Annotated in this window: 49 protein-coding genes and 1 riboswitch (2 of these 50 cut by a window edge); of the genes, 20 read left to right on the forward strand and 29 right to left on the reverse strand. The window is 36.4% G+C overall.

Annotated features, from left to right (window positions below):
- The 6 genes from BUE24_RS12015 to BUE24_RS12040 form a co-directional block, all read right to left on the reverse strand.
- Positions 1–699 carry the 5' portion of a DUF3857 domain-containing protein gene (locus tag BUE24_RS12015; protein ID WP_073316274.1) on the reverse strand. It extends 1,266 nt beyond the left edge of the window, so the window shows 699 of its 1,965 coding nt (coding positions 1–699); the start codon lies at positions 697–699; its stop codon lies off the left edge, out of view.
- Positions 692–2,065 carry an exonuclease domain-containing protein gene (locus BUE24_RS12020; protein ID WP_073316275.1) on the reverse strand — a complete coding sequence of 458 codons (1,374 nt, stop codon included), beginning with the start codon at positions 2,063–2,065 and terminating at the stop codon, positions 692–694. The genes BUE24_RS12015 and BUE24_RS12020 overlap by 8 nt, the downstream gene beginning before the upstream one ends.
- 157 nt (positions 2,066–2,222) lie before the next feature.
- Positions 2,223–2,885: a YggS family pyridoxal phosphate-dependent enzyme gene (locus tag BUE24_RS12025; protein ID WP_073316276.1), complete on the reverse strand. Its 663-nt coding sequence runs from the start codon at positions 2,883–2,885 to the stop codon at positions 2,223–2,225.
- A gap of 69 nt (positions 2,886–2,954) precedes the next feature.
- Entirely contained in the window at positions 2,955–4,193 is a 1,239-nt protein-coding gene (locus BUE24_RS12030) for a DUF1015 domain-containing protein (RefSeq protein ID WP_073316277.1), read from the reverse strand.
- A 147-nt stretch (positions 4,194–4,340) separates the two neighbouring features.
- A complete protein-coding gene (locus BUE24_RS12035) occupies positions 4,341–5,228 on the reverse strand; it encodes a 3-hydroxybutyryl-CoA dehydrogenase (RefSeq protein WP_073316278.1) in 888 nt (295 codons plus the stop codon).
- A 118-nt stretch (positions 5,229–5,346) separates the two neighbouring features.
- On the reverse strand, positions 5,347–6,312 hold the full coding sequence (locus BUE24_RS12040) for a Gfo/Idh/MocA family protein (RefSeq protein WP_073316279.1): 966 nt from the start codon (positions 6,310–6,312) through the stop codon (positions 5,347–5,349).
- A 229-nt stretch (positions 6,313–6,541) separates the two neighbouring features.
- On the opposite strand from BUE24_RS12040, the gene BUE24_RS12045 reads away from it, so the two are divergent.
- Positions 6,542–7,183: a protein-L-isoaspartate(D-aspartate) O-methyltransferase gene (locus tag BUE24_RS12045; protein WP_073316280.1), complete on the forward strand. Its 642-nt coding sequence runs from the start codon at positions 6,542–6,544 to the stop codon at positions 7,181–7,183.
- Here BUE24_RS12045 and smpB read toward each other — a convergent pair whose 3' ends face one another.
- Positions 7,184–7,642 carry an SsrA-binding protein SmpB gene (gene smpB, locus BUE24_RS12050; RefSeq protein ID WP_073316281.1) on the reverse strand — a complete coding sequence of 153 codons (459 nt, stop codon included), beginning with the start codon at positions 7,640–7,642 and terminating at the stop codon, positions 7,184–7,186.
- An 82-nt stretch (positions 7,643–7,724) separates the two neighbouring features.
- Positions 7,725–8,081: a DUF3887 domain-containing protein gene (locus BUE24_RS12055; RefSeq protein WP_170864596.1), complete on the reverse strand. Its 357-nt coding sequence runs from the start codon at positions 8,079–8,081 to the stop codon at positions 7,725–7,727.
- A gap of 165 nt (positions 8,082–8,246) precedes the next feature.
- Between BUE24_RS12055 and BUE24_RS12060 the strand changes: the two genes are divergently transcribed.
- Positions 8,247–8,999 (forward strand): DUF6503 family protein, encoded by a 753-nt coding sequence (locus BUE24_RS12060; protein ID WP_073316608.1) that lies wholly within the window; start codon positions 8,247–8,249, stop codon positions 8,997–8,999.
- On the opposite strand, the gene BUE24_RS12065 is transcribed toward BUE24_RS12060, so the two are convergent.
- From BUE24_RS12065 to clpB, 6 genes are all read right to left on the reverse strand, one after another.
- Positions 8,992–9,498 carry a phosphoglycerate mutase family protein gene (locus tag BUE24_RS12065; RefSeq protein WP_073316283.1) on the reverse strand — a complete coding sequence of 169 codons (507 nt, stop codon included), beginning with the start codon at positions 9,496–9,498 and terminating at the stop codon, positions 8,992–8,994. The genes BUE24_RS12060 and BUE24_RS12065 overlap by 8 nt on opposite strands.
- Before the next feature lie 32 nt (positions 9,499–9,530).
- Positions 9,531–9,656, reverse strand: a complete 126-nt coding sequence (locus BUE24_RS24380; RefSeq protein WP_280174027.1) for a hypothetical protein — start codon at positions 9,654–9,656, stop codon at positions 9,531–9,533.
- Between the two features lie 56 nt (positions 9,657–9,712).
- Complete coding sequence (locus BUE24_RS12070; protein ID WP_073316284.1) at positions 9,713–10,195, reverse strand: acyl-CoA thioesterase; 483 nt, start codon at positions 10,193–10,195, stop codon at positions 9,713–9,715.
- Between the two features lie 49 nt (positions 10,196–10,244).
- Positions 10,245–10,841, reverse strand: a complete 597-nt coding sequence (locus BUE24_RS12075) for a TetR/AcrR family transcriptional regulator (RefSeq protein WP_073316285.1) — start codon at positions 10,839–10,841, stop codon at positions 10,245–10,247.
- 92 nt (positions 10,842–10,933) lie between these two features.
- Positions 10,934–11,575, reverse strand: a complete 642-nt coding sequence (locus BUE24_RS12080) for a hypothetical protein (protein WP_073316286.1) — start codon at positions 11,573–11,575, stop codon at positions 10,934–10,936.
- 210 nt (positions 11,576–11,785) lie between these two features.
- The gene (gene clpB / locus BUE24_RS12085) at positions 11,786–14,386 is read right to left on the reverse strand and encodes an ATP-dependent chaperone ClpB (protein ID WP_073316287.1); all 2,601 of its coding nucleotides are present in this window, start codon (positions 14,384–14,386) and stop codon (positions 11,786–11,788) included.
- A 199-nt stretch (positions 14,387–14,585) separates the two neighbouring features.
- Between clpB and ytxJ the strand changes: the two genes are divergently transcribed.
- Complete coding sequence (ytxJ, locus tag BUE24_RS12090; protein ID WP_073316288.1) at positions 14,586–14,981, forward strand: bacillithiol system redox-active protein YtxJ; 396 nt, start codon at positions 14,586–14,588, stop codon at positions 14,979–14,981.
- A 44-nt stretch (positions 14,982–15,025) separates the two neighbouring features.
- Here the strand turns inward: ytxJ and BUE24_RS12095 are convergent, their stop codons facing one another.
- Positions 15,026–16,213, reverse strand: coding sequence for a hypothetical protein (locus BUE24_RS12095; protein ID WP_073316289.1), 1,188 nt, complete (start codon positions 16,211–16,213; stop codon positions 15,026–15,028).
- Positions 16,214–16,320: 107 nt separating this feature from the next.
- Positions 16,321–17,601, reverse strand: a complete 1,281-nt coding sequence (fahA, locus tag BUE24_RS12100) for a fumarylacetoacetase (protein ID WP_073316290.1) — start codon at positions 17,599–17,601, stop codon at positions 16,321–16,323.
- Positions 17,602–17,910: 309 nt separating this feature from the next.
- On the opposite strand from fahA, the gene glyA reads away from it, so the two are divergent.
- Entirely contained in the window at positions 17,911–19,185 is a 1,275-nt protein-coding gene (glyA, locus tag BUE24_RS12105; RefSeq protein ID WP_073316291.1) for a serine hydroxymethyltransferase, read from the forward strand.
- An 83-nt stretch (positions 19,186–19,268) separates the two neighbouring features.
- Here the strand turns inward: glyA and BUE24_RS12110 are convergent, their stop codons facing one another.
- Genes BUE24_RS12110 through BUE24_RS12125 form a run of 4 tightly spaced genes read right to left on the reverse strand, consistent with a single transcriptional unit; the run spans position 19,269 to position 21,516 of the window.
- Positions 19,269–19,874, reverse strand: a complete 606-nt coding sequence (locus tag BUE24_RS12110) for a carboxymuconolactone decarboxylase family protein (protein WP_073316292.1) — start codon at positions 19,872–19,874, stop codon at positions 19,269–19,271.
- A 5-nt stretch (positions 19,875–19,879) separates the two neighbouring features.
- Positions 19,880–20,392: a signal peptidase II gene (lspA, locus tag BUE24_RS12115; protein ID WP_073316293.1), complete on the reverse strand. Its 513-nt coding sequence runs from the start codon at positions 20,390–20,392 to the stop codon at positions 19,880–19,882.
- A gap of 45 nt (positions 20,393–20,437) precedes the next feature.
- Positions 20,438–20,974 (reverse strand): DUF4440 domain-containing protein, encoded by a 537-nt coding sequence (locus tag BUE24_RS12120; RefSeq protein ID WP_073316294.1) that lies wholly within the window; start codon positions 20,972–20,974, stop codon positions 20,438–20,440.
- A gap of 5 nt (positions 20,975–20,979) precedes the next feature.
- Positions 20,980–21,516 carry a GNAT family N-acetyltransferase gene (locus tag BUE24_RS12125; protein ID WP_073316295.1) on the reverse strand — a complete coding sequence of 179 codons (537 nt, stop codon included), beginning with the start codon at positions 21,514–21,516 and terminating at the stop codon, positions 20,980–20,982.
- Positions 21,517–21,603: 87 nt separating this feature from the next.
- Here BUE24_RS12125 and BUE24_RS12130 point away from each other — a divergent pair, with 87 nt between their 5' ends.
- Together BUE24_RS12130 and BUE24_RS12135 are read left to right on the forward strand one after the other, a co-directional pair.
- Positions 21,604–22,182: a Crp/Fnr family transcriptional regulator gene (locus BUE24_RS12130; RefSeq protein WP_073316296.1), complete on the forward strand. Its 579-nt coding sequence runs from the start codon at positions 21,604–21,606 to the stop codon at positions 22,180–22,182.
- Positions 22,183–22,307: 125 nt separating this feature from the next.
- On the forward strand, positions 22,308–23,174 hold the full coding sequence (locus BUE24_RS12135; RefSeq protein WP_073316297.1) for an SMP-30/gluconolactonase/LRE family protein: 867 nt from the start codon (positions 22,308–22,310) through the stop codon (positions 23,172–23,174).
- 74 nt (positions 23,175–23,248) lie between these two features.
- On the opposite strand, the gene BUE24_RS12140 is transcribed toward BUE24_RS12135, so the two are convergent.
- Positions 23,249–24,805 (reverse strand): right-handed parallel beta-helix repeat-containing protein, encoded by a 1,557-nt coding sequence (locus tag BUE24_RS12140; protein WP_073316298.1) that lies wholly within the window; start codon positions 24,803–24,805, stop codon positions 23,249–23,251.
- Between the two features lie 214 nt (positions 24,806–25,019).
- On the opposite strand from BUE24_RS12140, the gene lpdA reads away from it, so the two are divergent.
- A complete protein-coding gene (lpdA, locus tag BUE24_RS12145; protein ID WP_073316299.1) occupies positions 25,020–26,426 on the forward strand; it encodes a dihydrolipoyl dehydrogenase in 1,407 nt (468 codons plus the stop codon).
- Between the two features lie 62 nt (positions 26,427–26,488).
- On the opposite strand, the gene BUE24_RS12150 is transcribed toward lpdA, so the two are convergent.
- Together BUE24_RS12150 and BUE24_RS12155 are read right to left on the reverse strand one after the other, a co-directional pair.
- Positions 26,489–27,199: a LytR/AlgR family response regulator transcription factor gene (locus BUE24_RS12150; RefSeq protein WP_073316300.1), complete on the reverse strand. Its 711-nt coding sequence runs from the start codon at positions 27,197–27,199 to the stop codon at positions 26,489–26,491.
- Positions 27,189–28,265 (reverse strand): sensor histidine kinase, encoded by a 1,077-nt coding sequence (locus tag BUE24_RS12155; RefSeq protein ID WP_073316301.1) that lies wholly within the window; start codon positions 28,263–28,265, stop codon positions 27,189–27,191. The genes BUE24_RS12150 and BUE24_RS12155 overlap by 11 nt, the downstream gene beginning before the upstream one ends.
- A 216-nt stretch (positions 28,266–28,481) precedes the next feature.
- Here BUE24_RS12155 and BUE24_RS12165 point away from each other — a divergent pair, with 216 nt between their 5' ends.
- The 3 genes from BUE24_RS12165 to BUE24_RS12175 are packed head-to-tail and all read left to right on the forward strand — an operon-like array spanning position 28,482 to position 31,721.
- Positions 28,482–29,927 (forward strand): alpha/beta hydrolase family protein, encoded by a 1,446-nt coding sequence (locus tag BUE24_RS12165; RefSeq protein WP_073316303.1) that lies wholly within the window; start codon positions 28,482–28,484, stop codon positions 29,925–29,927.
- 51 nt (positions 29,928–29,978) lie between these two features.
- Complete coding sequence (locus BUE24_RS12170) at positions 29,979–30,392, forward strand: MotA/TolQ/ExbB proton channel family protein (RefSeq protein ID WP_084549504.1); 414 nt, start codon at positions 29,979–29,981, stop codon at positions 30,390–30,392.
- Between the two features lie 12 nt (positions 30,393–30,404).
- On the forward strand, positions 30,405–31,721 hold the full coding sequence (locus BUE24_RS12175; protein WP_084549505.1) for a serine hydrolase domain-containing protein: 1,317 nt from the start codon (positions 30,405–30,407) through the stop codon (positions 31,719–31,721).
- 51 nt (positions 31,722–31,772) lie between these two features.
- Here the strand turns inward: BUE24_RS12175 and BUE24_RS12180 are convergent, their stop codons facing one another.
- Positions 31,773–32,012 (reverse strand): CDGSH iron-sulfur domain-containing protein, encoded by a 240-nt coding sequence (locus BUE24_RS12180; protein WP_073316305.1) that lies wholly within the window; start codon positions 32,010–32,012, stop codon positions 31,773–31,775.
- Between the two features lie 158 nt (positions 32,013–32,170).
- A riboswitch (cobalamin riboswitch) is annotated at positions 32,171–32,366 on the forward strand.
- 166 nt (positions 32,367–32,532) lie between these two features.
- On the opposite strand from BUE24_RS12180, the gene metE reads away from it, so the two are divergent.
- Positions 32,533–34,851: a 5-methyltetrahydropteroyltriglutamate--homocysteine S-methyltransferase gene (metE, locus tag BUE24_RS12185; protein ID WP_073316306.1), complete on the forward strand. Its 2,319-nt coding sequence runs from the start codon at positions 32,533–32,535 to the stop codon at positions 34,849–34,851.
- 52 nt (positions 34,852–34,903) lie between these two features.
- Here metE and BUE24_RS12190 read toward each other — a convergent pair whose 3' ends face one another.
- From BUE24_RS12190 to BUE24_RS12205, 4 genes are all read right to left on the reverse strand, one after another.
- On the reverse strand, positions 34,904–36,271 hold the full coding sequence (locus BUE24_RS12190; RefSeq protein WP_073316307.1) for a DUF3179 domain-containing protein: 1,368 nt from the start codon (positions 36,269–36,271) through the stop codon (positions 34,904–34,906).
- Between the two features lie 68 nt (positions 36,272–36,339).
- Positions 36,340–38,106 (reverse strand): ABC transporter ATP-binding protein, encoded by a 1,767-nt coding sequence (locus tag BUE24_RS12195; RefSeq protein ID WP_073316308.1) that lies wholly within the window; start codon positions 38,104–38,106, stop codon positions 36,340–36,342.
- Positions 38,107–38,354: 248 nt separating this feature from the next.
- Positions 38,355–38,921 (reverse strand): metal-dependent hydrolase, encoded by a 567-nt coding sequence (locus BUE24_RS12200; RefSeq protein ID WP_073316309.1) that lies wholly within the window; start codon positions 38,919–38,921, stop codon positions 38,355–38,357.
- A gap of 36 nt (positions 38,922–38,957) precedes the next feature.
- Positions 38,958–40,319 carry a DEAD/DEAH box helicase gene (locus tag BUE24_RS12205; protein WP_073316310.1) on the reverse strand — a complete coding sequence of 454 codons (1,362 nt, stop codon included), beginning with the start codon at positions 40,317–40,319 and terminating at the stop codon, positions 38,958–38,960.
- 85 nt (positions 40,320–40,404) lie between these two features.
- Between BUE24_RS12205 and BUE24_RS12210 the strand changes: the two genes are divergently transcribed.
- Positions 40,405–40,941, forward strand: coding sequence for an NADPH-dependent FMN reductase (locus BUE24_RS12210; protein ID WP_073316311.1), 537 nt, complete (start codon positions 40,405–40,407; stop codon positions 40,939–40,941).
- A 4-nt stretch (positions 40,942–40,945) separates the two neighbouring features.
- Positions 40,946–42,256 (forward strand): aminodeoxychorismate synthase component I, encoded by a 1,311-nt coding sequence (gene pabB, locus BUE24_RS12215; protein WP_073316610.1) that lies wholly within the window; start codon positions 40,946–40,948, stop codon positions 42,254–42,256.
- A 24-nt stretch (positions 42,257–42,280) separates the two neighbouring features.
- Here the strand turns inward: pabB and BUE24_RS12220 are convergent, their stop codons facing one another.
- Positions 42,281–42,979: a hypothetical protein gene (locus BUE24_RS12220; RefSeq protein WP_073316312.1), complete on the reverse strand. Its 699-nt coding sequence runs from the start codon at positions 42,977–42,979 to the stop codon at positions 42,281–42,283.
- A 159-nt stretch (positions 42,980–43,138) separates the two neighbouring features.
- On the opposite strand from BUE24_RS12220, the gene tilS reads away from it, so the two are divergent.
- The 7 genes from tilS to BUE24_RS12255 all read left to right on the forward strand — a co-directional run.
- Entirely contained in the window at positions 43,139–44,455 is a 1,317-nt protein-coding gene (gene tilS / locus BUE24_RS12225; RefSeq protein WP_073316313.1) for a tRNA lysidine(34) synthetase TilS, read from the forward strand.
- A complete protein-coding gene (locus BUE24_RS12230) occupies positions 44,455–46,431 on the forward strand; it encodes a protein-disulfide reductase DsbD family protein (protein WP_073316314.1) in 1,977 nt (658 codons plus the stop codon). The genes tilS and BUE24_RS12230 overlap by 1 nt, the downstream gene beginning before the upstream one ends.
- 98 nt (positions 46,432–46,529) lie before the next feature.
- Positions 46,530–47,174: a Crp/Fnr family transcriptional regulator gene (locus tag BUE24_RS12235; RefSeq protein WP_073316315.1), complete on the forward strand. Its 645-nt coding sequence runs from the start codon at positions 46,530–46,532 to the stop codon at positions 47,172–47,174.
- A gap of 199 nt (positions 47,175–47,373) precedes the next feature.
- Positions 47,374–49,677, forward strand: coding sequence for a spondin domain-containing protein (locus BUE24_RS12240; RefSeq protein ID WP_073316316.1), 2,304 nt, complete (start codon positions 47,374–47,376; stop codon positions 49,675–49,677).
- Positions 49,678–49,892: 215 nt separating this feature from the next.
- Positions 49,893–51,734, forward strand: a complete 1,842-nt coding sequence (locus BUE24_RS12245; protein WP_073316611.1) for a CocE/NonD family hydrolase — start codon at positions 49,893–49,895, stop codon at positions 51,732–51,734.
- A 26-nt stretch (positions 51,735–51,760) separates the two neighbouring features.
- Positions 51,761–53,608: a DUF885 domain-containing protein gene (locus BUE24_RS12250; RefSeq protein ID WP_139241987.1), complete on the forward strand. Its 1,848-nt coding sequence runs from the start codon at positions 51,761–51,763 to the stop codon at positions 53,606–53,608.
- A 354-nt stretch (positions 53,609–53,962) separates the two neighbouring features.
- Positions 53,963–57,671, forward strand: the 5' portion of a protein-coding gene (locus BUE24_RS12255; protein WP_084549506.1) for an amino acid adenylation domain-containing protein. The gene runs 2 nt beyond the window's last position; 3,709 of the gene's 3,711 nt are visible here — the first part of the coding sequence; it begins with the start codon at positions 53,963–53,965; only part of the stop codon is in view: it crosses the right edge, with 1 base visible at position 57,671.

Genomic DNA, 57,671 nt, shown 5'->3' on the forward strand with positions numbered 1-57,671 from the left:
ATCTTTCATAACATATACATTACGCGAGCAGTCAGAGTGTCCGCCATAAGCAACTTCGAGACATTGTTTGATCAGGCTTTCATCCTTTGAATGAAGCTTTAGGGGGCCTACTAATTTGATATTATATAAATAATTTCCAGGTAAATCAGTGATGTATTCACTGTAAATTTTTGGAATGTCATCTTGAAAATCCCATCCATTGAATTTAAATATAAATGGAGATTCTTGTTGGTACTTATAAGTCAATACAGAGCCGGGTTTAACATCAGGAAAAGTAAATTTGATGATAGAGTAATGCTCGTCGTATTTTTCTTCATAAACATTCTCTTTTTCCAGTTTTGTTTTTACTACTTTCCCATTTTCTAAGTTGTAGGTATATGCAACCAAATCTCGGTATGTTTCCCGTCTTCCTTTGTTGTTGTAGAGAAAAATTTTGATAGTAGCCTTGTCAAATCCTTGTGAGTTCAATATCTTAATTTTGGCTTCATAGTCAGTCAATAGATTATAGTTGTTTCCATTTTCTATTCTACTATATCCTTTTTCATAGAGATACAAAGCATTGGCGGTACTGTCTTTAGGATAACTGTTGTTTTCTAAATCAGCTTCGCTTACAACAAGATTAGTACTGTTATAGGTGTTTTGCGCGCTAAGAAATAGAGTAAATAAGTTGAGGGTTATTAGAAGAAAACGTTTAATCATTCCTGTTTAATTTGACAATCTTTAATTTTTTATGCTGGCGAATGTAACTCTGAATAATATGTTGCGCATCTCGATTATGCTGCATGGGGGTAATGATCGTACGTAGTATTTCGATATTGTTGATTTGATGATTCAAATTGAAGTATCCAAATCCTTTAAATTTACCATCTTCCACCAAAATAACTCCTTGTTCGTCAACATCTCGACCCCGATCAATGATGATCATATTTTGAGCTTCAAACGAGTTTTTATGAATTAATTTCTTTACTCGTTCATTATATTCATCCTTGCTCTCACTACCAATACAAGCTCCTTCGCATTGTTTTATCGTATAATTAAAACAATTGCCTTTCCCATTAACCAGTCCCATTAATCGTTGGCAAAGGTTAAATTCTTCTGTCCAACGGTGCATATAGCTTTTTGCCTGTTGTCGATTAGTAAAAGTGGTAATGCTCTTTTCGCGGCCATTGGCTTTGCTTACTTTTAGATTGATGTATCCATCATCGTCGACGAATTGATATAATGCCTGGTCAAATTTTGTTTTTCGTAAAGCTCGGTTGTATTTTGGCTTGTTTACTTTTATCTCTTCACTTTCTTTTAGCAAGGCAAGTAATTCGCTACCTGTAATTTCATACGATACCGATACTACTTCTTCTTGTATGCGTCTGGACTTTCTATTGTCATTAGTGAAATGTTGGTTGAGACGCTTTTTGATGTTCTTGCTTTTGCCAATGTAAATGATATCTCCATTTTCATTATGCATATAATACACCCCCGTAGCAATGGGAGCTTGTTCAATTAATCGGAGTAATTTATCATCGATCTGACGCTTAGGGTCAGCTCTTACCGTATCTGTAATTATGCTTTTTTCAGAATCTTTGGTGAGGAGTAACTTAAAAAGCTTTACCGTTGCAAGGGCGTCACCATTTGCACGATGCCTATCTGATAAGGGAATACCTAGTCCACGTACTAATTTTCCTAAGCTGTATGATTTTTGATCGGGAATCAGTTTTTTAGAAAGCTCTACTGTGCATAAAGAATGTCTTTCAAAGTCAAACCCTAGTCTTGAGAATTCAGTTCGTAGTATTCGGTAGTCAAAGCTTGCGTTATGAGCAACTACCACACAATCCTCTGTAATTTCTACAATTCTTTTGGCTACCTCATAAAACTTAGGCGCATTACGAAGCATATCATTGTTAATACCAGTAAGGTTAGCTACAAAGGGTTGTATAGGACGTTCTGGATTAACTAGACTTATAAACTGATCAACAACCTGTAAACCATCAAATTTGTAAATAGCAATTTCAGTAATACCTTCTTCATTATATTTTCCTCCTGTTGTTTCTATATCTAAAATTGCATACATAGTTTACTGTATAGGCATTTGTTTTACTGTTAAGATGTTTTTGTGCTTTGAGTTTTCCTTTGTATTACTACCTAAATGTAGTTTTGAAAATACTAAATTAACCCTTTTATTGATAGATCAAAATTAAAAGGGGGTATTGCTATTATACCTTTTGATATTAATGGTAATTTCTGGCGCCAAAAATTGAACTTCCAATTCTTACCATGGTACTACCAGAAGCAATAGCGATTGCGTGATCTGCACTCATCCCAATAGATAGTGTTGTCAAGTTTGGATATTCGGGTTGTAATTGGTCAAAAAGACGTTTGATACCTCCGAATTCTGATTTTATTTGCTGTTCGTTATTGGTAAAAGTTGCCATTCCCATCAATCCTTTAATTTGTATATGAGTTAAGGATTTTACTTCTTCAGAGGCTAACAAAGCAATGGCATCTTCGTCACTAAGACCAAATTTACTGTCTTCTTCCGCAATTTTGATTTGGATAAGGCATGAGATTATTCTATCATGTTTTTTTGCCTGTTTGTCAATTTCCTTGAGTAATTTCAAACTATCTACGGCATGAATCAAATCCACAAACTCTGCCATATATTTTACCTTATTCGTTTGTACATGACCGATCATATGCCATTGAATATCTTTTGGCATTTGTTCCCATTTTTCGGTCATTTCCTGAATTTTATTTTCTCCAAAAACACGTTGCCCTGCATTATAGGCCTGCATTAATTCTTCGACGGGTTTGGTTTTTGAAACAGCAACAAGGGTGACTTCTTCCGGGATTTCTGTTCGAATTCGTTCGAGATTATGTTGGATATCGCTCATAGGCTGCAAATATATCTAAAATCGACGAGGTAAAAGGTGCCATCCTTGCACTTAGAAGTGTGTTGGATATCAAAATTCGTAGATGGTAATACCGCTTCTCAATTTGGGTTCGATATAGGTGCTTTTTGGAGGCATTTTTAGCCCTTCGTCCGCTATTTTTTTCATCTGCGAAACCGAGGCAGGGAATAAAACAAAACCTACTTGAAATTCTTGATTATCAATTCTACTTTTTACAGGAATAATATCGTTTTTACCGTGAGAATATTCAATTCTAGTATCAGTACGTAAATCTTCGATCCCAAGAATCGGTTTCAAAACGGTTTTATACAAAATTTGTGCATCTAATTCTTCTAGTGCATTGTCGAATTGATAAGTTGTTTTCCTGAGGTAAAGCGAATAGAATTCTCCATCCAGATACATGCTAAAATGATGCGGTTTGGAAGGTTTGTAGGCTTCAATCCCTCTATTTTCTATACGAAACCATTCGTCTAACTTGATCAAAAACTCTTCTTTGGTCAATCCATTAAGATCTTTGATCAACCGATTGAACTCGTATATCCTAAGGTCGGACTCCGGAATCAAGTAACTCATAAAAAAGTTATAAGGCTCTTCTCCAGAATGATCAGAATTGTTGACTTTGAGGTCCTGAGCAAGCAGGTGAGAAGATGCAGAACGATGATGACCATCTGCAATATAAATAGTACCAATAGAAGCAAAAGCATCTTTTAGGACTTCTATGGATTTAGGATCTTCGACCTTCCAGAGGTAGTGTGTGTCTCTGTAGGTGGTTGTAAATTCAAATTCTGCTCTTTCCTGAATTTTTTTTGAAATTACATCGGATATGGTATCATTGTCAGGATAGGTAAGGAGTACAGGTTCTGCATTAAATCCTACTGTTTTAAGATACTCCTTAAAGGTGTTTTCTCTGTGTTGAAGCGTATCTTCATGTATTTTGATGACATTATTTTCGTAATCGGCAGTACTGGCAGCTGCCACAATGCCAGAAAAAGATTCTTGTTCTCGATTTACAATTTTATAAACATAGTAGCATGGTGTCTCATCTTGAACAAAGATTTCATCTTCTTTGAATTCGAGATAGCGATTGCGAACCAGTTTGTAGCGTTCTTCTCCCGAGATTTCTTTTTGATACTTATATCCTGGATTCACAATATGCAGAAAAGAGTAGGGGTTGTAATCCATTCTTGAATCACGCTCAAACGCCGTATAACTTTCATAAGATCTTGAGGCTACCAGGCTTACTTTGTCTCTGGTTGGGCGAATTGCTTTAAACGGGTGGATTTTTGCCATTTCTTGATTTCGTATAACTTAAATATTCTTCGGGTTATTGAAGTATGCTTGATAATAAACATATTTTCAATATTAAATAAAAAAGTTGGACCTAGTGCATAGATCCAACTTGTAAATATATAATTTATGTGTTTTGAAAGCTAGTCGTTATGCAAATTGCTTGGCAACTTTTTCTGCTTTTTTACTTTCTGAATAATCGTAAAATCCTTCTCCGCTTTTTACACCTAATTTACCAGCCATTACCATATTAACTAATAACGGGCAAGGTGCATACTTTGGGTTTTTGAAGCCTTCGTACATTACATTAAGGATAGAAAGGCATACATCAAGACCAATAAAATCAGCTAATTGTAATGGGCCCATTGGGTGTGCCATTCCTAATTTCATCACCGTATCTATTTCAGTTACTCCGGCAACTCCATTGTATAACGTTTCGATAGATTCGTTGATCATTGGCATCAGGATTCTATTGGCTACAAATCCAGGGTAGTCATTTACTTCTACAGGGATTTTACCTAACTGCTTAGATACTTCCATGATAGTTTGTGTCACCTCGTCAGAAGTGTTGTATCCTCGGATGATCTCTACCAATTTCATGATAGGCACAGGGTTCATAAAGTGCATCCCAATCACCATTTCTGGGCGGTTAGTAACTGCTGCGATTTGAGTAATCGAGATAGAAGAAGTATTTGTCGCCAAAATAGTATCATCAGGACAAGCATCACTTAAGTCCTTGAAAATCTTAAGTTTCAAATCTACGTTTTCAGTAGCCGCTTCAACTACCAATCCAGCGTATTCTACACCTTCTTTTATACTGGTGTAAGTAGAGATGTTTGCCAGAGTGGCTTCTTTATCAGCTTCAGTAATTTTTTCTTTGGCGATCATACGATCCAAATTTTTGGTGATCGTTGCCAAACCTCTATCCAAAGCTTGTTGTGAGATGTCAATAAGTTGTACTTTAAAACCTTTTTGAGCAAAAGTATGTGCAATACCGTTGCCCATAGTTCCTGCACCAATTACTGCTATATTTTTCATGTGTTTATACTATTTTTATGGTCACATAGAACTTGCCAAATTATCATTTTCGATGCACAAAAACTTTGTTATGGCTTGTTTCATATGAATTATTTGAGTGTATTGAAAGTTTAATTGTTTAGTGTTTGAAGCAATCGATAATTTTTAAAGCGACTTCCAAAGCTTTTTTACCTTGCTCTAGGGATACGATAGGAGTAGTGTCGTTTTTGATAGCATCTGCAAAAGTATCTAGCTCATCAAGGATGGCATTGTTTGACGGTATCGATGGGTTGTCAAAATAAATTTGCTTTCGCACTCCTTCGGCATTCTGCAAAATCATAGCAAAATCATCAGGTTGCTCGGGTGCGTCTTTCATTTTTACGACCTCGCATTTCTTTTCAAAGAAATCAACAGAGATGTAAGCATCCTTTTGAAAGAACCTTGATTTACGCATGTTTTTTAATGAAATACGACTGGCAGTCAGATTAGCAACACAACCATTTTCAAACTCGATTCTGGCGTTGGCAATATCTGGAGTCTCACTGATCACAGATACTCCGCTTGCGCTGATCTGTTTAACTTCAGAATGTACCACGCTCAAAATAGCATCGATATCATGAATCATCAAGTCCAGCACAACAGGTACATCAGTTCCTCTTGGGTTGAACTCAGCTAATCGATGCGCTTCAATAAACATGGGGTTATCGATCTTTTGAGCTACAGCAGTATAAGCAGGATTAAATCGTTCTACATGTCCTACTTGTCCTTTGACATTGTTTTGATTGGCCAGTCGTATCAATTCTTCTGCTTCTGCAACGGTATTGGTAATAGGCTTTTCAATAAAAACATGTTTACCAGCTTCAATAGCTTGTTTAGCAACGTCAAAATGAGCAAAAGTAGGAGTGACTATATCCACCACATCAACGGCTTCAATTAATTCCTCGATAGAATTAAAAAGATGATATCCGAATTCTTTAGCAATTGCATTGGCTTGTGAAGAACTGGTATCGTAAAAACCAGCAAGTTCATAATTCTCGGATTGTTCAAGAAGACGTAAATGGATTTTACCAAGGTGTCCCGCACCGAGTACTCCGGCTTTGAGCATATTTCAATATTTTACACAAAAATAGTATTATTTATAAATTTTAAACCTTAAATATATCTAAAAAGCAAAATTTAGGAATAGATTAGAAAACTGCGTAAGAACTGCTTCGTTTTTGATAAAAAGGTAATTGCTAGAATACTGTGATTTTTTTTAATAGTTTTTTGAAATAAAATATATTCCAACGAAATGTTTGTGTAATTTTATCGGGCTAAATAACCCCTAGATAATAGTGAAAGATACCCTTAGACATGCAGGAAAAAGAAAACAACTTGTTGATGTTTTGATTCGCAAAGGCATCAAGAACAAGGCTGTTTTGGCTGCTATTAATAAAATACCTCGACATCTCTTTATGGATTCCGGCTTCGAAGATCATGCTTATCAGGATAAAGCCTTCCCGATTGCGGCAGATCAAACTATTTCGCAGCCTTACACCGTAGCTTTTCAATCCGAATTATTGGAGGTTGGGAATGGAGATAGAGTACTAGAGATAGGAACAGGGTCGGGTTATCAAACCGCTGTACTTTGCGAATTGGGAGCAAAAGTATATAGTATCGAACGCCAAAAAGAATTATTTAAAAAGACCAAGCTCTTTTTGTCTAAATTAGGATATCGCCCAAAGCACTTGTCTTTTGGAGATGGATATAAAGGACTAGAAGAGTATGCTCCGTACAAAGGAATTATCGTAACGGCAGGAGCTCCTTATGTACCTAAACCCTTGTTAAGTCAATTGGCTATCAATGGTCGATTGGTAATACCTGTTGGAGAGGATGTACAGATTATGACTCTTTTTATTCGAAAAACGGAAACTCAATTCGAAAAACACGAATTTGGGGAGTTTAGATTTGTGCCTTTATTAGAGGATAAGAATTAACTATTTGTAATTCTTTTTAATTCGATCCAGAGCTCTTTTATTATCTCGATCCTTGATCGTTTCTCTTTTGTCGTACATTTTCTTACCTCTGGCTAAAACAATGTCGAGTTTAGCCAATCCTCTATCGTTAATGAACAAACGGGTAGGGATAATCGTTAATCCAGTATTTCTTACTTCTTTTTCAAGCTTTCGCAGTTCCTTTTTGTTGAGTAATAGTTTACGTTCGCTCTTAGGGTTATGATTGAAGTAAGTAGCGTGAGAGTATTCATCAATATGCATATTGATGACAAAGAGTTCTCCGTTGTTGAATTCGCAAAAACTCTCTGCAATACCTGCTTTTCCTTCTCGAATTGCTTTTATTTCGGTACCTGCAAGTTTGATACCCGCAGTATACTTATCGAGAAATTCATACTCGAATTTTGCTTTTCGATTTAATATGTTGATTTTATTCTGATTCATTGTTTTAAATACAGGCCTACAAAAGTACAAAGCTTTCTGAAAAGAAAGCTTTGTTCATCAAAAAATGAATATTTAAAATTTTTTAAGGTTCTTGAAATTGGATGGTAGCTATTTTGTTATCCGTACTTAACTGAAGCTCCATGACTAAACTCATTTTCTCAAATTCTGCTTTATAGCTATTAATACCTTCTGCGGTTTCTATAAATGTTAGATTTTTTAGAGAACCGAACTGCTCATAACAACCATTAACAAAACGAGAGACTCCTTCTTTGGTCATCGCTTCTTGCATTTCGGGGGTATATAAATTAAAAATGTTATCTACGTTTTGAGTATTAAAATTTTCTTGAAAGCTTTTGGTGACTTCTTGATAGTTAGTGCTATCCTGAGCCAAAAGAGCAGATGAACAAAGGAATACTAAAAGTAGTAAAGTGTATTTCATAGCGATGATATTTGGGTTTAATGCATATGCAAAATAATTATCTTTTTTAAAAGAAGGAAACATACGTTCAAAAAAACTTGGGTTTTGGATAGAGCGCAGTTTAACAAAAATGTCACAATTATTGGTTTTTTAAAGTTTAATTTAGCCGTCCAAAATGCTATAGAAATGAAAAAATATTTGATTGTTGTATTGGTAGGAACGCTTTCTTCTTTTACAATTTATAATCAGTTACAGGTTCAGGAAATTGTAGATAAAGCAATAGAAAATGCAGGAGGATCGAGATATGATCATGCGGTGATCCATTTTACTTTCCGCGGAAAACAATATAGTAGTAAACGAGATGGGGGAACTTATCAGCTGGAACGCTTTGTAGAAGGCTCAGAAGGGGTGATCCATGATGTTGTAAGTAATAGCGGATTAGAAAGAACTATTGAAAATTGTAAAGTAAAGGTTGCAGATTCGTTGATCACCAAAATAAGCGACGGAGTAAACTCCGTACATTATTTTGCAGGACTTCCTTTTGGTTTGAATGCGGATGCAGTGAATAAAGAATTGGTTGGAGAATCAACTGTTCTTGGAAAACGGTACTACAAAATAAAAGTAACATTTGATCAAGAAGGTGGAGGGACAGATTTTGAAGATGAGTTTCTGTATTGGATTCATAAAGACAACTTTACTATCGATTATTTGGCATACAAATATGCAGTGAATGAAGGTGGTATTCGATTCAGAGAGGCATACAATCCAAGAGTTGTAAATGGTATTCGTTTTGTGGATTACAGCAATTACAAAACGGATGATTTAAAAACTCCTTTATCAGATCTGGATCAATTGTTTGAGAACAAAAAGTTGAAATTACTTTCTAAAATAGCTTTAGAAGATATTTATGTGTATATCGATAAGGTTGCTGCTAATTGATAGTTAGCATGTGATCGACAATCTCATCGTTTTTTAACGTTACTATAAATAGCTTTCCGTATACTTTTTCGTCTATTTTATCGTACTTTTTTGTACCCAGAATAGTATTAACAAAGGTAGGAGTAGAGTTGCTGTGCCCAACAATAACACTGGTTTTTCCTTTTGTTTTTTCCTGAAACTCGGGTTCGTTTAGTTTTTTGTGATCATAAATCAATAAAGGAGCATTTTGCGCTTTTATGATAGGTTCGGCAGTATGTCTTGTCCTTATAAAATCCGAAGAAAATACGAAATCAATTTTTACATCAGCTAGCACTTTTGCCCAATTTTGAGCACGTTCTTTACCTTCTTTTGTAAGTTCTGGGTCTCTGTTATTTGGATCGCTAAGCTCTTTTTCGGCATGACGAATGAAATAATAGGTAGTAGTTTCTGCAGTGTCGGATTTTTGTGCAATAGCAGAAAAAGACAATAGAAACACTAATAGACTTAGAGTAAATCTCATGGCTAGCTTGTTTTTTTGATAAATATAAATAATTAATCCAACATCCCCATTTTCCAGATAACAACGATCATAGAAAGAATAGCAATGATGAAGAATCCTATATATATGTAGTAACTTCTCTTTTTGTGAGAAGAGCCAAGATCTCCGGATGATTTCATATGGCCAGGCTTTAGGTGGTTGTATGTGTATATAAGACTGCCAAAAACCATAAGTGTTACACTTTTTGTGGTTTTACCTGTAAAATTCTTTCTTCAAAATTCTTTACCGATAATGGCATCACCACATTTTGGAATAATTCGGACAGTTCAGGTTGGTGATTCCACCTTTTTTGTTTCAATAAATTGAAGTGTACGAAGGTGCTCCACATCACAGCCTTAAGTTCTGTTTTTTCATTATTCCACATTCTAATTTCTACATGAAGCTGGTTCTCGGTAAAATGTATTAATTGAGAATCGATAACTACTTCTTCCATCACAAGAGCAGGTTTCAGATATGCGATTTGATTACTGCCCACTACCCAGCTTATTCCTTGATTTTTGGCAAGTTTAAAGATGTCAAGGTTGTAGTGTTTTTCGATTTGATCTTCTCGGGCATTGATCATGTAGTTGATGTAAGCCGCATTGTTAAGATGGTTAAAAGGATCGCAATCTTGAAATCTAATTTTTGCTTTACTTTCTAATACTTTTAGTAGTTCCATAGTCTTGTTTGTTATAATATACCAATCGGTATATTTTTGGTTAAAAAAATTATTTTTTTAGTTCAATTTGAATCATATTATCAATTTGATCCATAGTGTCTAGCATATATTCGTTATCATCCATGGTATGGGTCATAAAAATAGCTCCGGTAATCATGCTGTATAGTCGTTTGGAATATCGCATGGCGTTTACCGTTTCTTTTATTTCACCTGCTGCTTTTCCTTTTTCTATGAGCTTTGCCAGGTTGTTTTGAATTTTATTAATTGAAAATCGAGCAGATTCAAAAAGGATATCATTTTGATATTTTGAATCTATAGACATGTTGATCACCGGGCATCCTCCAATTTCCTGAGTGTAATTGTAATAGTTTCTATAAAAATCGGTAACCAGATATAATTGTTCCAAAGGAGATTCGCTCAGGGATTGATGCTCTGCAATTCGTTTAAGCATCTTTTTTTCAGTCATTCTAAAAGCTGAAATAGCCAGCTCTTCCTTGTTTTTGAAGTTGCCATAAATGGCACCTTTGGTCAAGCCAGTAGCTTTGGTGATATCACTCAAACTTGTTGCAGCATACCCATTTTTATTAAAGATGGGAGCCACAGTTTCAATGATAAATTCTGCTGTTTGTTCGGCTTTGGTTAACATTAGGATTTAGAATTAATAATTCAAAGATATAAAAAATATACCAATTGGTATATTTTGAGACGTTTTTTATTTTTAATTAAGAGTTTTGAGGTTTAATTGATTCCTGCGCTACTGTAAATAAGGTTGTGAATTTCGCTGTCTTTGATGCTTCTCGGAAGGTCACAAGCATCAGCTACGCGTTGTTCTTGATATCCCGCAAGAATGTCAAATTTCTCCAGTGCTTCTTGTGCTTGTTCGCAGCCAATGTTTTTGTTGCGAACATGTTGTGTCTTTCTTTGTAGAGAATTACTGCGATTTTCGAAATCTTTAAACTGGCACTTGATCACCTCTCGATCTTTAAAATAGAAACGTTCTTCCAGGGTTAACGTCACGTTTACTAGTTTGCGTTTGCCACTTTTTGTTTTTTCGTAGTCCTTATACCAAATATTATGTATAGCATATTGAAAAAACAGTTGGTTATCCCACACATAAAATTCATCTCTAAACTGAACATGTCCTTCTTTATAGATGTGGACGATATGTTTCAATTCGGTACCATTATAGTAGAAAGTTAACGTACCTTCTTCAGCAGTTTCTTCACAAGAATAATTGGTATGATGTTGTCGTAAAGCATTAGAATCTACCAATTCACGAATTAACTGATACTTATTTCGGATATCAGATAGCGGACCCTTTCGGCTTTGACCAAAACAGAGACTAGAGGTGAGAAGAAGTAACAAAAAAGTTGGTTTCATTGCAGTTGCAATGTAGCTAAAAGCATCTTTTTTTCAAGATTTAGTTATTAACCGTGTAGGAATAAATTTGTTAATATCTACGGTAAAACCGTAATTTAGTGAGGTTTGTAAGAATATTCAACCTGTTTATTTTTTTTAAAATGGAAAAATAAAACAGTCTATAACTGAGTATTATAGACTGTTTTATGCTGTTTTTAACAGTTTTTTATGTTAACTAACCAGGTTTTCTTGGTTCCTAAAAACCAGATTATCGTCAAATTCATCCAGTAAAATGATACTATCTGTTGAGACTTTACCGGCTAAAATTTCTTTGGATAACTTATTCAGCACCTCTTTTTGAATGGTTCTTTTGATAGGTCTTGCTCCAAATTCTGGTTGAAATCCTCTTTCTGAAAGATAAACGATAGCTTCTTCGGTAGCATCTAATGTAATGCTTTGTTGTTTCAACATTTCAGAAACATTTTCAAGCTGAAGTTTTACAATCTCTTTGATATTGGATTTGGTCAATGGTGAAAACATTACAATATCATCTATTCTATTCAGAAACTCTGGGCGAACTGTTTGTTTTAATAGTCCTAAAACTTCCACCTTGGCGGCTTCCATTGCCGTATCCATATCTTTGATTCCTTCTAACTTATCCTGAATAATATGACTACCCATATTACTAGTCATGATGATAATCGTATTTCTGAAATCAGCGGTTCTACCTTTATTATCAGTAAGTCTACCTTCGTCAAGAACTTGCAATAGAATGTTAAAGGTATCCGGATGCGCTTTTTCGATCTCATCCAGCAGAACCACAGAGTAAGGTTTTCTTCGTACAGCTTCTGTAAGTTGTCCACCTTCATCATATCCCACATATCCAGGAGGCGCTCCGACCAATCTACTCACCGAATGACGCTCTTGATACTCACTCATATCAATTCGAGTCATGGCACTTTCATCGTTAAATAAGAATTCAGCCAGCGCTTTGGCTAATTCGGTTTTACCAACTCCGGTAGTACCCAGGAACAGGAATGAACCAATTGGTTTTTTCTGATCTTGTAATCCAGCTCTGCTTCTTCGTACAGCATCACTTACAGCTTGTATCGCTTCTTCTTGCCCTACAACACGTTTTTGAAGTTCTTCTTCAAGAACAAGTAACTTTTCTCTTTCGCTTTGTAGCATTCTAGTTACCGGGATACCTGTCCATTTGGCTACCACTTCGGCAATATCATCATTGGTTACCTCTTCCTTGATTAAAGAAGTACTGCTTTGTTGTTCTTCTAATTGTTGTTGAAGTTGCTCAAGCTCTTGTTGCGCTTCCTTAATTTTTCCGTATCGTATTTCGGCCACTTTACCGTAATCTCCATTTCGTTCTGCACGTTCTGCTTCCAGTTTATACTCTTCGATATCTTTTTTGGTATTCTGGATACTATCTACAACTTCTTTCTCGCTTTGCCACTTCGCAAAGATTTCATTTCGCTCTTCTTTTAAATTTGCCAAATCACTATTCAAAGCACTTAGTTTAGTAGCATCGTTTTCTCTTTTAATGGCTTCAATTTCTATTTCCAGTTGCATCACCTTACGGTCTAGCACATCCAGTTCTTCTGGTTTAGAATTGATTTCCATTCTTAACTTAGAAGCGGCTTCATCCATCAAATCAATAGCCTTATCCGGCAAAAATCTATTGGTAATATAACGCTGAGAAAGCTCTACCGCCGCAATGATTGCCTCATCTTTGATTCGAACTTTATGGTGCGTTTCATACTTTTCTTTGATTCCTCTTAAAATTGAGATGGCGCTTTCGGTATCTGGTTCATCTACGGTTACTTTTTGAAATCTTCTTTCTAGTGCTTTGTCCTTTTCAAAATACTTTTGGTATTCGTCCAAGGTAGTAGCCCCAATAGCTCTCAGTTCCCCTCTGGCCAGTGCAGGTTTTAAGATGTTGGCAGCATCCATAGCACCCTGCCCACCTCCGGCACCCACCAAGGTGTGGATTTCATCGATAAACAATACAATATCTCCGTTACTAGAGGTTACCTCTTTTACAACCGCTTTTAATCGTTCTTCAAATTCTCCTTTAAACTTTGCTCCGGCGATAAGGGCTCCCATATCTAACGAGAAAATTCTTTTGTCTTTCAAGTTTTCTGGAATATCTCCTGCGATGATTCGATGCGCTAGTCCTTCGGCGATTGCCGTTTTACCTACCCCAGGCTCTCCAATCAACATAGGGTTGTTTTTGGTTCTTCTGGAGAGGATCTGCAGGATTCTTCGGATTTCTTCATCTCGTCCAATTACGGGATCCAGTTTTCCGCTTTCAGCTAGTTCGTTTAGGTTTTTTGCGTATTTATTTAGCGATTGATATGTATCCTCAGCACTTTGCGAGGTTACACGTTCTCCTTGTCTGATCTCATTGATTGCCTCATTCAAATCTTTTTGAGTTACTCCCTGATCTTTGAGAATCTGAGCAATTTTACTCTTCGATTTAAAAATGGCAATTACCAAATGTTCTATAGAAACATATTCATCATTCATTTTTTTGGCAACGATGCTGGCTTCATTTAGCGATGTGCCTGCTTCTCGAGATAGTTGTATATCTCCTCCTGTTACCTTTGGAAAACTTTCTAATGTGCTATCCAATACTTTTTGAAGTAAAGCAATATTGACATTCAATTTCTTAAGCAAGAATGGAAGTACATTTTCATCTACCGTAAGAATAGCTTTGAAGATGTGTTCATTCTCGATTTGCTGATGTCCGAAACTTTGGGCAAGCTGTTGCGCTTGCTGTATCGCTTCTTGTGATTTTATAGTGAAATTATTAAAATTCATTGTTGTTTATTTTGAGTTCGTCTCCATAGAATCAAATTGTATTCCTATTTAGTTTTGATGTCAAAATGTCTTGTAAACTGTTGGTTTTGCTGACTTTTTGACGGTTTGTAATATTTTGTATTGTGTAGCGACCAAAAGGAATACCCTATTTAAAGATAGGAATCATTTGCGTAAGTTTGTAACAAATTAAAACAAAGAAATGGGATTATTCGGAAAACTATTTGGATCTGGAGAAAAAGAAGGTAAGGAAGAAAAAGAAGCGTTGCCATGGCAGCAGATCACCAGACTGGATCAATTGGATGTTATTGCCAAAAGATCAAAAACGAAAACTCAGGTGATATTCAAACATTCTACACGATGTGGAATTAGTAGAATGGTAATTCGAAATTTTGAGAGTAGTTTTGATTTGTCTGCGGATCAAATTGATCTGTATTATTTGGACTTATTGAGCTTTAGAGATATTTCTGCTGAGATAGCAGCAAAGTTTCAGGTATTTCACGAATCACCTCAAATGATCGTGATAAAAAATGGAGTTGCAGTGCATCATTCTTCTCACAGTATGATTACCCCGCACGTGATACATCAATTTGTATAGTATAAAAAAAGGGAGGTTATTCAACCTCCCTTTTTTATTTTGATTTATTGAAATCTATAACTCGTAATAATATTTTTCAATTTATTTTTCAGATCCTCACCAGAATCATAAACCATTTGTTCATTCGATGGGAATCTTACGGCCTGCAATCCTAAGAATCTAACTAAATCATCATCCAAGGCTCTTTTGTCGCCGTTATAATTGGCATAGATATGTTCAAAAACATATTCGCTTGCCAGCGGGAACGCTTCCAGAAGCTGTTTTGTTCTTAGGTTTTTGTATTGCACATTACCGGTAACTCTGGCAGATTTGAATTGCGTAAACTCATAGTATTCACAAAACACTTTTACCATCTTATCTACCTTAACCTTGTTTCCTTCTTCATCTTTAACTACTTCGCCATTTTCATCCAATAGGTATTCCCAACCATCTTTGATCAACTTTTCTTTTTGCAATTGTCGTTCTCTAACCTGCTCTGGAGAAATTTGAATATCTCTGAAAGTTACTTCCATTGCATAATCATAATTTACCTTGTTTTGAGGTTGACTGTGATATACGGTCCATAGATCATTAAGTCCGTAGGTTCCAAAATTAAGTAGATCCTCCTCTAATCTTTTTGGGATGATCACGTTGGTACTATTTTTCATATTCACTTTTACAAAATCAATACCCTTATAATGTGCTTCCTCGATTAGATTCAGCGTATTCTTATAGTTAGGATTGATTTTATCTAGATATACCAAATCATCATAGACTGCACGATAGTCTGCTTTTTGTCTTGCATTAGACAGCAGATTTTTTGCATTGTTATATAGGTAATCAGACAGTTTTTCTTTGGTAGATATGATTTTTTGATCATAATTTTCCATTAAGAAGTTGGCATTACGACCTTGTTCTATAACATAAAGCGGTAATAATGGTTTTATCCTTTCCTGTCTTTTTCTCATGGACTCTAGGGTAGTATAAATTCGTTCCAGGTTCGCTGGATTCCCTTCTTTTTCCATGTAGCTCACAGCATTCTTATCCCGATCCACAACCTTTGCATAGGCTTGTTCCAACATTAAGATATAAGGCTGCTTACCTTTCTTTTCTTTGTTTGTTCGAAGCTTGTTTAAAGCAATATTAATTGCCTGGTCATAGTTTCCGGTATTCAGTGCCTTTTCTGTTTCTTTGACACTACTACAAGAAGATACTATAACGAGCAAAGAGAATAAAAGTAGTAGTTTTTTCATGTCGTTTGTTTTTTAGATTTGGGATACAAAATCAATTTTGATGCCACAAAATAACAAAAAACCTCGAAACCTTTGTTTTCGAGGTTTAAAAGATGTTTTTTGAGGTATTATTTTTTAAAGATAGGCAGTAGTTTGGTGGATACTTCTCCAAATCCAATACGAACTCCTGATTTCTCACAATACCCTCGCATGATTACTGTGTCATTATCTTCGATAAACTTTCGACTTCCACCACTTTTAAGCTGTACTGGTTTTTCTCCTCGCCAACTTAATTCCAGCATCGATCCATAAGAATCAGGTGTTGGTCCGGATAAGGTACCACTTCCCATCATGTCTCCAGAGTTCACAGGACATCCATTAATGGTATGGTGTGCTAGCTGTTGAGACATATTCCAGTACATATACTTGAAATTACTCTCGGATACGATAGTTTCTTCTTCGTTTTCTGGTTGGATCGCCACTTCCAGATTGATATCAAAACTTTTCTTTCCTGTAGATTGAAGATAGGGTAGAGGCTCTTTTAACAGCTTAGGCCCATCAGTTCTATAAGGTTCTAATGCATCCAAAGTTACAATCCATGGCGAAATAGAAGAGGCAAAGTTTTTACCTAAGAAAGGACCTAGCGGCACATACTCCCATTTTTGAATATCTCTGGCACTCCAGTCGTTAAATAATACCAACCCAAAAATGTAATCTTCTGCTTCTTCAATAGGAATAGGTTCTCCAAGCGCATTGGCATCTGTGGTGATAAACGCCATTTCAAGCTCAAAGTCCACTAAACGGGACGGCCCAAAAATAGGCTCTGTAGCTCCATTGGTTAGCTTTTGTCCTTGTGGTCGATGAATAGGAATTCCTGAAGGAATAATAGAACTACTACGACCATGATATCCTACCGGGAGATGCAACCAGTTTGGCATTAATGCATTTTCCTTTCCTCTAAACATAGTACCTACGTTGGTAGCGTGTTCTATACTGCTGTAAAAATCGGTATAATCTCCTACACTAACCGGCAATTGCATTTCAATTTCATCCAAGGAAAAAAGAACCGCTTTTTTATGATCTTCATTATTTTTTAACGCATCATTTTTTGCGTCAAAGATTTCTGCAATTCTATTTCTTACCAGTCTCCATGTTTTTTTACCATCAGAAATAAAATCATTTAGTGAATCCTGAAGAAAAATATCATCGGTTAGGGGGATTCCATCAAAGTATCCCAATTGATGTAGAGCACCAAGATCTATTGCTGTATCACCAATTCTTGTTCCTATAGTAATAATATCATCTCTTGTAAGAAACACTCCAAACGGTATGTTTTGTATAGGAAAGTCAGTATTTACTGTAGTTTCAATCCAGGTCTTTCTATCTGGATTATTTGCAGTTATTGGCATCGTTGTTTTTTTATGTTATTGCTAATTCGAATAATCAAATATATAATTTTAGAACGGTTCTCGGTTTTTAATTCTGTGAAAAATAATTAAAAGATTCTTAAGGAATGATAACCCTCAATATTATGGTGTTTTTTTGATAAATGTTCAATGATTGTATCCTCAAAAATTGTGTTTTAAAAGGGATTATTTCTGTATGAAGATAGAACTCTCAAACTGTGAACAAATTGTTCATATTTATTAAGGATTGTTTAGGTAATTGTAAAGAAAGGATTCCCTATTTTTGCTTTTTTATTAACAAACTAGGAATACATGCAACGCGACGAACAAATTTTTGATTTGATTCAAGACGAAAAAGAACGTCAGATCAACGGATTAGAGCTTATAGCTTCTGAGAACTTTGTGAGTGAACAAGTAATGGAGGCTGCCGGATCAGTATTAACCAATAAGTACGCCGAAGGATACCCAGGTAAAAGATATTACGGTGGGTGTGCTGTGGTGGATGTTGTCGAACAAATTGCTATCGATCGTGCCAAAGAATTATTCGGTGCGGCCTATGCTAATGTTCAACCTCATTCTGGATCTCAAGCCAATACAGCAGTATATCATGCTTGTTTGAAACCTGGAGATAAAATACTAGGTTTTGATCTTTCTCATGGAGGGCATTTAACACATGGTTCTCCAGTGAATTTTTCAGGAAAATTATACAATCCTGTTTTTTACGGAGTAGAGAAAGAAACCGGACGTTTAAATTATGATAAGATCCAGGAGATTGCTGAAGCAGAGCAACCGCAATTAATCATTGCAGGAGCTTCTGCGTATTCCAGAGAAATAGATTATAAAAGATTCAGAGAAATAGCAGATAGTGTAGGTGCCATTCTTATGGCGGATATTGCACACCCCGCAGGTTTGATCGCTAAAGGAGTGATATCAGACCCTGTTCCTTATTGTCATGTAGTAACTACAACTACGCATAAAACACTTCGTGGACCAAGAGGAGGGTTGATCTTAATGGGAGAAGATTTTGAAAACCCATTCGGAATTACTTTGAAAAGTGGTAAAAAGCGAATGATGTCTTCGATGTTTGATAGTGCTGTTTTTCCTGGTAATCAAGGAGGTCCACTAGAACATATCATTGCGGCAAAAGCAATCGCATTTGGAGAAGCATTGACTGATGAGTTCTTACACTATATTGTACAGGTGAAGAAAAATGCTGCTGTTATGGCAGAAGCATTCGTGAAAAAAGGATATGAGGTAATTTCTGGAGGTACAGACAATCATATGATGTTGATTGACCTAAGAAATAAAAACGTGACCGGAAAGCAAGCTGAAGAAGCTTTGGGTGTTGCGGAAATTACAGTGAACAAAAACATGGTTCCGTTTGATGATAAATCACCATTTGTTACTTCTGGAATTCGTATAGGAGTTTCTGCAGTTACTACCAGAGGTCTAAAAGAAGACGATATGCTTCAGATTGTTGAATTAATCGATAAAGTAATCGTTAACGTAGAAAATGAAGAAGAATTACACAAGATAGCTGACGAGGTGAATGCGATGATGGCCGATAAGCCATTGTTTGTAAGCTAATCAGTAAGATTACAAAATAAAAAAACCAGTACCGAGACTTCGATACTGGTTTTTTTATTTTGAAAAATTACGCAAAACAATTTTTAAGAATGTTCCCAGTTATCTGGATCTGCACTGTCATTTGGGGATAAGCCAATGATATCACCTTCGGTATTTACTCCAAGGCCTACCACTGTTCGGTTTACATAATTAAAATAGCTAACCACCTGGTTGATTTCCAAAATCTCCCCATCCGTCAAATTTTGATCTCGTAGCGCATGAATATCTGATTCGGTAATAGTATGATGCGCTAGTGTAAGCTTTTTGGCGTATGCTAATCCAGCAAGGAATTGATATTTAAAATGTGCTTCTACATCGTCATTGAGAAGACAAGTTTTAATCTCCTGAAATTTATGGTCGTCTTGTAATAATCGTTTCAAACCTTCGGCATGATGGTCTACACAGTAACTACATCGATTCAGCGAACTTACATATACACCCAGCGTTTCCAAATACCATTTGGGCAGCGTATTATTAGAATTATGGAGTACGTTTTTATACAGTCCCATATGACCTATTAAAGAGTGAGGTCTTAAGCTATGTATAGATAATACATTATCGATGTTGTTATTCGGGCCTTTTACACGATCGTAGATCTTTTTTAATTGCCCGGTGGCTTGATCGTACGGAATTTCTTTTATCCAACTCATGCTTTTTACTTTTTAAATAAGATTTCGTCTTTGTTTACCAAAACACTGAACAATACCAGAATAGAACCAACCATAATCGAAACATCCGCAAGATTGAAAATCTCGGTTTTGATAAGTCCGAGATCCAGAATTAGGAAATCGGTAACAGAGTTATGTACAATACGATCAAATAGATTCCCAATACCACCACCTATAATAAAGGCAAAACCTACAACGGTTTCTTTTTTGTATTTTGTTTGTATCAGTATATGGCGAAGTAAAAAGACCAAAACCAAAGTAGGAATGATTTGTAAGAAAATTATTTTTAATAGTGGAGATAAATCAGATCCAACACTCCATGCCGCACCTTCGTTTTCGACTTTAGTCAATACAAAACTATCTTTTATTACATGAATTCTTTCTTCCTTTGCTATCGTTTGTCGCACTACGTTTTTTAAAACCTGATCACAACTTACATTGAGCAGCACTAAAGCTAATATGAAAGTAATTCTTAGTTTTTTAGCAATTTTTATGGACATATTAAAAGGGTGATTTATATTAAAATTAGGCAAGAGTAGCTTTATTTACTGTTTCCAATAGTCTTTGAAATCTGTAATAGGAAAAGCTTCTTCATATTTTTCGCTGTTGATGGTTCTGTTCTCGTTCGAGTCGTAATCCAGGGTAATTTTCCAATTTTTGCCTTCTAACTTTAATAAAAGATGAAATTGTCCATAAGATGTTTTTTCTTCATTGTTTTTATTGGTGTAGTACACGCGATAAATACCCCGGTCCGAGATTAGCGAATCCGATAGGATTCTTTCAAAAAGTCTGAAGCTGATTTTTGCAGGTTTTCTATCGGGTTCGCTCCATCTTTTCTGATATCCGTCCAAATATTGGGAAACTGTTTTTATCTCTCCGCCATTTCCTGAAATTCGTATCATTTCTTTGCTGTGGATGGAAGCAAAAAGGTCATAATCCAATGTTTCAAAAGCTTTGGAAAAGTTCTCGTAAATATCTGCATTGATTTTATCGTGTATGGTTGCTTTTTGAGCAATACCTTGTTGCATTCCGCAGATTACAAGTGATAGCAATATAAAGTTCGGAATATATTTAGATATCATGAGGATTAAGATTTTGACTTTTTATACAATACACAAGATAACAATTCTGGATAGTTCTCCAGTTTAGGATGCAAAAAGGTTTCCATTCTTTCCATTCCTATTTTTTTCATGATCAATTCTGATTTCATATTAATTTCTGGTGCAACAGAATATATAGTATCCAAACCAATTTGATGATAACCATAATCCAGGCACGCTTTAGCGCCTTCTGTAGCATAACCTTGATTCCAAATACTTTTTTTTAAGCGCCATCCGATATCTACAAAGGTTCCAAGTTTTGTTAAGTAGGTTTGTTCGGATAGCCCTATAAACCCTATGAATTCCTGATTTTCCAAGATGTCAACAGCAAAATAACAAAACTTAAGTTCTTTATACATGCTTTGCATTCTTTTGATAAAATCCTCGGTATCATCTTTTGAGGGTTTAAAAGGGAAAAACTCCATGACGTCATCGTCATTGTTAATATGATACAAAGCGTCAAGATCATCCATTGACCATTCTCGAAAACCTAGTCGTTCCGAAGAGAAAATGTAAGTGTTCATAAGGTTGTTGCTAAAGTGAAGACTAAAATATGTTTTTCTTTCAAAAATGCTTTCTTTGTATGCGAAACATTATATGTATTTTGTGATATGCACCCATTACAGCAACATTTATCCAAAGAAGTTGATCTTACCAGCGCTGAGTTTGAGAAGGTTTTAGGCTATTTCGAACCCATTTCTTTTCAAAAGAAAGATCAAGTGATGCATTCTGGCCAATACATCAATCACCAATACTACGTGATAAGTGGATGTTTGCGTACCTATTTGTTGGATCGGGATGCAAAAGAGCATACTTTGCAATTTGCTGTCGAAAATTGGTGGTCTAGTGATTATATAGCTTATTACACTGGAGCTAAATCTATCTTGAATATAGAATGTATAGAAGATACAGAGCTACTACGCGTAAATAAGAAGGATATTTTATTGCTGTTTGAAGAAGTACCTAAATTAGAACGTTTCTTCCGCAGACAACTAGAAAATGCTTTTGTAGCCTTTCAAAAAAGAATACTTTCCAATTTAAATAATACTGCCGAAGAGCGTTATGATGCTTTTTTACAAAGTTATCCAAATATCGAGCAGCGCGTAAAAAATTATCAGATCGCCTCTTATCTTGGAATTACTCCAGAAAGCTTAAGTAGGATTCGAAAACAAGTCAAAAAGAACTCTTAGGCGTGTACGTACCTTTCTTATCATATATCAATTTTTAGCAAGCCGGTCGGTTATACTTTTGAAATCAAATAGTATCTCAGAATTAGAGATGTACTTTAAAATGTTTGATTTTAAAATTTATGATTATGAAACAAAATATGATATGGATGAGTATTGTGGTATTAATATTTACCAATGTAAGTGCTCAGAAAGTAAAAAAGATTTGGGAGGTAAACGGTTTGGAAGCGCCAGAATCTGTTGTTTTTGATAAGGAAAACCAGGTGTATTATGTGTCGAACGTAGCTGGACAACCTGCCGAGAAAAACGGATTGGGATATATTTCCATAGTAACCACCGATGGTAACATCAAAACAAAAAAATGGATTGAAGGATTAAACGCTCCAAAAGGCCTTGGGTTGTATAATAACCATTTGTATATCGCCGATATCGATGTGGTGGTAATAGTAGACATCAGTAAAGGGGAAATTCTAGACCGACTCCCAGCAGAAAAAGCTACTTTTCTAAACGATATTGAAATAGATACTAAGGGTACAGTGTATGTTACGGATACCTTTGGAGGGAATGCGATTTACAGCATCAAGGATAAGAAAATTGAACTTTGGTTAAAAGATGAAAAATTAGATTATCCCAACGGACTCAAAATTGTAAATAATCAACTATATGTAGCAAGTTGGGGAGTGGTCACTAACCCAAAAACTTTTGAAACAGAAGTCCCAGGAAAATTAATGTCAGTAGATCTGTCGACCAAGCAAATCAAGGACATCACTGTGCCCAAAGGGAATTACGATGGTTTGGTAAAACATGATTCCCAATTTCTAATTTCAGATTGGATAGCAGGAGGAGTGTATGCGATTGATCAAAAAGGAGAAATAATTAAAGTTTTGGATTCAAATCCGGGTGCTGCAGATATTTTCTTGAATAAAGAAGAAAAGCTGTTACTCGTACCACAGATGCTAGATGGAAAGATGACAGTGTACCAATTATCAGAATAGAAATAAGAGGATTGTGTAATAAAAAAGCGCTTTCAAAAAATTGAAAGCGCTTTTTTATGCATTGTATTTGATAGTTAATTTCCATCCTCAAAAACGGTACTTTCGTACGCACCAATATCCGGGGCCGCAGGATTTCGCGTTGTACCCAAAATATCGGTTCCCGAAGTAGGAGTACTGGCTCTACCATTAGCAGCAGAATTGTCACCAATATTCAGCATGTTATCAAATGGTGCTTTGAAGTCGGGATCTTCATTAAAGATGATATTCTCAAAAAGGGATGTGTTATCAAAATCGTATAATGGATCATCTACAAAACGATCATTAAAGTCATTAAATCGAATCAAGCTATTTTGAAAATTGTAATTAAAAGCAGTTCCATCTACACGACTAAATAAAAGTTCTAAATCCTGATTTCCGTAAATAATACAATTCGTGAAATTAGCAGCCAATAAGTCCGCGACTACAACTTCGGTATCGCTAATTTGCAGATTATTATCAATCAAAACAGATGGCAGTTGTCTAAATCCAGTTCCTATGCTCGAGTAATTCGTAAAAGTACAATGATTAAAATTATAGGTGCCCCCTAAGGAACAATTTAAAGCCACCTGTCCAGCATTATTGATGACAACATTCTCCCCGAGAATATTGGCAGTTCTGGCCAATAAACCAACGTTTGAAGAATTATATATCTGCGTATTCGTTATGGTCAGAGTAGGGTCAGGACCTCCATCATTAGAATCCATCAATATACCTGCTGTAGCATTCTTTATGGTTGCATGATTAATGGTATGCCCTGTACTTCCTGCTGTTAACCAAATGGTACCCCACTGTCCAGGGATATCACTAAAACCGGGTTCTAATCGATCTCCTTCAAAAATGACTTCATTTTCCATACGTTCGGGATCTGTACTCAACTCTCCATTAACTTGTAATGTGGCATTATTGGCTACAATCAATCCAGAATTAGCATGAAAATGGATTCTCGCACCAGGATCTATCACCAGAGTTTCACCACTAGGTACCGCAGCATATCCATAAATTACATAAGGTTTTTCGTTGGTGAAATTGAGTTGATCATTGTCCAGAAAGAACCCTTCTATACGGATCTCATTATTTTCATTGTCTACTCCTAATAGTAAAGTCTCTACTTCTCCGGTCATCGCATCCCGAGACGGGAATAGAAAAATGGCATCTTTGACCAAGGTGACCAAATCTACATCTTGCGGACTACCTCCTGCATCAAAAATAATACGATCAGTATATAAAAACTCCAGATCATTAGTTTGTGAGGTAATATCCGTAGTGGTTTCCACAAAGATGAAAATACTGTCTTTCGCCAAAACTTGAATATCTTCAAAAGACTTTCCAGGTATACCATCTACATTAAGTCTGTAATTAGAACTCTCTCCACGTTCTAGTGCTATGGTTGGAATGGTAAAGTCATCATTTGTTCTATTATATACTCTAAAACTATAAGTACTCGAACTGATATTTGTAAAAACGGTATCCAGAAAAAGAGTATCTACCGAAAATTCTAGATTCCCTATACTTGGTCCTGATTCGAAATCCTTACGGCAGGAACTCCAGAAAATAATCACTATAAGTAAGAAAAGTGCTGATAAATAGCGCATTATGTTTTGGTTTTTTAGAGCAGAGATATCTCTTTGCAAATCAAGTCTTACTTTGATCGAAATATCAATATCTAATTTGAGTTAAATGTATAACTTTTTATGTAGTCTTAATATTGCTTTTTGGCAAAAATTTCAGAATCCCTGTACTTCTGTAAGAAATAAAACATTCGTACATTTGTTGTTCACTATTAATACGACAACATAATAATCTATTATGAGTACATATGATGTAGCCGTGATTGGCTCTGGACCTGGTGGATATGTAGCCGCTATTCGATGCGCACAACTAGGTATGAAAACTGCAATAATCGAAAAATATTCAACACTTGGCGGAACTTGTCTTAACGTAGGGTGTATCCCTAGTAAGGCATTACTCGATTCTTCTCATCACTATGAGCATGCAGTAAAGCATTTTGCTGATCATGGAATTGAAATTCCTGGAGAAGTAAAAATCAATCTCGAAAAAATGATCGCTCGTAAGCAAGCAGTAGTAGATCAAACTACAGGAGGAGTGGATTTCTTGATGAAGAAAAATAATATCGAGGTCTATGAAGGTGTTGGTGCTTTTAAAGATGCTACTCATATCGATATCGCAAAGGCAGACGGAACAACAGAAACCATCGAAGCGAAAAATACAATCATCGCCACAGGTTCAAAACCATCTACGTTACCGTTTATCAAAATAGATAAAAAGAGAGTGATTACTTCTACAGAAGCGTTAAAGCTGAAAGAAGTGCCAAAGCACATGGTGATAATAGGTGGTGGTGTTATAGGATTGGAGCTAGGACAGGTATATCGCCGATTGGGAGCCGAGGTTTCTGTGGTAGAATATATGGATAGGATTATTCCAGGAATGGACAAAGCTTTATCCAGAGAATTACAGAAAGTATTGAAAAAGCAAGGTGTGAAATTCTACACTTCGCATAAGGTTACCGAAGTAAAAGCTACTGCTAAACAAGTAACTGTTACTGCAGATGACAAAAAAGGAAATCCGGTACAGTTCAAAGGTGATTATTGTTTGGTGTCAGTAGGGCGTCGTCCTTACACAGATGGATTAAATGCTGAAGCTGCCGGAGTAAAAATTAATGAAAGAGGACAGGTTGAGGTAAACGATCATTTGCAAACCAATGTGCCTAATATTTATGCTATTGGAGATGTGGTAAAAGGAGCAATGTTGGCCCATAAAGCTGAAGAAGAAGGAGTTTTTGTGGCAGAAACATTAGCCGGACAAAAGCCGCATATTGACTATAATTTGATACCTGGAGTGGTTTATACTTGGCCAGAAGTTGCTGCAGTTGGTAAAACTGAAGAAGAATTAAAAGAAGCTGGAGTAGCCTACAAATCAGGTCAGTTTTCGTTTAGAGCGTTAGGAAGATCCAGAGCAAGTGCTGATCTAGATGGATTTGTTAAGATTTTGGCCGATGAAAAGACAGATGAGGTACTAGGAGTACACATGATAGGAGCACGTTGTGCAGATATCATTGCCGAAGCAGTAACCGCTATGGAGTTTAGAGCATCTGCCGAAGATATTTCACGTATGTCGCATGCACACCCTACTTTTACAGAAGCGGTAAAAGAAGCCGCCTTAGCAGCAACGGATAACAGACCTTTGCACATGTAAAGGAATAAGAACATAAATAAAAAAGGCGAGCTTAAGAAACTCGCCTTTTTTATTTGATGAAGTTATAGCTGTTCGAGTGTTTTTAGAACCTCGGTCTTATAGTTCCTGCTGATAGGGAGTGATTTGTTGCCTACAACAACTTCTTCATTAGAAAAGGAATCGATCTTGGATATAGCCACAACAAAAGAACGGTGGATACGAATAAAGTCTTTAGTAGGGAGTTTGGACTGCATATTACTGATGGTCTCTCGGGTTGTGATCACTCCAGAAGTACAATGTATTTTTAAGTAATCACTATAGCTTTCGATATATAAAATATCAGAAAAATCTATTCGTTTCATACGTCGGTCTGACCGTACAAAAATATAATCTGTATGCAATGAATTCTTTTGGATATTCTTAGTAGGTTGTTGATACACTTCAAAGTAATTGTTCAGTGATTTCAATAAGCGTTCAAAAGAGATTGGTTTTAATAAATAATCTACGGCATGCAGATCAAAACCATCGATAGCATATTCTCTGTAGGCAGTAGTAAAAATGATTTTGATGTTTTTATTAATGGATCTGGCAAATGAAATACCAGAAATACCAGGCATGTGTATATCCAAAAAAATCAAATCCACAGCTTGTTCATTAATACAGCTAAAGGCATCCATAGCATTGGCGCAAATTGCAATAATTTCGATACGATCTATTTTACTCAAATGATCTTTGATGATATCCCGTGCCGTAGGTTCATCGTCTACTATGATGCAAGAAACTTTAGTATTCATTAACCGAAGATTTTGAAATGTTCAATTGTAATTTGGAAGTATACCACTCACAATCTTTATGCGTTTCTAATTGATAGTTATTTTTGGATAGAAGCTCAAGGCGTTTTTGAACATTGCTTAAGCCAATTCCTGGTGGATGTTCTGCTTCGTCATTTTGAATCGAATTTTTGATATGAAAATACAATTCGTCACCAGTAAGTGTAAGTTTGATATAGATATATAATTTATCATTTCGTATTTGTCCGTGTTTAAAACTGTTCTCTACAAAAGGGATAAGTAACATAGGAGGGACTTCTATGGTGCTATTCACTACAGGTAGGTCTACTTCAATAGCCAAGCTATCTCTGAAACGCATTTTTTCTAGAGCGACATAATCTTTGATGTGCTCTATTTCCTCTTGTAAAGGAACCATAGGTTTATCACTTTGATACAGCAAGTAATCCAGAAGATTTGAGAGTTTTAGAATAAGTTCTGGTGTTTCTTCAGATTTTTTGATAGCAAATCCATACATCGTATTTAATGTATTAAAAAGAAAATGAGGATGAATCTGCATTTTTAAGTACTGAAGTTCTTGTTCTTTCAACTTTAATTGTGTCTCCAGAATTTTATGAGTTAGCTGTTGATTTGTCGTAATGGATTTGTAGTTGCGATAAGCTAGGTTTAAAGCACTAGCGATAAAAACCACAAAGTATACTGCAATAAAAAGGAATAGGGGACTCCTTGTCATGGGAGCCATATCGGCAACTTTTGTTTCCGTAAGAAATATCAGCCCATAAAAGAAGGAAATCACAATAAAGTAAGCAGAAACTATGATGGTGTATATACAGTATAATACAAAGAGCAAATACTTCTGCTGAAACAGATATTTAGGAATCAGCAGTTCGATCACTGTATATGTTGTTCCCATGGTTACTGGCATCAAAAACAAAGAAAATGAAAACACATAATGAATGTCATTAGTATTGTATCCAAAGAAATAGGTATAACAAAATAACACAATCGTCCAAAAGGCAACGTGTAATATTATTTGCGCGATTTTTTTGAAAATAAATTCTTTTGAGATCATCACATTACGGATACGGTTCTAATATCCGTATATTTTTTAAAACAACATGATTAATGAGGTGAATTACTGAATTGCCCCCTTTTTTGACATTTTGAACAACATTTGTAACTGGATCTGCTATACGCAATGCTAATTTGGTCATTGATCGAAATTCAAAATGTTGAGATCTCTTTGATCTTAGTTTTGTTTCCGAATCAATACCAAAATCATTGTTCAATGCGAATTTTAGAGATTACTTTTTTACTAAGTGTTATAGCTTTTTTTATCAGCGTTTTTCTGAAGAACTCATCAATCAAAAAATGGATATTGTACAGCGCGACACTATTTCTGGTACTGCACTTACTCATAGAGGAGAGCAGATGGCAAATGTATTTGGGATATGTCTCATTTGTAATTGGAGTACTTTTTTATGTTCGTCCCAGGATCAACCGATGGATAAGAGGAATAGGATCGGGTTTTGGGATGTTGCTATCCATTGTAGCATTTGTTTTAGGGGTGGTCATGCCAGTAATCGAGTTTCCAAAGCCAACCGGAGATTATACCGTAGGAGTAGATACTTTGTATTTTGAAGATCAATCCAGACCCGAATTGATTACAGAGGTTAATGATGATAAAAGAAAATTAACCGTTCATATCTGGTATCCTTCTTCAAAAAAGATTACCAAGCCCGAACGATATCTGGATGATGGATATGCCGAAGTATTTGCACAAAGTAAAGGTATGCCTACGTTTATGGCTTCTCATTTTAACCTTACCAAAACGCATACCCAACGACTTTTACCCATAATCAAAAACAAGCGCTTACCAGTAGTGGTGTTGTCTCATGGCTTAACATGGAGCGCTAAAATGTATACTACCCTTGTTGAAGAAATGGTAAGCAAGGGGTATATGGTAGTTGGTATTGATCATATGTATGAATCATTTTTGACAGAGTATGAAGGAGAACGAATCCGATGGAGTGAAGAGAACATCAGAAAAATGAATGAGGGTATTGATTTTAAATTTGTAAATGAAACCAATGAACTTTTCAAACAAGAAAAAGACACCACTAGAAAATATGAATTGTTGAGCAAGGTGATCCATCATCTACCATATTTTGAAAGTTTGGATCGATGGTCGAACGATATTTCTTTTGTACTGGATCAAATTGAACGGCTTAATAACAATCCGGATAGTGTGTTTTTTCAAAAATTTGATGTGGATAACATTGGTCTTATGGGGCATTCCTGGGGTGGAGCAGCGGTTGTTCAAAATGCTGCTGTAGACTCAAGAGTTAAAGGAGTGATTAATTTGGATGGAGCACAATGGGGAAGAGCTATTGATACAACTCTGAAGGTGCCATTGCTGGTTATGCATGCCGATAGAAATTATAAAGAATTCTTTACTCCTAATTTTTACATCTACGATCGTATTACTAGAGAGGATTACTACTTAGCTACTATTGCATCCAGTGCGCATACTAATTTTGGAGATCTTTCGTATTGGACCAAAATTAATGCCTTAACCGAAACAGGAACTATTGCGCCCAAACGGATGAGCAACGTTACCAATCAATTGGTTTTGGCATTTTTTGATAAACATCTTCAAAATAAATCGATAGCATTCGCCAAGGAATTTTCTTCAGAACAGTATCCTGAAATAGAAATGATCAAGAAAAAATAATCTTCGAGCATTATCGCTCACATATTATTTATAAATTAAACACCAGTAATTATGATATCACTATTTTTTATTCAATCTCAAGATCAACCGGCATCATTCCCTGTCTTTCAACTCCTACATGAAGGAGGTCCATTTTTTATGGTACCAATTTTGATGGTTCTTTTAGTAATACTGTTTTTGATTATAAAGAGTATATGGGTATTCTATCGAGAAAAGCGTTGGTCTTCAAAATACATAAAACTGATTAACTCCTTAGGACTGCTAATCTTGGTTTGGGGTATTTTGGGGCAACTTATTGGGCTTATTGAAGCGTTTGATCGTATAGAAATGTTAGGAGATATTTCTGCCAGCATGCTTGCAGGAGGATTAAAAGTATCAGCATTACCTACTTTATTCGGCTGTTTTGTATTTGTGGTTTCCAGAGCAGCGACAACAGTATTCACCTGGGTACAAAAAGAAGAATAAAACACAAATATCATGCAAAAAACGATCACTACTCTGTTATTATTTGTTACAGTTATCACACAGTCACAAATAGTCAACACACAAAAACTCGATAGTTTTCTTACTCATTTATCGCAAAAAAATAAGGCAATGGGAAGTTTGTCCATTCACAAGGCAGGTAATGAAGTATATGCTCGGTCTATAGGTTATGCCGATGTAGCTGAAAAATTGTTAGCCAATAGTGAAACAAAATACAGAATAGGCTCTATCACCAAAACGTTTACGGCTGCGCTAATCATGCAATTGATAGACGAAGGTAAGTTAACTCTCGATACTCCGCTTAGTACGTATTTTCCGCAAATGCCAAATGCCGACAAAATTACTATTGAGCACCTTTTAAGGCATCGTAGTGGTCTTTTTAATATAACAGGAGATAAAGATTTTAGGCAGTGGATGCTAAGACCTAATACCAGAGCCGAGATGTTGGACCGAATGGTAGAAAAAGAAATACAATTCAAACCCAACAAAAAAGCAAAATACTCGAACACGAATTATCTACTACTGGGGTATATTTTGGAGGATATTGAAAACAAGAGTTATGCAGAGATTTTGAAATCACGAATAGTGATGCCTTGTGACTTGAAAAATACAAGCTACGGTGGCAAAATTGATGTAGCCAATAACGAAGCGAATTCCTATGTGCTACATGCCGATTGGGTGGCACAACCAGAAACAGACATGAGTGTTCCGGCGGCGGCAGGTGCTATTATATCAACACCAAAAGATGTTGCCATTTTTTATGACCGTTTGTTCAAAGGAAAATTAATCTCTGATAAATCATTGGACGAGATGAAACGATTGGTAGATAGATTTGGTTTGGGCTTAATGGAATTTCCGTATACAGATGGAGAAAATTATGGGCATTCTGGAGGAATAGATGGTTTTCAATCTATTGCGATTTATATTCCCGAAAACGAGTTGATCATTACATATTTGTCTAATGGAGTTGTCCTAGGGCTAACTGATATATTAATGGGAGTAGCCAAAATATACTTTGGAGCTCCATACGAGTTCCCAGAGTTCAAACCTCCTTTAGCCTTAAAAACCGAAGAGTTAGATTCGTATTTAGGGGTGTATAAGGCAAATAAATTTCCACATCAAATAAAAATCACCAAGGAAGATACACTATTGATTGTTAATGCTAAGAATGGTCCCACATTTCCGGTAGAATCCTACGAAAAAGATGTGTTTAAATCTGACCAGACAGGAGTGCAAATTGAATTTTTTCCAGAGCAGGACAAAATGGTATTACACCTCGGCGCCAAAACCACAGAATTAATAAGAGAGTAATATAAGATGTGAAGCTCTAATTGAAGGAAATAAATTAGAGCTTCAATTTTTTTAGTTTTTGTGAGACCCGTCACAATAAGGAGGGTTTTTGGTTTGTTTACAGGTACATAAATATGCTTCTTTAGCTTCTTCAACCTTAAAAATTACTGGATCGGTGCCGTCTTCCTTTTTATGGTTTCCGTTGCAAAAAGGTTGGTCAGAACTAAAACCACAACTACACCAGGCATAATTTTTATCGGCTTCTAATTGACAGGGAATAGGAGCATCTCCTGCTTTTCTTACATTTTTCATAGCTAAACGATTTTTTGTGTACTTAAATTTATTGATTCTCGGTTTAAGAATCGTTTTAAATTGGAAATCTTCAATAATTGCTCTTTTGTGAGAATTTTGTAATCGTGCTGGTATAATTTGTGGTATTTTTATTCAAAATAAAGTTCTTTACATAAAATTCTTCATCAACCAATATAGGTTTTACTTAATTGTAGATTAATAGGGAATCATGTGCAAATCATGAGCTGTCGCGCAACTGTAAGTAACTATATAGTTTTTATCAGTATAAAATCCACTGTTCGCCATAATAATCGAATGGGAAGGAAGATAAAAATGTTACAAGTCAGGAGACCTGCCTACTATTGAATTGACTACGCTTTCGCGATTTGAAGCTGAGGTTAAGTTTGATGTCTGCCATATCACTTTGTATAAGTGATATGTTTCTGTATGGCATTATTTTATTCTCTGTAAAAATCTGAAAGACCTAGCGAGTTTACCTAAAGGATTTTAAAAATTAATAGTAATTTTTAAAACAGTAACTATGCTTACACACAATCTGGGCTACCCGCGTATTGGTAGCAAAAGAGAGCTTAAAAAAGCTCTAGAACAGTATTGGGCTGGAAAAACAACCCAAAAAAACTTATTTCAAGTCGGGAAAAAGATACGGCAAGACAATTGGTTGTTACAAAAAGAAGCAAACATTGACTTGATTCCGTCTAATGATTTTTCGTTTTATGATCAGGTACTAGACATGACACTTCTGGTAGGAGCTATTCCCGAGAGATATCAGGAGTTAATTACCGAGGAGATTCCTATTACGGATCTGTATTTTGCCATGGCTAGAGGGTATCAAAAAGGGATATTTGATCTTACCGCCATGGAAATGACAAAATGGTTTGACACTAACTATCACTATATAGTTCCGGAGTTTTATAGAGATCAAGAATTTAAGTTGTTTTCTACCAAAATTATCGATGAATTTTACGAAGCAAAACAATTGGGAATTATTACCAAACCTGTTTTGATCGGTCCTATTTCTTATTTGCTTTTGGGAAAAGAAAAGGAAAGTGGTTTTCACCGAATCGAATTGATTAAAAATCTATTACCAGTTTACAAAAAAATCATCAAACAAGTCGTTGGGTTGGGAGCAGTTTGTATTCAGTTTGATGAGCCTTTCTTAGGTTTGGATATTTCTCCAGAAATAAAAGCGGTGTATAAAGAGGTTTATCATGAGATGAAAGCTGAATTTCCTGATATTAAATTTATGATCACCACATATTTTGAAGGAGTAGCACATCATTTAGATGTGATAGTTAATGATCTGCAATGTGATATTTTACATATAGATTTGATTAGTAATCCCGAACAATTGGAAGTTGTTTTGGAGAAACTTCCTAAAAACATCCAACTTTCTTTGGGTGTTATTGATGGAAGAAATATTTGGAAAAATGATTATCATCAATCGTTACAAGCGATTTCAACAGCAATAGACCTAAGGGGAGAAGATCAAATTTTGATAGCGCCTTCATGCTCTTTGTTGCACGTACCTTGTGATTTGGATTTGGAAATGAAAAATGAAGAATTATCTTCAGAAATAAAGCAGTGGCTATCATTTGCGAAACAGAAATTAGATGAGTTGTCAGCCTTAAAGCAGATTACACTATATCCTGAAGACCAAAATGCAAAGGTGTCTTTAAAGTATAATGCTGCTTGTATAGAAAATAGATCTATTTCAGAATTAATTCACAACCCAACAGTAAAAGAACGGGTTTCAAAATTATCCAAAAAAGATAGTAGTAGAGGTTCTGAGTTTCCGAATAGAAAAAGAAAACAAAAGGCATTACTTAATTTACCGTTATTTCCAACTACAACGATTGGCTCTTTTCCTCAAACAAAAGAAATCCGCAAAAAAAGATCTGAATATAAAGGTGAAATAATTTCTCAATCAGAGTACACAAATTATATCAAAGATGAAATAAAAAAAGTAATCACCATACAGGAAAAGTTAGGCCTGGATGTATTGGTTCATGGAGAAGCAGAACGGAATGATATGGTCGAATATTTTGGAGAACAGTTAAACGGTTTCGCATTTACAAAGTTTGGTTGGGTACAAAGCTATGGGTCCAGATGTGTGAAACCACCTATTATATATGGTGATGTGAGTAGAAAACAAGCAATGACTGTTTTTTGGTCTACCTATGCGCAATCTCTTACTCCATTACCCGTAAAGGGGATGTTGACCGGGCCTGTAACCATGCTACAATGGTCTTTTGTCAGGGACGATCAATCGCTATCAAAGACATGCTTAGAAATAGCCATGGCCATAAGAGATGAGGTACAGGACCTTGAACAATCCGGCATAAAAATTATACAGATTGATGAACCTGCCATGCGAGAGGGGTTACCATTATTAAAAGAGAATTGGTCTCAGTATTTGGATTGGGCAATCAACGCTTTTAAAATTGCTTCGTGTGTGGTTAAAGATCAAACTCAAATTCACACTCATATGTGTTATTCAGAGTTTAATGATATTATTGATCATATTGCACTGATGGATGCTGATGTAATTACCATTGAGTGTTCGAGATCGCAGATGGAATTATTGGATGTATTTGCGAGTTTTAAATACCCGAATGATATAGGTCCAGGAGTATATGATATTCATTCTCCAAGGATTCCAAGTCCTGAAGAAATTGTTGTTCTATTAAACAAGGCCAAACAATATATACCTGAAGATCAGATATGGGTAAATCCAGACTGCGGACTAAAAACCCGAAATTGGCAAGAAACTGAGAAAGCTTTAGACGCCATGGTTGCTGCAGCAAAACAGTTAAGAACTGAATTGCTACAGATGGTCTGATAGTGCTATGTTTCAAATGAAATAAGGAAAAGCCCCTGCTTTTAGGCGGGGGTTATTTTATTAGAGTAACTTCAGGAAAAGCTGCCTTATAACCAAACCAAAACGCATTGTGTGTAGGAACTCTTTTTAAAACCTCTTGCGTTTTCGTATTGATTAATTCTTCTTCTTCCAACTTCCAGGAGTTACCTTTACTATCGGTTGCTGTAGACTGTCCATCATATGCTACAAATTCAATAGTCTTGTTGAAATATACCCGATGTGCTCCACTTTTATCCGTAAATACAATAAAGTTTTTTTGATTGATGATACCGGTATGTATAGGATTCTTTCGTAGATATTTAGAAGAAATGGCAATGTTTTCTTCAGTCTCTCCAGGTAGTCGTATGGCCAGAATCTCTTGCTTGTTTTTTAATCGCTTGTCTTTTTCAGGAATATTAAACATTAACTCATCTGTAGAAAAGTAGTCTTTGTAGGCTATCCCTTCGTCATAATTACGATCATGTCCAGTTTTAAGAGACAATACTTTAGTTTCTGGATGCCTCTTTTTCCATTCGCCCCAAGTGGTGGTGACCACACTAAGGTATTCGAGTTCAATCCCTTTATCTACCAAAGGTCCAATAACTGGCTTTCCCCATAAGGTGTTCCATAAAGATTGTGTTTTTTTATCATACATTAATTTGTTCGAACGATATAAAAAACCACTGGTACCCATTTGGTATTGCACGCCATTTTGTTCAGTTTTATAAAGAATAACAGTGCCGCACAGTGTACAATACACCCCAGCTACCGGAACTCCTCCAACCTGGTCTGTAAACATTTCGTGCCAAGCCAAAATTCGTTTGGGATAAGCCCGTGTATCTCCATTGATCGATATCCCAAATACAATATGATCATCTTCCAAATATCTGGCCTGATTGGCGTTGATCATATTGGGATTTCGCAATGGAGGAATCCCATCCTGAATAACACCACCCCAACGTACTTCGTCTAATCGGATTTTGGATTGACCTTGGCGACTCAAAAAATACTTAGCAAATCTGGAATCTATCGCTCTGTGTAAAGCAGCTTTAAAAAAGTAATATCCTTCATTATACGTAGCATCTTTGTTCCAAAGATACTCGTACCATTGGTTGAAATCGTAGGTATAATTTTTACCTGTCTTTTTTTGCAAGATATTCAGAAGCTTACTGGAGGTAGAAGGGCTTTTTAAAAAATAAAGACTTTCTATGGCCAAAGCTTCAAAATCTTCAGACCAATTATCGTTAATGTATATCAACGCTTTTTGATGTGTATTACGATCTCTGGTGGCAAAAAAATCTAAAAAATAATCATAATCCTGTTTGGGAAAATGATTGCCATTTTGAGCTTCCAAGGTTCCTAATTGCATACACGCCAAAAGGATAAACACAATCTTTTTCATAGACTTACTTTTTAGGTAAGTCGTTATGGATAGTGGATATCAACAGATTTTAAGGAAACTTTAGAGAATTAAATTCGCGCTTGGTAGGTATACAAGTCAAAATACCTGCCTTCGGCTTTGATTAATTCATCATGAGTTCCACGCTCCGCAATGTTTCCAGATTCAATGACAAGTATCTGATCTGCTTTTTTGATGGTGCTTAATCTGTGGGCAATCACAAAAGTGGTACGCCCTTTCATGAGTTCGGCAAGACTTTTTTGTATCAAGGCTTCGCTTTCGGTATCCAGATTCGATGTGGCTTCGTCTAGAATAATAATTTTTGGATCAGCTAATATCGCTCTGGCTATAGCGATACGTTGGCGTTGTCCTCCGGATAATTTCACCCCTCGTTCTCCTATTAGTGTATCTAACCCATCTTCAAAACGATCCGTAAATTCATTTACGTAAGCCGCCTTTACTGCAGATTGTAATTGTGCTTCGGTAGCATCAGGACGAGGGAACAGAATGTTTTCACGAATAGTACCTTCAAACAAAAATTCATCTTGGAGTACCACTCCCAGATTCTTACGATAACTCTTGAGTTTTACTTTAGAGATATCATGGCTATCTATGGTAATGACCCCGGATTTTGGATTGAGAAAAGTAGCCGCCAATCCTGCAATGGTAGATTTTCCTGAACCTGAGCTTCCCACCAAAGCAGTTACCGAACCAGACTGAGCCCTAAAGCTTATGTTGTGCAATACTTCTTTTCCTTCTTCATAGGCAAAACTCACATTGTCGAAAATAATATCTCCATCGATTTGATCCAAAACAATATTTCTATCCTCAATCTCTTCTTCGGGAGTCATGTTCATCAATTCTTCGGTCCTGTCGAGACCAGCAAGAGCTTCGGTTAATTGACTTCCAATATTGCTCATTTGCACAATGGGAGCGATCATAAAGGCAAGCACCATAGTAAAAAACAGAAAATCACCCGTGGTCATACTGTCTTGCATCATAAAATAACCACCGATCCCCATGATTCCTGTAGAGGCAATACCTGCCAAAAGGAAGGTAGAAGAACTTGTCATTAATGCAGTGGCAGTCAAACTCTTTTTTACATTCTGAAACAATCGATCAACTCCTCTTTCAAAAATCTTATTCTCTTGTTCTTCGGCATTAAATCCTTTGATGACTCTTACACCTGCTAGCGTTTCGGTAAGTCTACCTTTTACTTCAGCATTAATTTCACCTCTAGCTCTAAAAATAGGTCGAATATATTTGAAGGCTTTAAGAGCGATTATACCAAATAGAGTAACAGGAACAAGTACAAATAGGGTCATCCAGGGATTGATATAAATTAAAAGAATCAAAGAAACAATGGCTGTAAACGTACCGCCAACCAGTTGCACTAATCCTGTACCGATCAAATTTCGGACTCCTTCAACATCACTCATAATTCGCGATACAAGAGAACCGGATTTTGTGTTGTCAAAAAAACTAATAGGAAGTGAAAGCACCTTTTTTTGAACCTGTGCACGCAATTCTGAGATGAGGTATTGGGCTTGTACACTCAAAATTCGGGTTAAAAGAAAGGATGTGGTCGCTTGAATCAATATGGCAAGCCCCACGACGATCAATAACTCATATAATTCACCCATATCTTTACTAGGGATTACTTCATCCAGTAAAGCTTTACTTTTCCAGGGTAAAATCAGACCAGCTATTCTATTAAAAATGATTAAAACCAATCCAATAAAGACCAAATTACGTCTTGGCCAAATAATGGTTTTAAATGCGGTGATCATACTCACCTTAGGTTTCTTTTTGCTCTTTGTTTTATCTTTTGTATTCATTGGTGTTTTTTAGTTTGAAATTGAGAAATAGCAACCTATAGCGATTATTATTTCCATACCCTTTATGACCGGCAACAAGAATTGCGATGTTGGGAAATACTTTTTTAAGTTTTGTAATAAATCATTTGGTAATATTAGCATCCACAGATTCGCTTTCCTTGATCGTAAACGTCGATCAAATACGCTCCAAAAATGATCTTTTTTTATAGGAAATCAGTTGAATGCATAGCAATACAAATAAGCGTGGCTTACTCATAGGATTGATCCTCATATGGTCGGGTGGTTTTCTTCTTTTTGATTAATCGTAGAACTAAGATATAAATCCCAACGGGAATTCCGACCCAAATGAGTTCACTTAACAATACTTTAATGCCCCAAATTCCAAAAAAGTTACTGGCTCCAATAGGCGATACCATGATCGGGCGCCAAGGAAAGAAATATCGGGCATCATCAAATGGTGAGAAAAAAGCAATGCCCAATCCACCTGTAGTCATGGCATCCAAAACTCCATGAGAAGCTGTGCATAGCGTAAAGTATAGGATTAAGAGTAACCCGATACGTGAGAAAAAGTGTCTTCGATAAAAAATGATGGTAACCAAAAATCCTAGCAAGACTGCAAAAACCAGTGAATGCGAAAACCCTCGATGCCCCCAAAAATCTTCATAAGCAATGCCAAATTTAAATCCAACTACATCCGCATCTGGTAACATAGCACATAAGATGCCAAGGATCCAGAATTTTGTATTGATCATGGATTTGGGAAAGGTCTTTCCAATGCCATATGCCAAGAAACCATGGGTAAATATAGAAGCCATAAATAGCAATTGTTTTTAAGCGCTTAATATCTTGATTTATCGCTTCTTTCGTTTTTTATTCTTTTGATTAAACGTCTTATCCCCACGAGTTTTGGGTTTTTTGTACTTCTTTTTGATCTCTCGTTTGTACTTTCCACCCAGATTTACCTTTTTGTTTTTTTCCTTTTTTTCATGAAAGGCTGCACCAGCTTCATCATCGTTAGGGCGTTTATGGGGATTATAGATTTCCTTGATTTTGGGTTGCTCTTCTGGGGTAAGTTCTTCAGAAATTTCTACAGCTTCCGGAAAAGAAAGCTGTTCTATCTTCATTTCCATTAGTGCTTCAATGGCTTCGAGAGATTCTTCCTCTTGCGAAGTTACCATGATGATGGCGTTTCCTTTCTTTTGCGCTCTACCCGTTCTACCGATACGGTGCATATAATTCTCAGGGTAAGCAGGAGTATCTACATTGATTACATGAGAGATATCGTCGATATCCAATCCTCTGGCCATAACATCAGTGGCGATCAAAATACGATGTTCTCCACTTTCGAATTGTTCTATGCTTCGAAGACGATAGTTTTGAGTTTTGTTAGAATGAATAACAGCGCATTGGTTAGGGAATGTTCTTTCGAATCGCTCAAACAAACGATCTGCCATACGCTTGTTGGCTACAAACAGCAGGGTTTTTTGAAACGCTTCGTTGTCTTCGAGAAGATATTCCAGTAGATTTACTTTGGTATAAAAGTTTGCCGTGCTATAGACATACTGTTTGATGTTCTCCAGCGGTGTTCCACTTTTGGCAATCGATATTTTTTTAGGATTGATAAAAATATCTTTGATGATTTCTTCGACCTGTTCCGTCATTGTTGCCGAGAACATGATGTTTTGCCGCTGCTGTGGCAGGATATCAAAAATATTCATCAGCTGATGCCTAAATCCTAGGTCCATCATCACATCTACCTCGTCGATTACTAATTTTTGTATGGATTTTAATTGCAATGCCCGACTTACTGCAAGATCATACAAACGACCTGGGGTTGCTACAATAATATCTAACCCTTGAGTAACGATTTGTTTTTGTGTGTTGATATTGGTTCCTCCGTATACACCAGCGATGCGAACGTTGATATAGGTGGATAACTTTTCAATTTCATCTACTACTTGTACTACTAGCTCACGGGTAGGAACGAGCACTAAAACTCTTGGGTTTTGTTGAACCGAATATTTAAGCATTCGCAAAATAGGAAGCATGTAGGCATAGGTTTTACCCGTACCGGTTTGCGCTATCCCCACCACATCTTTACCAGACATGACTACTGGAAATGCTTTTTCCTGAATTGGAGTAGGAGTAGTGAACCCTAAATCGTCTAGAGCGTTTAAAAGTTGAGTACTTAAATTAAGATCTTGAAAAGTCAATGGTATTTATTTTGATGCTACAAAGGTAGCCTTATTTTGTGACTGTATGCATTTTGGTTAATTTTGAAATCAAAATCACACAAATATGAAAAAGATTCTTGCTTTTGCCGGGTCTAACAGCAGCACATCGATCAATCACAAATTAGTAAAGTATGTAGCCTCGGAGATTGAGGAACATGAGATTATGGTCTTGAATTTAAACAGTTACACTATGCCCATGTATAGCGAAGATGAAGAGAAAAAAGGGTTTCCTGCCATGGCTATGGGTTTGAAAAAGGAAATTTCGGAAGCGGATGCTTTGATCATCTCAGTTAATGAACACAACGGAAGTTTTGGTGCTTTTTTCAAAAATATTGTAGACTGGTTATCTCGATTGGACCGTAATTTTTTAGAAGGTAAAAAAATATTATTGATGAGTACTTCTCCAGGAAAAAGAGGAGGGTTAGGCTCCTTAGAATACGCTAAAGGTATTTTCCCGCGTTTTGGAGGTGAGATTATCGAGAGTTTCAGTTTCCCTTCTTTTTATGATAATTTTTCTATGGAATCTGATACGGTATCAGACGAGACACTTTTGTTGGGATTAAAACAAGTTATAAGTACTTTTGCACATCAAATTAAATGATGCCGTGCGAAGTACCCAAAAATATGCTTTAACAGATCCCGTTTCCTTCAAAAATCAAATGTTACAATGGGCACAGATATTTGATGAAGTCATTTTGTTGGATTCTAATTCGTATCAGCAACTGTATTCTAGTTATGATGCTGTTTTGGCTGTTGAGGCCTTTACGGCAATAAAAACGGATCACATAAACGCTTTTGCAGAGTTACAAGAATACCAGGAGAAAACTGCTGATTGGATTTTTGGATATTTATCTTATGATTTGAAGAATGATGTTGAACATTTGATTTCTCAAAACAAAGATGATCTACTATTCCCAGATCTGTATTTTTTTCAACCCAAGAAATTGTTGTTGCTGAAAGGTAACGAATTAGAGATGCACTATCTGCGTATGGTGGATGATGAGATGGATGATGATTTTCAGGAAATCCAGGAGCTACCGGATACAATTCAATTGTTGGAAAAAGAAGATAGCGATTGTGGTAAAGTGAAAATTAGCCTGGGGATGACCAAAGATGTGTATAAGAAAAAGGTGGGGCTGATGCTGGATCATATACATCGGGGAGATATTTATGAAGCCAATTTTTGCCAGGAGTTTTTTGCTAAAGATAGTTGTATAGAGCCTTTACAAACCTACCATCATCTCAACACCATTTCGCAACCACCTTTTGCTACATTTTTGAAGTTCGACAATCAATATTTGTTGTCTGCATCTCCAGAACGATATATTCGAAAAGAAGGAAAGAAAATCATTTCGCAACCTATAAAAGGAACTGCCAAACGAGCCGAAGATAAGACAGAGGATGAAAAGCTTGCAGCGCAATTAAAAGCAGATACAAAAGAACGTTCAGAAAATATTATGATCGTGGATCTGGTGCGTAACGATTTGTCCAGAACTGCGGTCAAAGGCTCGGTTAAGGTAGAAGAACTTTGTGGAGTATATAGCTTCAAGCAAGTACATCAAATGATTTCGACGGTTGTCTCTGAGGTCAAAGAAACAACCTCTCCAGTAGAGGTGATCAAGACTACATTCCCTATGGGGAGTATGACCGGAGCCCCTAAAATTTCTGCTATGCAGATCATTGAAAATCTGGAAGAATCTAAACGCGGATTGTATAGTGGTGCGGTGGGATATTTTACTCCCAAGGGAGACTTCGACTTTAATGTAGTGATACGTAGTATTTTGTATAATGCGGCAGAGAATTATATATCCTACACCGTTGGGGGAGCAATCACAGCCAAATCCGATCCAGATAAGGAGTACGAAGAATGCTTGCTAAAAGCAAAAGCAATGCGCGAAGTACTTGAAGGTGTTTAACTGATTTTTGGAATATTGCTCTAGTCAAATAAGATTTTTTCTAAAGCTCTTCCTTACATTAATAATAGTTTCCTTTACATCATTTGCGGTGATTTCCATGATGGTAGCAATTTCATCAAAATTAAGTTTGCCAAATACAAATAGATCAATGATTTTGGAAGTTTTCATCGGTAACCAACTGTAGAATTTACCTAATAATTTCTGTTTCCTAAAATCCGTAGAGGGCTCTGCGTCAATGATACGAAGGATTTCAGAGTCCAGGTCATCATAGATGAAGTTTTGCTTGTTTTCAGAAGATTGATGGTAGCATATGTCATTCAGATCTTCTTTCATGATTAGTTCGTTACCTTCTGTAGTATACACTTCTTCAAGTTTCTCCAATTCGTTTTTCAGGAAATGATTCGTGCTAATACTTCGCTGATGCCAACCTTCTCTTAGATACAATTCATCAATAAGTTCGTCGGCAATTTTGAAGAGATGTAATTCCAGTGATAAGGTATCCATATGGATATCAAATTCATCCTGGTGTAGTTTTACAATAGCATCGTCGATAATACCGTTAGAACAATACATGTTTTGCGGCAAAATACCAACGCTTTCAGCAATGTATAATCGGTGTTTTACATATGGATGTAAGTGAGGAACAATAGAAAGTAATTTTTTACTAAATTCCCTTTGATCATCAGCCCTATAAAATTTCTGCAATTCATCTGTCCTTGTCATTGGTCCTTGATTTAAGAGTTGTTGTTTTAAAAATAACGAAAACAAACCAATTTTGATGTTAAAAACTTGAAAATCAATGGATAAATCAATGTTTTGAGTGTAATGTTATTGGTAAATCAAAATTGTATATTTGAAAAACCGTAAAAAAAGACAAATATCTTGTTAGCACAGGAATTTAAAGAGCATATTTCTACACAACTCCCTTTTTTGCTGGGGAGCAGAATATTGATTGCCTGTAGCGGAGGATTGGATAGTATGGTGCTTATAAAATTATGTATTGAAACCTCTTTTGAAACAGGAGTTGCACATTGTAATTTTAAGCTTCGAAATGAAGAGAGTGACGGGGATGAAGCTTTTGTAAAAGCATATGCTCAGCAATTACACATTCCCTGTTTTACAACTTCATTTGATACCGAAAAGTACGCGGCTACTCATAATTTATCAATACAAATGGCAGCTCGCGAGCTAAGATATCGTTGGTTTAATGAAATGGCAGAACTCCATCAATACGATTATATTCTTACTGCGCATCACATGGATGATAATCTCGAAACCTTTTTGATCAACTTGTCAAGAGGAACGGGAATAGAAGGGCTTGCCGGTATTCCAGAAGTAAATGGGAAATATATAAGGCCTTTACTTAATTTTTCGAGGGAGGATTTGCTAAAGTTTGCCAAGAAACGAAAGTTACAATGGAGAGAGGATAGTAGTAATAAGAGTACCAAATACCTTAGAAATAAATTGAGGCATGATGTGATCCCAGAGTTGAAAACTATTAACCCAAGCCTACTTAAAAATTTTCAAACTACTGTGGCCAATATACAAGCCAGTGCTAACTTTATCAAATCACAAGTTCTCTTGCTAAAAAAAGAGCTGTTCCTCTTGGGGGAAAATGGTGTTATTAAAATTCCGATTAATCGATTACAGAATTATGGTAATTCAAAGAGTAGCTTATTTTTCTTATTAAAGGATTATGGGTTTACAGCTTGGAGTGATATCGAACAAATGGTAACTGCACAATCCGGGAAACAGATTTTTTCTGCAACCCATCGTTTGGTAAAGGATCGAGAACATTTATTATTAAGTCCAATAATCGAAGAATTACCAGATCATGTGTATTCAATTCCTGAAGAAGAAACCATGTTAATGTTTCCTTCTGGAACGATGCGTTTTAAGGAGGTTGAGGAGATGGAAAGTGCAAATTTGAAGACGATTTTTGTAGATAAAGAAAAGTTAAAGTACCCTTTGAGTGTAAGAAAATGGAAAGAAGGCGACTACTTTTATCCACTGGGAATGAAAGGGAAAAAGAAATTAAGTAAATATTTTAAAGACGAAAAATTATCTTTGTTAGCCAAAGAACGAGTATGGTTGTTGTGTTCTGGAAAAGAAGTCGTTTGGATCATCAATTACAGAGCAGACAATCGATATAAAATTATGCCCCAAACTAATCAAATACTAAAAATAACTATAACCTAATGCGCTATCTACTACTATTTATAACCCTATTGTCTACATCTGTTTTTTCTCAAACCCTCGATCCAATTGAATGGAATGCAGGAATTGAAAAAGAAACAGAGGATACGTATGTCTTAAAATTTACGGCCAAACTGGATAAAGGATGGCATCTATATTCAATACACGAGGTAGAAACCGATGAAATAGCTCCAGTACCCACAGAGTTTACCTTCTACCCAACACCAGACACCTACGAGTTAGTTGGAGAGACTATAGAGCCTAAGGGAATTGAAAAGTTTGATAAGATTTTTGAGATGGATATAAAGTACTTTGAAGAGAAAGTAACTTTTACCCAAAAAATAAAACGCATTAATCCCAATTTAAAAAGCGTTAAGGCGGAGGTTTTCTTTTCCATATGTGATGACGAGCGTTGTTTGGCTCCCGAAACGGTAGAATTTGATATTAGTTTTTCGGGTGCAGCTTCAGAGAACAAAGGAGATGCTTCTGCAATAACTGATAATGATCGTAATAAGTCTGATGCGTTACATATTGATATACAAGGGAAAGAAAAATTTCCATCAGAAGAGGTAGAAAAGAAAAGTTATTTCAACATCTTTATTTTAGGTTTTTTAGGTGGTTTGATTGCACTGCTTACACCTTGTGTATTTCCTATGATACCGCTCACGGTATCGTTTTTTACTAAGAGTGCCAATAACAAGAAAAAAGGAATGTTTAATGCTATTTTGTATGGCTTTTTCATTTTTGCAATATATGTGCTGTTAAGTTTGCCATTCCATTTATTGGATTCTGTAGATCCAGAGATTTTGAATAATATCTCTACGAATGTGACGCTTAATATCTTATTTTTTGTCATATTTATTGTTTTCGCAATTTCCTTTTTCGGGTATTTTGAGATTACTTTACCTGCATCTTGGAGCAATAAGCTAGATAGTAAGGCAACGAGTATAGGAGGAATTGTAGGTGTATTTTTTATGGCACTTACATTAGCTTTGGTTTCCTTTTCTTGTACAGGACCGATTTTAGGATCGTTGTTAGGAGGATCTCTAAGTACCGATGGTGGAGCGATGCAGTTAAGTTTTGGTATGGGAGGTTTTGGATTGGCCTTGGCATTGCCATTTGGGCTATTTGCCTTGTTTCCAAATTGGTTAAACTCTCTACCAAAAAGTGGAGGGTGGTTGAATACGGTTAAAGTGGTACTTGGATTCATTGAGCTAGCCTTAGCTTTCAAATTCTTGTCTAATGCCGATCTTGTAGAGCATTGGGGACTATTGAAACGAGAAATATTTATCGGTATCTGGATTGTTATCGGAATAGGGATGGTTCTCTATTTGTTTGGAAAAATCCGTTTTCCGCATGATGGCCCTTTACAAAAATTAAGTACAGCAAGAAAAACACTGGGAGTAGTCACCTTGGCCTTTGTGATTTATTTATTACCTGGCCTTACCAATACAGCTTATGCAAATCTAAAGTTGTTAAGTGGTTTCCCGCCTCCGTTATTTTATAGTGTTTATGAAAAAGAAGCGCATGGCCCACTTGGATTAAATGCATATACCGATTTTGAAGAAGGGGTGAAAGCCGCCAAAGCTCAAAACAAACCGATTATGTTGGATTTTACGGGATGGGCGTGTGTAAATTGTAGAAAGATGGAAGAGCAGGTTTGGAGTCACCCAGAAATCATTGAGATATTAAAAGATAGATATACATTGATTTCATTATATGTAGATGATCGCAAAAAACTATCGGACAATGAGCGATTTAAGTTTCTGAAACCTGATGGAAGAGTTAAAAATATAAAAACTATTGGGGACAAATGGGCAACTTTTCAGACCCTTAATTTTCAGAATAATTCACAACCCTATTATGTTCTTTTGGATAGTAATATGAATATGCTAAACCGCACCACAGCGTATACTCCCGATGTCAAAGAGTATCTAAAATGGTTAAAGACGGGATTAAAGAATCATAATTCTAAATAATCGTTTTTGATGTTGTTATAATTTTTTATTATAGTCATCATGTAAGTACGTTTGTTTTTTTCGACTTACTTAGTGTTCAAACCTTAATACATTGAAGAATGCTAAGTGAAAAATTAGAACTTTCCAGATGTTTTCCGTTTATCGAAAAAGAGCTTGAAGATGAAATGCTTTCTTTTGGGCAATTAAAAAGTATTCCCAAAGGAGAGTATGTTGTAAAACAAGGAAGCTACCTTAACTTTCTTCCAATCATATTAGACGGTTTGATTAAAATGTATGCCGAAGAGGAGGAAGTAGAATTTTTGCTATACTACATTCATCCAGGACAATGCTGTATTTTGAGTTTTAATCATTTGTTTGGACAAGAACCTGTTCGTTTCTCAGCGGTTACAGAAAAAGAAACCAAGGTGTTATGCCTACCCATTAAAAATGTAAAAGAATGGTTTTTTAAATATCCATCATTCACGCAAATCATACTAAAAGACTTTCAACGTAATTACGAGGATCTATTGAATACTACAAAACAAGTAGTGTGTTATAAAATAGAAGATAGATTGGTGAATTACCTTACTGAAAAAGCGAAGCTTCAAAATTGCAATATGATACAAATGTCTCATCAGCAGATAGCTTCAGATTTAGGAACTTCAAGAGAAGTAGTTTCGAGGCTTACCAAAAAATTACAAGCTACGGATTTACTGATTCAGCATAAAAGACATATCGAACTAAAACAATTGCAAGTAAGCTAAAATAATAGTTTTTCTACCCTTTGCTTTTAGGTGCCAAATTGGTGCCTAAAAGTGTATGTATTTTTGTTTGTAATCATTTGATTATCAATCAATTAAATAACAAATTTTTAACAATTTACGGTGACTTTTGTCACCGTTTTTTGGTTTTGATTGCGATTAATTTTGTCTCAAGTAAAATGAACAAATAAAAGTATATATCATGAAAAAAATTAATCTTTACTTTTTTATTGCTTTAATAGCATTCGCATCGTGTAGCGATGACGACGATGTAGTGACACCTCCGGATAATCCGGATCCTGTCGAAAACAATGTTGTAATCAACGAAATTAGATTTCTAGGTACCGACTTGGTAGAAATTTTTAACCGAGGAGATCAGGAAGCAGACCTTAGTGATTACTGGTTATGTTTAGGACCTGGTACTTACCAAAGAATTGGAGAAATCACTCCAGAAAGTGGAAGTGTTGTAATTCCTGCAGGGGGATATTTGGTATTACCTTACAATTTACCTGATACGGATGCAGGTTTAGGATTGTATTCTTCAAACGAATTCACCAATGCTGATGCACTTGTAGACTTCGTGCAGTATGGATCTGGTGGAAGCGCTAGAGAAGATGTGGCTGTCGCCGCTGGTTTATGGGCAGCAGGAGAGTTTGTTCCTGCCACAACAGATGCCGATAACAGTATTATCTTTGATGGAGAAGGTAATGGTGCTGCAAATTGGGCAGAAACTACTACTGTGACATTTGGAGCAGAAAACGTATTAACAATGCCTGTTAATGATGTACGTTCTATCGTGTTTAACGAGGTAAATTATGGGGAAGACAAATTAATCGAGTTATGGAATAATGGTACGGTATCAGTAGATTTGGCACCATACTGGTTATGTCTTGGTCCTGGTCAATATTTACAGATTGAAAACGCAACTGTGGTAAGCGGTAATAGAGAACTTGCACCAGGTGAATTTTTGGTAGTAAACTGGGATATGTTAAGTAATAATGAAGGACTGGGATTATATTCTACTAATACCTTTGCTAGTGCTGATGCTATCATTGATTTCGTGCAATGGGGATCCGGAGGAAATCCTAGAGAAAATGTTGCGGTTGAAGCCGGAATCTGGACTGCAGGAGACTTTATTCCAGAGGTAAGATTACCAAGTTTTAGTATCGCGTACGATGGAGAAGGAGATGCTTCTACAGATTGGGAAGAGAGAGTTAATCCAACTTTTGGACAAGGTAATGCTACTACGGTAACCAATAGAACATTTGCTGTTACCATCAGAAATACTGTAAATTACTTATATGCTGCTCCATTTGCAGAAAACGCACCTGTAGGAGCTTTGAACGGAACATTAACCAAAACATTTAAAGCTGTTCCAGGAGCAAAATTAAATTTTGCAACAATGTCTGCGGCTACGAATGATTGGTTTTTTGGACCAAGAGGAGTAGGGATAGATTTATTTAACGGACAAACAGCTGTAACCGGAGATATTACAGATCAAGTTTTACTTTGGGATCTAGGTACAGAAGAAGAAGAAGCAGCCTTTATCGCTACGGTACAATCAGGACCAAACATGGGGAACCCAGATGATGACAATACCGTTAGAATCATACAAGAAGATGTAAGTGCTGATATTCGAGTAGAACTAGCATATGATGAGCCGACTAGAGAATTTACATTGACCATTACGAACTTACAAGGTGCTGGAAATGGAATCGTTATTACTCCTGGATTAGTTGTACTACATGCTCAAAATAACCCTTTATTTACTCTAGGGCAGCCTGATAGAGGAGTAGGTCTTGAAGCAATTGCAGAAGACGGTCTTCCTGCCGAATTAAATGACTGGTTCAATGAATTAGGTACGCAAGGAACACCACTTAGGTTATCTTCTTCATTAACACCTTTATCTCCTTCATTTATCTATGCTTTTAATACAGACAGAGATCCATGGTTTACCCAAGGAGAAGCAGCAAAAGCATCTAGCGGATTAGAAGAGATTGCAGAAGATGGTGATAGAAGTGTAGCATACAATTATCTAAAAGATTTTGGGATCCCTACAGCTTTACCAACCGAGGCAGGACCGATTATGCCAGGTGGGGTACATACCTTCACAATAGAGGTTCCAGAAGGACAAGATTATAAATTAGGCTTCGGTACTATGTTCGTTCAATCAAACGATTGGTTTATCAGTACAAACAATGTTGGATTGGTATTGTTTAATCCAGATGGATCAGCTTTCTCTGGAGTGAGCGAAAGTTCAAATACGTACTTATATGATGCAGGTACAGAAGATGATGAGCCGGTAGGTTTTGGGCCAAATCAGGTAATGAGACAAACTGCGCTTAATACAGGACCGGCAGATGCTGATACCTCTGTAAGAAGAGTTTCATCTCTAGAAGATGTTCAATTCGGAAAAGGAGTGATCAATAGTGGGCCTGGAGTAACATGGTTTGGAGATCCAAGAGGAGGATATAACCTTATTGAAGTTGAAATCACGCCACAATAGTGCTTACCCCAAAGCCAAAATATCTATATAAGGGGATATAGATATAATAATAGATCGCGGGAAAAACCTTTGGCATATTAGCCAAAGGTTTTTATTTATGATAATATCTCAGGGATAACTAGATAATATCGCTGAACCTGTGTTAAAATCTCCTTAAAGATATCTTTATGGCTACACCATTTTTTTATCTTCAGCGACAAACTAAATTAACATCAATGCAAGTCTTAAAAATTAACTATTTTACGTTATTCGTACTATTTATTTCCTTTATAGGGTTTTCTCAACAGGATAATGCATACGAAGTAAAAGATCACTACACAAAGAAAGAGGTTGATATCGTAATGCGAGATGGTACCAAGTTACATACAACCATTTATTCCCCAAAAGATACTTCAAAAAAGTATCCTATTCTAATGCAACGAACTCCATATAGTTCTAGACCATATGGAGAGGGACAATTTAGATCTCAGATTGGTCCCAACAAGTATATGATGCAAGAAGGTAATATCATTGTTTATCAGGATGTAAGAGGTCGTTGGATGAGTGAAGGAGTTTATGATAACATGCGGGCTTATATCCCTAATAAAAAAGGAAAACAATTCGACGAAGCCAGTGATACTTACGATACTATAGATTGGCTAGTGAAAAATGTTGCTAATAACAATGGAAATGTTGGAGTATGGGGGATTTCGTACCCAGGGTTTTACGCGACGTATTCCTTGTTAGATTCACACCCAGCGTTAAAGGCGGTTTCACCTCAGGCGTGTATTGGAGATTTCTTTTTTGATGATTTTCATCACAATGGAGCATATCTTTTAAGTTATTGGAGAGCGACTGCAGTATTTGGTTATGAAAAAACACAACCTACAGACAAAGGGTGGTATAGTTTTCCAGATCTAAAAAGCAAAGATCAATATCAGTTTTTCTTAGATGCCGGTCCTTTAAGTAATCTGGATCAATATTATAAAGAGGATAATGTGTTTTGGACACAATTAAAAGAACATCCTAATTATGATGAGTTTTGGCAAAAAAGAGGAATCATCCAACATCTTGAAAATATTAAACCTGCTGTAATGGTAGTAGGAGGACTTTTTGATGCTGAAGACTTATATGGTCCATTCGAGACCTATGAAAACATAGAAAAAAGAAGTGATAATTATAATATTATGGTTTTTGGTCCTTGGAGTCATGGAGATTGGGCCAGAAGTAAAGACCGTCAGGCTATAGGAAATGTATATTTTGGAGATAAAATTTCTGAAAATTACCAAAAGAATGTGGAGACCAGATTTTTTAATCGTTTCCTGAAAGATGACACCGAAAAAGAAGCTTTACCAGAAATACAGATCTTTGATACGGGAGCGAAGAAATGGGATGCTTTTGAAACCTGGCCACCAAAAAATGTTGAAAAGAAAACATTTTATCTGGCAGATGGTCTTACCGAAGCAAAAGGGGATGGCGCTTCAGAATTTATAAGTGATCCTAAAAAACCAGTACCATACTCAGAGGATGTGAAGATGGTATTTACGCCAAGAAAATATATGACCGACGATCAAAGATTTGCTGCTCGTCGTCCAGATGTTCTGGTATTCGAAACACCTGTGTTGACAGGGGATGTTACTTTGTCTGGAGAAATATTAGCCAAATTAAAAGTGGCTACTACAGGAACGGATGCAGACTGGGTAGTAAAATTAGTGGATGTATTTCCTAATGACGCCGAAGATACTCAAGAAACCCAGAAATATTTAAAAATGGGGAACTATCATATGATGGTTCGTAGTGAGGTAATGAGAGGTCGTTTTAGAAACGATTTCAGTAAACCGGAACCTTTTACTGCGAATGAAAAGACAGCTGTAAATATTAAATTACAGGATGTGCATCATACCTTTAAGAAAGGGCATAAGATTCAGATTCAGGTTCAGAGTACTTGGTTTCCATTAATTGATTTGAACCCTCAGACTTTTGTGCCAAATATATTTAAAGCAAAAGCATCAGACTTCAAAAAACAGACGCATAAGGTATTTCATGATTCTGCTATCGAAGTTTCAATTTTAAAATAAACCATTACCCTAAATACATGTGTAACATGCAAAATATTTTAAGAACAAGTACTCTTGTAATGTTTGTAGCGTTTGCTTTAGCAAGTTGTAAACAAGAAAATAAGGAGACCGCTACCGAAGTTTCGAGTGCTGAAAGTATAGAAGAGCATTCCAAAAATTTGAATGATTGGTTTGAAGCTCAATTTCAGGAAGAAGTAAAATTATCTCCAATGACTCAAACCTACTTAGGAGTTAAAACGGAAGATTATGGTAAATGGGATGACATTTCTTCAAAGAGAGAAGCAGAAGACTTAGAACGAGTAAAAAGACGCTTAGCATATCTTAATGATTCTGTAGATGTGTCTTTGCTTAATGATGCTACCCAGTTGAGCTATACTTTGATGAAACAAGATCTTGAAGATGAAATTGAAGATTTTCAATATCGTTTCTATGATTATCCGGTAAATCAAATGCACGGTATGCAAGCCGAAATACCTGCGTTTATGATAAATATGCACCGGATTTCAGCAAAGAGTGATGCAGAAGCTTATATTTCCAGATTGAATGGGATCGATGCGCTGTTTACGCAACTCGTAGAAAACATGAAAATACGAGAGAAAAATGGAATTTTACCTCCAAAGTTTGTATTCACAAAAGTTTTGGATGATAGTAAAAATATTATCACGGGTAAGCCCTTTGATGAATCTAAAGAAGAAAGTACATTATTGGCTGATTTTAAAGGTAAAATAACTTCGCTAGAATTATCAGATGAAGAAAATCAAGAACTCATAGCAAATGCAAGAAAAGCATTGTTAGATGGCGTAAAACCAGGGTATGAAAAACTGATTACTTTGTTAGAAAAACAACAACAAAGAGCAACTACAGACGATGGAGCCTGGAAGTTTCCGAAAGGAGATAAATTCTATAATATAGCATTAAAAAGGACAACAACTACTAGTATGACAGCAGACCAAATTCATGATTTGGGTCTAAAAGAAGTAGAGCGTATACATAGTGAGATGCGAGATATTATGAAGCAGGTAAAATACGAGGGGACCTTGCAAGATTTCTTTAAGTATATGAAAGAGGATAAGAAGTTCTATTATCCTAATACTGAAGAAGGAAAAGCGGCCTATCTAAAAAAGGCTGTAGGACTAATCGATAACCTGAAATCAAGATTGGACGAGTTGTTCATCACAAAACCCAAAGCGGATATCGTCGTAAAAGCTGTAGAGCCTTTTAGAGAAAAAAGTGCTGGTAAAGCATTTTATCAACGGGGTACACCTGATGGATCTAGACCAGGAACCTATTATGCAAACCTTTATGATATGGAAGCCATGCCTATATATCAAATGGAAGCTTTGGCATATCATGAAGGAATCCCAGGACATCATATGCAAATATCGATAGCGCAAGAGTTACAGGATATACCAAAGTTTAGAAAGTTTGGTGGATATACTGCCTACATAGAAGGTTGGGGGCTTTACAATGAGCTCTTACCAAAAGAAATAGGCCTTTACAGTGATCCGTATTCGGATTTTGGTCGATTGGCAATGGAACTTTGGAGAGCATGTAGATTAGTTGTAGACACTGGGATTCACGCTAAAAAATGGACGAGAGAAGAAGGGATAAAGTACTATGCCACAAATACTCCTAACGCAGAAAGCGATGCTATTAAAATGGTAGAAAGGCATATTGTAATGCCTAGCCAGGCTACGGCATATAAAATAGGAATGAATAAAATTCTGGAATTGAGAGAAAATGCAAAGAAGGAATTAGGAGAGCAATTTGATATTCGGGAGTTTCACGATGTTGTGCTCACAAATGGAGCAGTTCCGCTTAATGTGCTAGATAATTTGGTAGATGAATGGGTAAAGAGTAAAGAAACAAAATAAGAATACACAAAAGAGCGAAATGCTTTGTTGAGAAAGTAGATTGTTTTCATAAACAATCTACTTTTTTTATGCGAAGTTTTTTTGAAACCAAGCGTAAAGTAATTTTAATAATAATACTTCTAATTGATCCACGATATGTAGTGGTAAAATGTCTCCTATAATTCAAATATAATTGTGAAAGCTTTGTCTTGGTTTTTTAAAAATAAACAATTGAAAGTTAGTAGTTTATTTTTTCTTGTCTATTCATTGTCTGTCTCCTTTAAAAACTAGTTACTACAGGTCTACTTAATGTATACTTCTATTTAGGGATGTGTATCCATGTGCTCTTTATATTTATAAAAACAATATATACCAATGGATAAATTAACTCAATTTTTAAACGAATTATCGACCAATACAGACCAATTGGATCGTTTTAATTCAGGCTCGAATAAGACCGAAATGATCAGTAATCGACAGCGTATGTTGGACGCAGCAGGAGTGCAACATAAAGAAGAGATAGTTGACATGAATCTAGAGAATTTACAAAACTTAATGAACAAAAACCTTGCTCAAAAAACAGACAACAATTTGGAAACAACAATTTGTGGTTTGATCGTAAAGCAAATGCTCAAGTATCCAGAACGAATTGCAATTATTGATAGAGAGACAAAAATCAGTTATAAGGAGCTAATGATACGAGCAGCTGAGGTTGCCGGAGAACTCATTAACCGAAAGGTAACACCAGGATCACTGGTCGGCGTGTGTATGAACCGGACTTGGGAACTGGTTGCTGCTTTAATTGGTGTAATGCAGGCTGGATGTGCATATGTACCTTTGGATCCAGCATATCCTCAGAATCGCGTTAAATACATGTTGGAGCATTCTCGTGCCGTGGCAACTATTGTAGATAATGAGGTTTCTGCCGAACTATGCAGTAGTGTGCAAGAACAATTACGGATCAATAAATTAAGCGGACATATCGATCATTCGGTAAGAGCATCAGGAAACGATTTGGCCTATGTTATCTACACTTCTGGTTCAACAGGGAAACCAAAAGGTGTAGCGGTAGAACATAAAGGTTTTGTTTGTCTTCGTCAATCTATGCGAGAACTATTTAGTGATGAGGAGTTGAAAGGAGTTTTTGCAGGGGCTTCGGTTTGTTTTGATACCTCGGTAATGGAAATTATGGGGACCTTATCACTGGGTGGAACTATCATTTTAGCCAAAAATGCATTGGAGTTGACCAAGCTTCCAGCTATAGATCAGATTAAAGTTTGTGTAATGGTTGCCTCGGCGATGCAAGCTTTACTAACAACAGAAAAATTACCTAAGGGCTTGAAATGTTTAGTATTTGGAGGTGAGGCACTCAAACCCTCACTAGTCGCACAAGTTTATAAGCAAAAACCAGATGTACGTGTTTTGAATGCATATGGACCTACCGAGGATACAGTCTATTCTACCATCGCTGAAGTTTCTCCTGGAACTGAAGTAGTAACTATTGGTAAGTCTGTCCCTAACTCACGTGCTTATATTTTGGATGAAGCTTTGCAACCTGTTGCTACTGGAGTAGCAGGAGAATTGTACCTAGCGGGAACCAAACTTGCACGAGGTTATTTGTATGATGAAGTTAAGACCAAAGAGCGATTTATTGACATAGTACCTAATGATCTGATTTCAGCTAATCGCTTATACAAAACGGGCGATTTGTGTTGCTGGACAGAAAATGGAGAAATCGAGTTCCTTGGAAGAGTTGATCAACAAGTAAAGATCAGGGGGTATAGAATTGAATTAGAAGAAATCGAGTCCATACTCGAGTCTATGGAAGGTATTGATGCAGCTGCTACGGCAGCCGTCGATGGAGGTTTTGGTCAGAAAATATTAGTGGCCTATATTGTAAGCAAAGATAAGTCGGTAACTGAGAACGAAATTAAATCGTATGTGTCACGACGATTACCAAAATATATGGTTCCTCAAGTCATAAAATACCTAAAGGCTTTACCACTGTTACCAAATGATAAGCTAGACCGCAAAAAATTAATGAGTTTAGAAGAGAAATCTTGTGTCAAAAAAGATTCCGAAAATCAGACTGTCGTGCAAAATTTGATAGTTTCAAAAGATGAACAACAAGGAAAGATATTGTCAATTGTTCAGAATGAAGTAGCGTCTCTACTCAATTTGGATGATCCGGAACAAGTATCACCAGAGGATGCATTCGATAATCTAGGGCTCGATTCTTTAACTACGTTGGAGTTTAGCTGTAGACTTACCAATTTACTGGGGCGAGAGTTATCCGCTCATGCTATTTTTGAGCATTCTACTCCAAATGCATTAGTGAATTATATTACTAATATGATGAGAAGTGGTGATGCAAATAGCTCTACAAATGGGACGAAAACTGTATTCACTGATACACTAGCTAGTTTTCAAACACATATTCGGTCAAGTCACCCTACATTTCAAGCTGCCAAAGCGCCCGCTTGGGACGCGACAGATAAAAGTAAGCTGGTTCAAGAAGTCCTGCATATGGTAAATAATGATCGTAGAAATCCTTATAGCAAAGTATTACGAACAGGAAGTGCTACCAAAGGTATTGTGGGAGATGCTTATAATGACGAAGAGCAAGAGGCTATTATATGGACAACGAACCTGTATCTCGGTTTGAATCGCGATCAGAAAGTTATGGAGGAAGCTTCTAATGCATTAGCGCGTTTTGGTACCGGAATGGGAACCTCTGCTGCGGCTTCAGGAATGACTAATCAACACTTAGAGTTCGAAACTGAGTTTGCCGATTTGGTAGGTAAACCTAGTGCATGTTTGTTTCCTACAGGATATACCGCTAATGTTGGTGCAATAGCAGGATTATTAGGAAGAAATGACGTGGTAATTATCGATCAACTCTGTCACGCATCTATTGTAGATGGTGCACGTCTTTGTGGAGCTACGGTTCGAACGTTTCAACATAATAGTGCGTCTGACCTAGAGGAGGTGCTTAAATCTGAAATGTCCCCATATCGTACAATTTTAGTAGTATTTGAAGGTGTATATAGCATGGGAGAAGGGGCCGCACCAGTTGCAGAGATTGTTCGAACAGCAAAGAAATATAATGCACTCGTTCTGGTGGATGAAGCGCATTCTTTTGGTTTTTATGGTGAAAATGGAGCAGGTATTTGTGCAGCTCAAGGTGTTACTGAAGAGGTAGATTTTATTATGACGACACTCAGTAAAGCCTTAGGGAGTCTCGGAGGAGTAGTAGCTGCCAGTCAGGAACACGTTGATCTTTTGAAGTCATCCTCTAGAGCTTATATCTTTCAGGCCTCAATTAGTCCGGCTGATATGGCTGCTGCACTTACTGCATTAAGACGCCTTCGCTCTGATGATGCTTTGCGAGAACGATTATGGGATACTACTCGTTACATGCGGAAACAATTTGAAGATGCTGGGTATGATTTGGGAACTGGAGATGGTCCTATCGTTACTCCACACTTTAGTGACAAAGATAAACTGTATGCTATTGTACAAAACATGTATCAGCAAGGTGTTCAAACTTCTGCGGTAACGTATCCGATTGTCGAGAGCGGACGTGGGCGTTTGAGACTCATCTGTTCGGCAGCTCATACCCGCGAAGATGTAGATAGAACCCTGGCAGCTCTTATCGAGGCAGAACGCAAAGTAGATGAACAACTTACCATTGAGCAAAATGAAATAAAAGATTCGAATATATCAATATCTGATATCGAAGCTTGGGCCAAAGGATTTTCCTTGTATCTAAAACGATCCATGGCAGTAGTTGCTGCCCCAACTCCAAACCTGGCCATATCTGTTAAGGCCTCTGAAGCATCTAAGCCAGTTACAATCTTAGTTAAAGATGAAAAGATTACAATAAATACAGATGTAGGTTGTGATTTGCCTTCTTGTTCATTGATCATTACTGATAATGATGCAGTTTCGACATTACAATCGTCTGATGTACAGGGATTACTTCATTGTATTTGCAAAGGAACCTGTATTTTGAAAGGACAAGTCGAACCGTTTATTTGGTTTATAGGAAGAATGGTAGATCATAGAAATAGTACGCAGAACT

The sequence above is a fragment of the Aquimarina spongiae genome (genome assembly GCF_900141785.1).
GTDB lineage: Bacteria > Bacteroidota > Bacteroidia > Flavobacteriales > Flavobacteriaceae > Aquimarina > Aquimarina spongiae.

Excerpts from the sequence above, each read along its gene's own strand:
- BUE24_RS12060 (WP_073316608.1), top strand. The coding sequence starts at position 8,247 with ATGAAAAAATATTTGATTGTTGTATTGGTAGGAACGCTTTCTTCTTTT.
- BUE24_RS12035 (WP_073316278.1), bottom strand. The coding sequence starts at position 5,228 with ATGAAAAATATAGCAGTAATTGGTGCAGGAACTATGGGCAACGGTATT.
- BUE24_RS12230 (WP_073316314.1), top strand. The coding sequence starts at position 44,455 with ATGCGCTATCTACTACTATTTATAACCCTATTGTCTACATCTGTTTTT.
- metE (WP_073316306.1), top strand. The coding sequence starts at position 32,533 with ATGCTTACACACAATCTGGGCTACCCGCGTATTGGTAGCAAAAGAGAG.
- BUE24_RS12180 (WP_073316305.1), bottom strand. The coding sequence starts at position 32,012 with ATGAAAAATGTAAGAAAAGCAGGAGATGCTCCTATTCCCTGTCAATTA.
- BUE24_RS12210 (WP_073316311.1), top strand. The coding sequence starts at position 40,405 with ATGAAAAAGATTCTTGCTTTTGCCGGGTCTAACAGCAGCACATCGATC.
- glyA (WP_073316291.1), top strand. The coding sequence starts at position 17,911 with ATGCAACGCGACGAACAAATTTTTGATTTGATTCAAGACGAAAAAGAA.
- BUE24_RS12195 (WP_073316308.1), bottom strand. The coding sequence starts at position 38,106 with ATGAATACAAAAGATAAAACAAAGAGCAAAAAGAAACCTAAGGTGAGT.
- clpB (WP_073316287.1), bottom strand. The coding sequence starts at position 14,386 with ATGAATTTTAATAATTTCACTATAAAATCACAAGAAGCGATACAGCAA.
- BUE24_RS12120 (WP_073316294.1), bottom strand. The coding sequence starts at position 20,974 with ATGATATCTAAATATATTCCGAACTTTATATTGCTATCACTTGTAATC.
- BUE24_RS12025 (WP_073316276.1), bottom strand. The coding sequence starts at position 2,885 with ATGAGCGATATCCAACATAATCTCGAACGAATTCGAACAGAAATCCCG.
- BUE24_RS12080 (WP_073316286.1), bottom strand. The coding sequence starts at position 11,575 with ATGAAACCAACTTTTTTGTTACTTCTTCTCACCTCTAGTCTCTGTTTT.
- fahA (WP_073316290.1), bottom strand. The coding sequence starts at position 17,601 with ATGCCAATAACTGCAAATAATCCAGATAGAAAGACCTGGATTGAAACT.
- BUE24_RS12110 (WP_073316292.1), bottom strand. The coding sequence starts at position 19,874 with ATGAGTTGGATAAAAGAAATTCCGTACGATCAAGCCACCGGGCAATTA.
- BUE24_RS12065 (WP_073316283.1), bottom strand. The coding sequence starts at position 9,498 with ATGAGATTTACTCTAAGTCTATTAGTGTTTCTATTGTCTTTTTCTGCT.
- BUE24_RS12070 (WP_073316284.1), bottom strand. The coding sequence starts at position 10,195 with ATGGAACTACTAAAAGTATTAGAAAGTAAAGCAAAAATTAGATTTCAA.
- lpdA (WP_073316299.1), top strand. The coding sequence starts at position 25,020 with ATGAGTACATATGATGTAGCCGTGATTGGCTCTGGACCTGGTGGATAT.
- BUE24_RS12095 (WP_073316289.1), bottom strand. The coding sequence starts at position 16,213 with ATGAAAAAACTACTACTTTTATTCTCTTTGCTCGTTATAGTATCTTCT.
- BUE24_RS12075 (WP_073316285.1), bottom strand. The coding sequence starts at position 10,841 with ATGTTAACCAAAGCCGAACAAACAGCAGAATTTATCATTGAAACTGTG.
- BUE24_RS12040 (WP_073316279.1), bottom strand. The coding sequence starts at position 6,312 with ATGCTCAAAGCCGGAGTACTCGGTGCGGGACACCTTGGTAAAATCCAT.
- ytxJ (WP_073316288.1), top strand. The coding sequence starts at position 14,586 with ATGGGATTATTCGGAAAACTATTTGGATCTGGAGAAAAAGAAGGTAAG.
- BUE24_RS12165 (WP_073316303.1), top strand. The coding sequence starts at position 28,482 with ATGCGAATTTTAGAGATTACTTTTTTACTAAGTGTTATAGCTTTTTTT.
- BUE24_RS12125 (WP_073316295.1), bottom strand. The coding sequence starts at position 21,516 with ATGAACACTTACATTTTCTCTTCGGAACGACTAGGTTTTCGAGAATGG.
- BUE24_RS12140 (WP_073316298.1), bottom strand. The coding sequence starts at position 24,805 with ATGCGCTATTTATCAGCACTTTTCTTACTTATAGTGATTATTTTCTGG.
- BUE24_RS12020 (WP_073316275.1), bottom strand. The coding sequence starts at position 2,065 with ATGTATGCAATTTTAGATATAGAAACAACAGGAGGAAAATATAATGAA.
- BUE24_RS12175 (WP_084549505.1), top strand. The coding sequence starts at position 30,405 with ATGCAAAAAACGATCACTACTCTGTTATTATTTGTTACAGTTATCACA.
- BUE24_RS12220 (WP_073316312.1), bottom strand. The coding sequence starts at position 42,979 with ATGACAAGGACAGATGAATTGCAGAAATTTTATAGGGCTGATGATCAA.
- BUE24_RS12135 (WP_073316297.1), top strand. The coding sequence starts at position 22,308 with ATGAAACAAAATATGATATGGATGAGTATTGTGGTATTAATATTTACC.
- BUE24_RS12155 (WP_073316301.1), bottom strand. The coding sequence starts at position 28,265 with ATGATCTCAAAAGAATTTATTTTCAAAAAAATCGCGCAAATAATATTA.
- BUE24_RS12240 (WP_073316316.1), top strand. The coding sequence starts at position 47,374 with ATGAAAAAAATTAATCTTTACTTTTTTATTGCTTTAATAGCATTCGCA.
- BUE24_RS12030 (WP_073316277.1), bottom strand. The coding sequence starts at position 4,193 with ATGGCAAAAATCCACCCGTTTAAAGCAATTCGCCCAACCAGAGACAAA.
- BUE24_RS12235 (WP_073316315.1), top strand. The coding sequence starts at position 46,530 with ATGCTAAGTGAAAAATTAGAACTTTCCAGATGTTTTCCGTTTATCGAA.
- smpB (WP_073316281.1), bottom strand. The coding sequence starts at position 7,642 with ATGAATCAGAATAAAATCAACATATTAAATCGAAAAGCAAAATTCGAG.
- BUE24_RS12130 (WP_073316296.1), top strand. The coding sequence starts at position 21,604 with ATGCACCCATTACAGCAACATTTATCCAAAGAAGTTGATCTTACCAGC.
- BUE24_RS12200 (WP_073316309.1), bottom strand. The coding sequence starts at position 38,921 with ATGGCTTCTATATTTACCCATGGTTTCTTGGCATATGGCATTGGAAAG.
- BUE24_RS24380 (WP_280174027.1), bottom strand. The coding sequence starts at position 9,656 with ATGAAATCATCCGGAGATCTTGGCTCTTCTCACAAAAAGAGAAGTTAC.
- BUE24_RS12055 (WP_170864596.1), bottom strand. The coding sequence starts at position 8,081 with ATGAAATACACTTTACTACTTTTAGTATTCCTTTGTTCATCTGCTCTT.
- BUE24_RS12150 (WP_073316300.1), bottom strand. The coding sequence starts at position 27,199 with ATGAATACTAAAGTTTCTTGCATCATAGTAGACGATGAACCTACGGCA.
- BUE24_RS12190 (WP_073316307.1), bottom strand. The coding sequence starts at position 36,271 with ATGAAAAAGATTGTGTTTATCCTTTTGGCGTGTATGCAATTAGGAACC.
- lspA (WP_073316293.1), bottom strand. The coding sequence starts at position 20,392 with ATGTCCATAAAAATTGCTAAAAAACTAAGAATTACTTTCATATTAGCT.
- BUE24_RS12245 (WP_073316611.1), top strand. The coding sequence starts at position 49,893 with ATGCAAGTCTTAAAAATTAACTATTTTACGTTATTCGTACTATTTATT.
- BUE24_RS12250 (WP_139241987.1), top strand. The coding sequence starts at position 51,761 with ATGCAAAATATTTTAAGAACAAGTACTCTTGTAATGTTTGTAGCGTTT.
- BUE24_RS12170 (WP_084549504.1), top strand. The coding sequence starts at position 29,979 with ATGATATCACTATTTTTTATTCAATCTCAAGATCAACCGGCATCATTC.